The following is a 57,671-nucleotide window of genomic DNA, read 5'->3' as shown; positions in this document are numbered from 1 at the left end:
GTTGGGATCAAACAATCTCAAACAATGTTCAGTTAGGTGGAGTGTTTACTTATGTTCGCAATAGTAACAATTTTGATAAGGCAACAAGTAAAAATACTCTAGCACAAGTTAATTTCTATTCTAAATATTATGCGGATAATCATTGGTATTTAGCGGTGGATTTAGGCTACGGCAAGTTCCAAAGCAACTTAAAAACTAATCATAATGCGAAATTTGCTCACCATACTGCACAATTTGGTTTAACCGCAGGCAAAGCATTTAATCTTGGCAATTTTGGTATTACGCCAATAGTAGGCGTGCGTTATAGCTATTTATCAAACGCTAATTTTGCATTAGCTCAAGATCGCATTAAAGTAAATCCAATATCTGTCAAAACAGCCTTTGCTCAAGTTGATTTAAGTTATACTTATCACTTAGGCGAGTTTGCCATTACGCCAATTTTGTCTGCTCGATATGATGCAAATCAAGGCAATGGCAAAATTAATGTAAATGGATATGATTTTGCTTACAATGTGGAAAACCAACAGCAATATAACGCAGGACTTAAATTGAAATATCATAATGTGAAATTAAGTCTAATCGGTGGATTAACAAAAGCGAAACAAGCGGAAAAACAAAAAACTGCAGAATTAAAACTAAGTTTTAGTTTTTAATAAGCCTGTTTGAATTAACGTTATAAACAACAAAGCCCTGTGTATTACAGGGCTTTATTTTTGAATGAAATTCAGTGATTAAGTGCGGTGAAAAATCAGCGCATTTTTTATTTTTAACGTAAAAACGCTGGAATATTTTTCTCGTATGCTGAGATTTTGTCTTCGTGCTGAAGAGTTAAGCCGATATTATCTAAACCGTTTAGCAAACAATGGCGACGGAATTCATCAAGCTCAAAAGTATAAACTTTATCCCCTACAGTGACCGTCATCGCTTCTAAATCTACGTGGATTTGCTTGCTTTCATTTGCCCATACCCATTGGAAGATTTCTTCTACTTCTTCTTCGCTTAAACGAATCGGTAACATATGATTATTTAAGCTGTTGTTGTAGAAAATATCCGCAAAACTTGGGGCGATCATTACTTTGAAACCGTAATCGGCTAATGCCCAAGGGGCGTGTTCACGAGAAGAACCACAGCCAAGGTTTTTACGCGCCAACAAAATTGTTGCACCTTGATATTGCGGATAATTTAAGACAAATTCTGGATTTGGCTTGGTGCCGTCCACATCAAGATAACGCCATTCGTGGAATAAGTGTTTGCCGAAACCTACGCGGGTAATGGCTTGTAAAAATTGTTTTGGAATAATTGCATCGGTATCTACATTTGCCGCATCCAATGGTACGACTAAGCCTGAAAGTTGTTTAAATCCTGCCATTTTCTGCTCCTTAGTTTAATGTTACGTCACGAATATCAACAAATTTACCGAACATTCCTGCCGCTGCCGCCATTGCAGGACTTACTAAATGGGTGCGTCCATTACGACCTTGACGACCTTCAAAGTTACGGTTTGAAGTGGAGGCACAACGTTCCCATTCGCCTAAACGGTCATCGTTCATCCCTAAACACATTGAACAACCTGGATTACGCCATTCTGCACCTGCGGCAATAAAGATTTTATCCAAGCCCTCTTTTTCCGCTTGTTCTTTCACTAAGCCAGAACCTGGTACTACTAAAATACGTTTTACGTTATCCGCTTTTTTGCGCCCCTTCATCACTGCCGCTGCTGCGCGTAAATCTTCAATGCGTGAGTTGGTGCAAGATCCAATAAACACTTGATCAACTTTAATATCTTTTAAATTAGTGCCAGCTTCTAAGCCAATATAATGTAAGGCTTTTTCCGCTGAAGCACGTTGTACAGGATCTGCCATTTCTTGCGGATTTGGTATGGTTTCATTCACAGAAATTACCTGCCCAGGGTTTGTCCCCCAAGTGACTTGTGGTGCGATGTCTTTTGCTTCTAGCGTTACCACTGTGTCAAATTGTGCATCATCGTCAGATTTTAAGGTTTTCCAATAAGCAACGGCATCCTCCCAATCTTTGCCTTTCGGTGCGTGTGGACGATCTTTCAAATATGCAAATGTGGTTTCATCTGGCGCAATCAAGCCTGCTTTTGCACCCATTTCAATTGCCATATTACAGACGGTCATACGCCCCTCCATAGAAAGGTCTTGGATCGCTTCGCCACAAAATTCCACAACGTGTCCTGTACCTCCTGCCATCGTAGTTTTGCCGATAATGGCAAGAATAATATCTTTTGCCGTAATACCTGATGCGACTTTACCACGCACTTCAATTTTCATACTTTTTGCGCGAGCCTGTTTTAAAGTTTGAGTGGCTAATACGTGCTCTACTTCAGAAGTACCAATACCAAAAGCCAAGGCACCAAATGCGCCGTGGGTAGCTGTATGGGAATCGCCACAAACAATTGTCATACCCGGTAAGGTTAAACCTTGTTCAGGCCCCATAACGTGTACAATACCTTGCTCTTTGGTTGTTATATCAAATAATTTAATACCTGTTGCTTTGGTATTTTTATCCAATTCTAACACTTGAATTTTCGCTTGACCTTCAAGTTTATTGACATCTCGTACTTGGGTGGAAATGCTGTGATCCATTGTGCCGAAAGTTTTGTTTACTTGGCGAACTCGGCGATTTGCGACGCGTAACCCATCAAAGGCCTGTGGGCTGGTTACTTCGTGAATCAAATGACGGTTAATATACAAAATTGGCGTTTCGCCCTCTGCTTCATACACAATGTGTGAATCAAATAATTTTTCGTAAAGTGTTTTTGCCATAATATTTTTCTCTATTCGTTAAGGGAAGTGCGGTTAAAATTCGATGTGTTTTTCAACCGCACTTTAAATACTTTGTCCCCTGTTTATTGGGGATATTTCTAAATAACTAAGGGGGGAGATTGCCCCCTTCCGCCCTTCGGGCACCTTCCCCCGTAAACGGAGGAAGGCAAATATTAAATTGCTTGTGTAATCAATGTACCCATTTCTGCCGTTGAAACTGGTGTAGAAGCATCGGCTAAATCGGCGGTGCGATGACCACTTGCCAAGACTTTTTGAACCGCACTTTCAATGGCATCTGCTGCTTCGTTTAAGTTGAAGCTATAACGCAACATCATTGCCACAGAAAGAATTTGTGCGATTGGGTTGGCAATGCCTTTGCCTGCAATATCAGGGGCAGAACCGCCAGCAGGCTCGTATAAACCAAAACCCTCTTCATTTAAGCTGGCAGATGGCAACATTCCCATAGAACCTGTGATCATCGCTGCTTCGTCAGAAATAATATCGCCGAAAATATTAGAGCAAAGTAAAACATCAAAAGATTCTGGTGCTTTGATTAATTGCATTGTGGCGTTATCGATATAGATATGCTCTAAAGTCACTTCAGGATAGTCTTTTGCCATTTCTGTCACAGTTTCACGCCATAAAATAGAAGACTGCAATACGTTCGCTTTATCTACAGAAGTGACTTTTTTATTGCGTTTCATTGCTGCATCAAAAGCCGCACGTGCAATGCGTTCAATTTCATATTTGTAATACACTTCCGTATCAAATGCTTTGGTTTGTGCGCCTTCGCCTTCACGACCTTTAGGCTGACCGAAATAAATCCCGCCCGTTAATTCACGCACCACCACCATATCAAAGCCTTTTGCGGCAATATCTGCACGTAATGGACAGAATTTTTCCAAGCCTTTATAAAGGGTTGCAGGACGAAGATTACAGAATAATTTGAAATGTTTACGCAATGGCAATAATGCACCGCGTTCTGGCTGTTGATCTGGTGGTAAATTTGTCCATTTAGGGCCACCTACAGAACCAAATAAAATGGCATCCGCTTGATCACAGCCTTTTAAGGTTTCTGCTGGTAACGGATAACCACAATGATCAATGGCCGCACCGCCCACATAAAACTCGTTAAAGTTAAGTTTAAAACCAAATTTTTCTTGAACTCTGTTTAATACCTTAATGGCTTCCGCCATGACTTCGGGGCCAATACCATCGCCTGCTAATACTGCTATATTGTATGATTGCATATTATTTTTCCTATTTTTTACTTCAAAAGTGCGGTTAGTTTTTTTGTATTTTTCCCCTCTTTGCTAAAGAGGGGGATTGGATTAATGATGTTTATGATTCTTAATATCTGCCACTTTATGCGCTCGATAAATGGCATTGATGGCGTGGACTAAAGCAAGTGCGGAAGATTCAACAATGTCTGTCGCTAAACCGACACCGTGGAATTTACGCCCTTTGTGTTCCACCACAATATCCACTTGCCCTAATGCTTCTGCACCCTCGCCTTTAGCAGTTAAGTTATAGTGAGACATTTTGATTTCTAAACCCGTTAAATTTAAGATGGCGTTATAAACCGCATCCACTGGGCCATTGCCACCAATTGACGAAGTGCTTAATTTTTCGCCATCTAATTTCAATTGAACAAAGGCTGTGGCTGGATATTCTTTGGTTGAATGCGCAGAAAGTTTATCTAATACCAAACGATCTTCATCCCCTTGTTGCATATCGATAAACGCCAAGGCCTCCAAATCATAATCGAACACTTGACCTTTTTTATCCGCCAATTTTAAGAACGCCTCATACAATTTATCCAAATCATAATCTTGTTCGGTGTAACCCATATCTGCCATATGACCTTTTACCGCTGCTCGACCAGAACGTGCGGTTAAATTCAATTTTTCTTTTTTCAAACCGATGGTTTCTGGAGACATAATTTCGTAAGTATTTTTGTTTTTCAACATACCATCTTGATGAATACCAGAAGAATGGGCAAAAGCATTTGAACCTACAATGGCTTTATTCGGTTGAATTGGCATATTACAAAGTTGGCTAACCATTTGGCTGACACGATGAATTTCTTGGGTATTAATACGGGTATCCACGCCCATAAAATCTTGACGAACTTTCATTGCCATAACCACTTCTTCAAGGGAAGTATTGCCTGCACGTTCACCAATTCCATTAATGGTACATTCAATTTGGCGCGCACCATTTTGTACTGCCGTTAAAGAATTAGCGGTTGCCATACCTAAGTCATTGTGGCAATGCACGGAAATCACAGCTTTGTCGATATTCGGCACGCAATTACGCACTTGAGCAATGATATTGCCGTATTCATTTGGTAAGCAAAAACCGACTGTATCGGGAATATTTACTGTGGTCGCACCCGCATTAATTGCCGCCTCTACAATACGACAGATATTATCAATACCTGTACGGCCTGCATCTTCGCAAGAGAACTCAACATCATCCGTATAATTACGTGCGCGTTTCACTGCTGCAACTGCCATTCCTACCACATCATCAAAAGAACGTTTTAATTTCGCTTCAACGTGCAATGCGGAACTTGCAATAAACGTATGAATACGGAATGCTTCTGCTACTTTCAATGCTTCATATGCGGCATCAATGTCTTTATCTACGGCTCGAGATAACGCGGCAACACGAGCGTTTTTAATATGGCGCGCAATGGTTTGAACAGATTCAAAATCCCCTTGAGAAGAAACTGGGAACCCCACTTCCATTACATCCACACCTAAGCGTTCAAGTGCTAAAGCGATCTGTAATTTTTCTTTTACCGTCAAACTTGCTTTTAATGCCTGTTCCCCATCACGCAAGGTGGTATCAAAAATAATAACGCGATCTGTCATAACAATGTCCTTACTAAATGTCCTTACTAAATGCCCTTACTAAAAGTTCCTCTAAAATCACGCCAAAAGTGCGGTGCGTTTTTCCTGTATTTTTAAGATAAAAAACCCGCAACTTATAAAGTGCGGGTTTAAAATTGGGTATTTACATCTGACTGTTTTTTTATCCACAACTTAGCCGCACACAAAATGTGAGAGCAGTAGGTTGAGAGATAAAGAAACAATACGAAACATAAATAAAAATCCTTCTGTGTAAAACGTTTTCCATATTACGAATAAAAAACTGGCTGTCAAACTATTTTTTGGCATTTTATATTAAAAATAAACCTACCTACACTTAATCAAATATACATTTAACTAACAAACTTAATAAAATTAGCATATTTAACCAATGCAATCCTAATCAACAAATTTTTCTTATTGGATTTTTTACATTTTCAAAATAAGAAAAATTTTGCAATTTTTTATTCATTAAAAAGAATTTTTGCGATCTGCATCGCAAAATGCTTTTAAATTAATCGTTTCTCTCCTTCGTTTTTTCCATACTAGATTTTCAAATAAAAAGGAAAAAATATGAATGACATTACCTACACATTACTCCGTTTAATGCAAGTGCCTAAACTTGGCGGCGTTGGCATTGATAAAATTTTGTCCAATATTACCTTAAATGAATTACTTAATTATGATGATGTTGCTTTCCGACAAATGGGGTGGGGAGCCATTCAAATTCGCCGTTGGTTCAAGCCTGAAGCAAAATTTATTGAGCCTGCACTTGTGTGGTCACAAAAAGAGGGAAATCATTTAGTGAATTATTTTTCCCCTTTTTATCCCTTTTTGTTGAAACAGACCGCAAGTTTTCCGCCACTATTATTTGTAAAAGGAAATTTAACCGCACTTTCACAACGCCAAATGGCAATGGTTGGAAGCCGTTATTGCACGACTTACGGAGAATATTGGGCAAAACATTTTGCGACAGAACTTTCATTAGCTGGCTTTACGATTACTAGTGGACTTGCATTAGGAATTGATGGACATTGCCATCAAGCTGTCGTCAATATTCAAGGACAAACTATTGCGGTTTTAGGCAGTGGATTAGAACAAATCTATCCCTCTAAACATCAAAGATTATCGGCACAAATCATCGAAAATAATGGCGCATTAGTCTCTGAGTTCTTACCAAACCAAGCCCCCATTGCCGCTAATTTCCCACGTCGTAATCGGATTATTAGCGGGCTTTCAGTCGGCACGCTTGTTGTTGAAGCCACAGAAAAAAGCGGCTCGCTTATTACTGCGCGATATGCGTTGGAACAAAACCGAGAGGTTTTTGCTGTGCCGGGAAACATTCAAAATGAATCAAGTCAAGGTTGTCATCGCTTAATTAAACAAGGTGCAATGTTAGTGGAAAATGCAAAGGATATTTTGGAAACCCTCTACCAACATTCTATCCATAGCCAAACTGAAATTGATTTTGACCAGATCGCCGTGCCTAATTACACTCCACCACCTGATCCTCGTCGATTAGTAGAAGCACCAAGCCACCCGAAACTTTATTCGCGTATTGGTTACACGCCTGTGAGCATTGATGATTTAGCGGAAGAATTTAATTTAAGCGTCGATGTTTTGCTTGTTCAGTTGCTCGATCTTGAGTTGCAAGATCTTATCATAAGTGAAAATGGCTTATATAAACGCGTTTAACATAAATTTTTATGCTAAGATACGCCCATTCTTTTTTTCATAAAAGGACGATTATGTTAGCGATTATCTCCCCTGCCAAAACCCTTGACTTTGAAAGTGCGGTAAAAAATTTTCCTGTTTCTCAACCGCACTTTACCGATTACAGCGAACAACTTATTAAGGTTTGTCGTAAACTTTCTCCACAAGATCTTTCATCATTAATGTCTATCAGCGATAAATTAGCAGGGCTTAATGTTGCACGTTTTGCTGAATGGACAAAAATTCACAATGAAGACAATTCCCGCCCTGCACTCTTTGCATTTAAAGGCGATGTTTATACGGGTTTAGATGCTGATTCCCTTTCGGAAGATGATGTCATTTTTGCACAATCCCATTTACGTATGCTGTCTGGGCTTTATGGGCTTTTAAAACCACTTGATTTAATGCAACCTTACCGATTAGAAATGGGGACAAAATTAGCCAATCCGAAAGGAAAAGATCTGTATGCCTTTTGGGGAAATGTGATTACCCAAGCAGTTCAACAAGCTATTGATGCACAAGGCGATAATGTATTAGTCAATTTAGCCTCTGATGAATATTATAAATCTGTTAAAGAAAACCAACTTAACGCCAAAATTATCAAGCCAGTTTTCTTAGACAATAAAAATGGAAAATACAAAGTAATTAGCTTTTATGCTAAAAAAGCGCGAGGATTAATGTGCCGTTATCTTATTCAAAATCGTTTAACCGACATTGAACAGTTAAAAGAATTTGATTTAGGTGGTTATTGGTTTGATTCAGCATCCTCCACTGAAACTGAATTTGTCTTTAAGCGAGATATTAATGAATAAAATTTTTGTTATTTTGACCGCACTTATACTTTCAGGCTGTGCAACTAAGCTGACCCAATTAAATGTGCCTACGCAGTTAGAACATAATGGCAAACATTATGTACTTACTGGCAGCCAAGATTTAGGAACCATTGCACGCTATGCGTATATATCTAAGCCAGATACGCTAGAAAATTGGCAATCTGAAATTGAAATTCTCTTTGATCGTAATCAACCAGCGCGTTCAATTAAAGAACGCATTGCATTGAGAGAACGCATTTATCGCAATACAGGCGTGAAAGATTTTCATTTTGATACTATTCCAGAAAATTCGACCAATCCAAATGAATTAAATGGATATGTTATCTATTCGCCAACGAAAGAAAATCCATCTTGGCAAGTCAATGTGATGAAAGGACGACAATTGTCCCAATGTGGCTTTGTGCAATTTCAATATTCGCAGAAAATACAGCAACCAACGCGTTCTAAACATTTATCTGTCAATAAAGTACAACGACATTTGCAAAAATACATTGTGGATATAGAAAGAAAGCATTTACAAAATTTGAAATGGCAACTGTTTTGTGAAAAATAATGTAGATCAAAATCTCGTCAAATTTTGCTAGAGCAGATTCTTTGAATGATGTAATCTTATGCCCATTTTCAATTATGCTTAAAAGTAGGTAAATTATGATTAAAAAAATTGCAGTTTTAACAAGTGGTGGCGATGCGCCTGGTATGAATGCCGCAATTCGTGGCGTAGTACGTTCTGCACTTGCAGAAGGCTTAGAAGTATTTGGTATCTATGACGGTTATCAAGGTTTATACAATAATAAAATCAAACAATTAAATCGCTATAGCGTATCTGATGTAATTAATCGTGGCGGTACTTTTTTAGGTTCTGCACGCTTTCCTGAATTTAAAGATCCAAATGTTCGTGCAAAATGTGCAGAAATTTTACGTTCTCACGGCATTGATGCACTTGTGGTTATCGGTGGTGACGGTTCTTATATGGGGGCAAAATTATTAACCGAAGAACACTGTTTCCCTTGTGTTGGCTTACCCGGTACTATTGATAATGATGTGGCAGGTACTGACTATACCATCGGTTATCAAACCGCATTACAAACTGCAGTGGATGCAATCGACCGTTTACGTGATACATCAAGCTCACACCAACGTATTTCTATCGTTGAAATTATGGGTCGCCATTGTAGTGACTTAACCATTTCTGCGGGCATTGCTGGCGGTTGTGAATATATCGTCGCATCAGAAATTGAATTTAATCGCGAAGAATTAATTCAACAAATTGAACGTAGCATTATTCGCGGTAAACGCCACGCTATTATTGCTATCACTGAACTTTTAACTGATGTTCATTCTCTGGCAAAAGAAATTGAAGCTCGCGTAGGTCACGAAACTCGCGCAACCGTTTTAGGGCATATTCAACGTGGTGGTTCTCCTTGTGCTTTTGACCGTATTCTTGCCTCACGTATGGGCGCATACGCAGTAGATTTATTGCTACAAGGTAAAGGCGGCTATTGCGTAGGTATCCAAAATGAACAACTCGTTCATCACGATATTATTGATGCCATTAATAATATGCAGCGTGTATTTAAGGCTGATTGGCTTAAAGTGGCAAAACGTTTGGAATAATCCTTTATTCACTATATAAATCACTAACACTTAATTCATCTTTTTATCTTACTTAAACAGGCGCGTAATGTGCCTGTTTTTTCTCGCCAAAGTGCGGTCAGTTTTTCTCTTATTTTCTACAAATCATTTATTTTTAAAGATTGAAAATAAATGCGACTGCCAGTTCTAGCTAGATGATCTTTTTGCTATCAAAATAGAGATCCGATAAAATGCCTCAAGCAAAATAAGGGATAAAATTATGACAAAGAAAAAAGTAAAACCCAATTCAAATACTATCGCACTGAATAAACGTGCAAGACACGATTATTTTATTGAAGATGAAATTGAAGCAGGTCTTGAATTACAAGGCTGGGAAGTCAAATCTATGCGCGCAGGCAAGGCAAATATTAGTGATAGTTATGTTATTTTTAAAAATGGCGAAGCCTTTTTATTCGGGGCAAGCATTCAGCCATTAAATGTCGCATCAACGCATATTGTTTGTGATCCAACTCGCACTCGTAAGTTATTGTTAAATAAACGCGAATTAGCATCCCTATTTGGCAAAGCAAACCGAGACGGTTTTACCATAGTTGCACTTTCTCTTTACTGGAAAAGTGCGTGGGCAAAAGTCAAAATTGGTTTAGCCAAAGGTAAAAAACAACAGGATAAACGTGATGATATTAAAGAACGTGAATGGAAAGTAACAAAAGATCGCATTATGAAAAATGCACATCGAAGATCTTAAATTGTAATAATAAATTAGCCCCAAATTACTTGGGGCTAATTTTTAAAATAGAATGAAAAACATTCAATCTTTTTGTTAATAAAAGAATATCGTCTTATCCCATACCGTATTTTTTTAATTTTTTACGTAATGTACCACGGTTGATACCAAGCATATTTGCTGCACGGGTTTGATTACCACGAGTATATTGCATAATCATATCTAACATAGGGTGTTCAACTTCCGCTAATACTAGCTCGTAAAGATCATTCACATCTTGACCATCTAATTGTGCTAAATAATTACGCAACGCTTGTTTGACTGAATCGCGTAATGGTTTGCTGGTCACTTGTGATTGCGCATTTAATACTGATACCGTTAAGGCATCGGCAGAATTACGTTGTTGTTCTAACATTTTTCTTTATCCAAAATTAAATTGAAAAAATCTTCCAATACAATCAGCTGCTCTTTAGGATCACTAATTGCATTAAAAGTCTGTTTAAAAACGGAATCAGGTTGAATTCCCTGTAAATACCAAGCTACGTGTTTACGCGCAATGCGATAGCCTTTTTGTTCGCCATAGAATTGATGTAATTCTTGAATATGACGCAAAATCTGACCGCACTTTTCCTTTAAACTTGGCATTTGACTTATCGAGTTATGCTCAATTAGGTTTTCTACCGCTTGAAATAACCAAGGGTTACCTAAGGCAGCACGACCGATCATAATGGCATCCGCTCCAGTATAATCAAGAACGAATTTTGCTTTCCGAGCAGAATCAATATCGCCATTAGCTATAACTGGTATAGCAATCGCTTGTTTAACGGCTTTAATGTTATCGTACTCCGCTTCCCCTTCAAAAAGACAAGCTCTTGTACGACCATGCACCGTTAATGCTTGTATGCCACATTGTTCTGCAATTTTGCCGATTTGAACGCAGTTTCGATTAGATTTATCCCAGCCTGTACGAATTTTTAAGGTCACTGGCACATTGACGGCGGACACGACTTCTCGCAAGATTTTTTCCACCAAATCTGGAAATTGCAACAACGCAGAGCCTGCGAGTTTGCGATTTACTTTTTTGGCAGGGCATCCCATATTAATGTCAATGATTTGAGCGCCATATTCCACGTTAATAGCAGCGGCTTGCGCCATCTCGAGTGGATCACTACCTGCAATTTGCACCGCATTGAGACCTAAATCTTCGCTATGTGCCAAACGCAATTTGGATTTTTCGGTATGCCAAACTTGCGGATTTGTGGACATCATTTCTGAAAATGTAAGCCCCGCACCATAATATGCACAAAGACGGCGGAAAGGCTGGTCGGTAATACCTGCCATTGGTGCAAGTAAAACACGATTTTTTAATTGGTATGAACCGATTCGCATTTTACGTTCCTTTCCTAGCAAGCCTAAATCTAATTTATATCGAACTGCTCGACAACCGACAAGGCTGGCTATAATACGCATTTTGCCTTGCTTTGCAAAGTGAAATTTGTTTAAAAAATACACTTTTTTTGATTGACAAAAAGAAATTAAAGCGTTTTTAGCTTACCCGTAATTCGGCACCATTCTTCTCTCGCCGCGACGGGCTCTAACGCAAATGTTTGCGTATAGGCATCGCATACCGATTGAGCTTGAGTTTCTAAAATGCCCGATAAACCAAGATCGCCATTCGGCTTAACAAGTTGGCTAATGATTGGGTAAAGTTCTTTGAGAGGGCCAGCAAGAATATTCGCCACCACGACATCTGCTTTTAAATCAGAGGGTTTTTCATCAGATAAGAACAGCTGTAGGCGATCTGCCACGCCATTTTGCTCAGCATTATTGCGACTAGCCAGAATGGCTTGTGGATCGATATCAATTCCCACCGCACTTTTCGCACCAAGTTTTAATGCTGCAATGGCTAAAATACCAGATCCACAACCAAAATCGATGACGCTTTTATCTTTTAAATCAAGGCCATCTAGCCATTCTAAACATAGTGCGGTTGTAGGATGAGTGCCTGTACCAAATGCTAAACCTGGGTCAAGCATAACATTGACGGCATTTTCATCAGGCACATCACGCCAACTTGGACAAATCCATAAACGCTTACCAAATTGCATTGGGTGGAAGTTATCCATCCACTCACGCTCCCAGTCTTTATCTTCTATTTGTTCAATTTTGTATGCCGTATTGCTATCTAAGTGTTTTGCTTCTTTTAATAAGCGAACAATTTCTGCCATATCTGTTTCTGCATCAAATAGCGCAATAACATCGGTATTACCCCATAAACGCGTTTCGCCTGGCAAAGGCTCAAAAATCGGTGTATCTTGACTATCCATAAAAGTTACAGAGACGGAGCCGATTTCTTCTAAAAAATCACTCATTTGTTCTGCTTTTTCATTGGTGCTGTTCAGGCGAATTTGAATCCAAGCCATTTGTTTTTTCCTTTCAAAATTTTGCGTATTTTTACCGCACTTTATTCTTTCTCGTAACCTTCGTAATAATAAGATTGCTCAATACCTTTAAAAATAATTTCTCGGTTATTTACATCATCTGTTAAATTCGCTTGTAATAAAAAACGAATTTCTAAATCGTTAATTGGGCTACGCTCTATTGCTTGTAAGTATTGAGTTTTATCCACATTTTGCCAATTGACAACTTTACCTAAATTTTTCTTTAAAACTAAATCTAACCAAATGCGAGTTGAACGACCATTACCTTCTAAAAAAGGGTGCGCAATATTCATTTCTACATATTTATTAATAATATTTTCAAAAGTATCTTCTGGCATTTGCTCTATTTTTCCTAATGCCTCTTTTAAATAAAGTGCATTAGCAAAACGAAAATGGCCTTTTGAAATATTTTGTTCACGAATTTTACCAGCAAATTCATAAACACCATTAAATAGGTAATGATGAATTTGTTGCAGCCCTTTTGTTGAACCAATTTCAATTTGATGAATATCACCGCTTTCAAATAAACGGTAGGCATTTTCTAAACTTTGTTGATCAATTTTTTTCACAATGATGATAATCCAAAATTTTGGGGGCATATTATACCGATTTTTTTAAAAGTTTCGGCAGTAAAGTCGAGCCAAGTGTGGCTAACATAATAATTGTTATACCAAGTGCGGCTGAAAATGATAACGTTTCGCCAAGTAATGATACAGCAAATAAGATGCCAAATAGCGGTTCAAGTGCGACTAAAACACCGGAGATATTGGCATCCACACTATTAAGACCTTTATTCCATAACCAATAGGCAAGCCAGCTACAGCCAATGGCAAGATATAATAAACCTGCAATACCCGTAGAATTTAATGATATTTGCCAGTTTTCTGTGAGTAATAGCGTAAATGGCAACGTTGTGATGGTGCCAAGTACAATGCTGACGGAGGTATAAGCCTGCGTTGAGACTTTGGCCACAACTCGCTGTGTCCAACGTAATACGGCAGCGAAAATGATCCCAGCACTTAGTACTAATAAACAGCCGAATAAACTGATGTTATCAATGCCTTCATTATTTTTTCCGCCATTAATTAAAATTGCCACGCCAATAAATGCCATTGCACCGAATAGCCAGTGAAACCATTTTGCTTTGTCTTTAAAGAAGAAATGCCCGACAAATACAACGAGCAGCGGTTCTAGCCCAATCATGGTGACTGCACTGGAGGCGGATGTATATTTTAGTCCGATGAATTGCAATAAAAATACGGCGGTATAGTTAAAGAATGCCAACCACCAAAGCTGTTTACGCATTGGTTTATCAATTTTTTTCCAACGACGTAAAAAGAGCGGCATGACAATAATCATTGCAATAATTAACCGCACTTGCACAACAAGCACAGGATCCATCATCGAATAAGTGAGCTTACCGACGATTAATGAACTGCTCCAAATAAGTAGCGCAAGAATTTGATAGAGCATTGATGTATCCCTGTGAATTGTTCCAATTCTATGTTTTAGCGTAGAAATTGCTGAAAGTGAGAAAATTAAATATCACCTTCCTCTCATTTAGAAGAAGGTGACAGCATATTGATTAATACTTAAAGTGCGGTAACTTTTAATTGAGTTTTTTCAATACGACGTTCGCCCAATTTATTACCCACTAAAAAGGCAATTAATCCAAATACTAATGATGGCACGATTTGATGGAAGTTAAATAATTTTATGCCAAGTTGAGTGAGCAAGATATAGCTTCCTAAGCCGATAATCATTGAGCTTAACGCACCATAAGCATTTGCTTTATCCCAATAAATACCCAGTACAATTACCCATAAAAATGCGGCTTCCAGTCCGCCAAAGGCAAATAGGTTTAACCAAATAATCATATCTGGTGGATTGAGGGCGGCAAAGATTAAAAGTGCGGTCAAAATCAGCGTAATAATTGATGAAAAATAGCTCACTTTTTTCTCATTTTTTGCGGCCTCTGGTTTCGCAGAAAGGTATAAATCTTTTACAAAAATAGAAGAAGATTGAATAAGTTGTGCATCAATTGTGGACATAATTGCGGACATCGGTGCAGCTAAGAAAATCCCCGCAACAATAGGCGGCAATACTTTTATCATTAATGTTGGAATTACTTGATCTGATACCGTTAAATTTGGAATAACCGCTCTGCCAAGCGCACCAGCTAAGTGCATACCCAACATAATAATTGAAAGTACAATGGTTCCAATCAGCATACCGCGATGTAAGGCTTTACTATCTTTAAATGCCATACATCGAACTGCGGTATGTGGAAGACCAACCACCCCGAAACAGACAAGTATCCAGAAAGAAGCCATAAATTGGAAATCTAACATTCCATTTGGCCCGTAAGGCGTGACTAAGTCAGGATCAATTTCAGTTAATTTATTAACCGCACTTTCTACACCACCGAGGGCATAAATCGTGCCAATAAGGAGGATTATAGTCCCAAAAATCATTACGGTACCTTGAATGGTATCCGTCAGTACGACGGCACGGAAGCCCCCGATAAAAGTATAGATACCTACCGTTAAAGCAAATAAGAGTAATGCTTGAGTATAAGAAATGCCGATGGTTGTTTCTAATAAACGCGCACCACCAATAAATTGCACGGTCATAGCCGCAAAAAATGCGAGAAGAAGAGCAAGGCTTGATAGCCAAACTAAATATTTGTTTTTATAGCGATAAAAGAAAAGATCATTAATAGTTAAAGCATTGGTTTCTCTTGATAATAGTGCGAATTTTTTACCTAATGCACCTAATGCAAGCCATACGACTGGCACTTGAATCATCGCAAGTAATACCCAACCTAATCCGTATTTATAAGCAGCTCCTGGCCCTCCGACAAAAGAACTTGCACTGGCATAAGTTGATGCAGTTGTCATTGCGAGCACAAAACCAGTCATCGAACGATTTCCCACATAATATTCTGTTAAAAAATCGCCTTTTGTACGTTTTACATAGGCAAAAATTGCCGCACCAAAAACAAAAGTGAGATAAATAATTAAAGGAAGAATAATACCTAAATTCATTTTTGATTCCCCTGATCGTTAATTTCAAGAGAAATATCCTGAAAAATAATTTTGATAATCCAATGACCAATTACAATAAACAGAATAGGCAAATAAATACAAGAGAGTTCAAACCAGAGGGGAAAGCCGATAGGGCCTTGAGTTTCTTTAGGTAAATAAGCACATAAGCACCAACCTATCACATATAAAATAGATAAGCTCAATGCCCAACTGGCTTCTTTACCAGCTTGTTGATAACGTTGTTTTAATGTCATATTTTTTCCTTAAATTTTTTATAAGTGAAAGTATATTTTTGGATGGTATAAGGGGCGTATATTTCATACGTCCCTTGTGTTTGCTAATCTTACAACTTTTTTGAATAATTCAAAATGTTTTGCTCGTTTTAGTTTTTATTATCATTAAATAAATATCGGAATATATAAAAAATGGCTAACACCTGTTAGCCATTTAACGTTTAATTATTCATTCATACCTAATTTTTTCTCCAAATAATGGATATTTGTTCCACCTTTTTGGAAATTTTCATCTTCAAGAATTAATTCATGAAGTGGAATATTGGTTTTAATACCATCAATAATTGTTTCAGATAAGGCATTTTGCATACGACGGATTGCCACTTCACGTGTATCGCCGTAAGTGATAAGTTTTGCGATCATCGAGTCGTAATGTGGAGGCACAGTATAGCCGCCATAAACATGAGAATCCCAACGAACGCCTAAGCCGCCCGGTGAATGTAAGTGATTTACTTTGCCCGGAGACGGTAAGAATGTTTTTGGATCTTCTGCGTTAATACGGCATTCCATTGCATGGCCTTTAACTTTAATGTCCTCTTGCTTAAAGGAAATTGGCAAGCCTGCCGCAATACGCAACTGCTCTTTCACTAAATCTACACCTGTGATCATTTCTGTTACTGGGTGTTCTACTTGGATACGGGTATTCATTTCAATAAAGTAGAATTCGCCATTTTCATATAAGAATTCAAAGGTTCCCGCTCCGCGATAGCCGATTTCTACACAAGCATTTGCACAGCGAGAGCCAATATCGCGGCGAACTTCTTCTGTGATACCTGGAGCTGGTGCTTCTTCCACAACTTTTTGGTGACGACGCTGCATTGAGCAGTCACGTTCAGCCAAATAAACCGCATTTCCATGGGTATCTGCTAATACTTGAATTTCCACGTGACGTGGATTTTCTAAGTATTTTTCCATATAAACCATATCATTATTGAATGCCGCTTTCGCTTCTGCTTTGGTCATCGCGATAGATTCTTCTAATGCGTCTTCGCTACGAACAACACGCATTCCTCGGCCACCGCCGCCGCCTGATGCTTTGATGATGATTGGATAACCAATACGTTTGGCGATTTCTTTATTTTTAGCAATATCATTACTTACAGGGCCATCCGAACCTGGTACACAAGGCACGCCTGCTTTTTTCATCGCTTTAATAGCTGAAACTTTATCGCCCATTAAACGAATAACATCTGCTGTTGGGCCGATGAAAGTGAAACCTGAACGTTCAACTTGTTCAGCAAAGTCAGCGTTTTCAGATAAGAAACCGTATCCAGGATGAATTGCATCCGCACCTGTTACTTCGGCGGCAGCAATGATAGCTGGAATATTTAAATAACTTTTTGCGGAAGGTGCTGGACCGATACAAACGGTTTCATCAGCGAGTAAAACGTGTTTTAAATCACGATCAGCAGTGGAGTGAACTGCCACAGTTTTAATACCTAATTCTTTACAAGCACGTAAAATGCGTAGTGCAATTTCACCGCGGTTAGCAATCACAACTTTTTCTAACATAAAAGAGTCCGTTTAGTCAGATAGACGTGAATTTTTATGTAGGCTCTTGAAATATTGTTCTCCCTATAAAATTTGGCGTGAACAGATTTCAATTTATATCGCCTACGATAAATTCGCTCTAATTGTTTGTATATGAAATAGGCGGACTAAAGTCCGCCCGACAAAAATATTGGAAATTATTCAATAACGATTAATGGTTCGTCAAATTCAACGGCGTTACCGTCGTTGATAAGAATTGCTTTTACAATGCCAGCTTTGTCCGCTTCAATGCGGTTCATCATTTTCATTGCTTCAACGATACAAAGCGCATCGCCAACTTTCACTGATTGCCCCACTTCAACGAATGCTTTTGCTTCTGGGCTTGGGCTGCGATAGAAGGTTCCCACCATTGGAGAACGTACAAGATGGCCTGATAACTCATCCGATGCGGCTGGTGCGGTTGTCGCAGCTGCTGGTGCTTGAGCTGGTGCAGCGGCAGGAGTCGGTGCTACTACTGGTGCTGCAGCATATTGAACGGCTGCAGGAGCAATTACTGGTGCAGCACGGCTAATACGTACTGTACCCTCTTCTTCTTGCACTTCTAATTCAGTAATGCCCGATTCTTCTACTAATTCGATTAATTTTTTGATTTTACGAATGTCCATACGTTCTTCCTAAAAAGATTGAAATTTTAACCGCACTTTTAAAGGAAAAAGTGCGGTTATGAATAAACTTACTTTTGTGTTGCAAAGATTACCTTAATTTTTTCAAATTTGCGATAAAATTCTGTGAATTTCGCCAAAAATACTCGATTTTCTTATTTTTTAGCAAGGTAATCCATAGCAAATAAAAAGGCAAACTCGTAACCTTTCGCGCCCAAACCGCAAATAACGCCTTCAGCCACATCGCTAAAATAAGAATGATGACGAAATGGTTCACGTTTATGCACGTTAGATAAATGAATCTCTACAAAAGGAATTGAGACAGCTAAAAGTGCATCACGCAATGCGACACTGGTATGGGTGTAAGCCGCAGGATTAATTAAAATAAAATCGACTTGTTGAAAACTTTCGTGGATCTTATTAATTAATTTTTCTTCACTATTGGCTTGAAAACATTCCACTTTTACATTGTGTTGAGTGGCTAAAGTTTGTATTTTCTCTTCAATGGATTCAAGAGAAATACTGCCATAATGTTTTGGCTCGCGAGCCCCTAACATATTTAAGTTCGGGCCATTTAACAGCAAAATTCTGTGTGTTTGCGACATTTTTAATCCTTTTTGTGTGGCACATTATACTGGTTTTTCGATTTTTGGTGGTCGAATCAGATAATTTTAGTGATAAATTCAGATTCTAAATCAACAATAGGTAAATCAGAACTAGGCCAAGCGCGTAGTACTTGATATTCCATCAAATCTAAAGTATCTAAGCCTGGAGTCACATTCGGGGTGTATTGTTGTGCAATTCGTGCGAGCTGAGAGAGCCCTAAACTGCTTTCGATACTTGAACTAATAACCGCTTTTAGGCCTAACGAATGTGCTTGGTTAATGAGCTCAGTACAACGTTGAATTGAACCAATTAAAGTGGGTTTGATGACGACAGCCGATAAGTGCGGTTCTTTTTCTAGACAAAAATTAGGCTCTCGCACGGATTCATCCCATGCAATTGCAATATCGGTTTGAGCTGCAAATTCACGGCTGAGTGCTTGTGTTTTACAAGGTTCTTCTAAAAATTGAATACGTTCTCTATGTTGCAGTTTGACTTTAGCGGCAAATTGTAAGGCTTTTTCTAACGACCAATGGCGGTTTGCATCAAGCCGTAATTGTAAATCAGGAATCGCTTCTAAAAACATATCGGCGATTAATCCATCACGATTGGCTTCGTATATGCCCACTTTCATCTTTGCTACTTTTTCGCCTTCTATGCTCGCAAGTTTGGCGTACAGTTCATCTGGATCGCCATAACAAAGTGGTGCTGTATGATAATTGCCTTCAGCTTGTAAATAACCTTTCATTTCATCCATTGCACAACTGATACCAAAAGCAACGGAGGGATAGGTGCCATCTAATGGTACGCGAGGTGCATCACAGCTTGCATTGCACCATGTCGTTAGCCATTCAATTGCTTGTTCTTGAGCTTGGTCTAGGGTTTCTTCGCTAAAACCAGGTAGCGGAGCGATTTCTCCCCAACCGTCTCGGCTGCAACGCACTCTTACGATTAAACCTTCACGACGTTTTAAAAAACGATCACGCAGAATAAGTTGGCTATCAACGGGGATAGAATAACGGTAAAGATTAAATGATTTTTCAGCCATGTTTGCTCTCAATACAAAAGTGCGGTCAAAATTCACGAAGATTTTTAACCGCACTTTAGAACGATAAATTAAGGGTTACGTCTGAATTTGCTGAAGTCTGGCGCACGTTTTTCGTTAAACGCATTGCGGCCTTCTTGACCTTCTTCAGTCATGTAGAACAACATTGTTGCGTTACCCGCTAATTCTTGAAGACCTGCTTGGCCATCACAATCCGCATTTAATGCTGCTTTCAAACAACGAATTGCGATTGGGCTATTGCGTAACATTTCACGACACCAACGCACAGTTTCTTTTTCAAGATCAGCGTAAGGCACAACAGTATTGACTAAGCCCATGTCTAATGCTTCTTGTGCATTATATTGACGGCATAAGAACCAAATTTCACGCGCTTTTTTCTGACCCACTAAACGAGCCATATAGCTTGCACCCCAACCGCCATCGAATGAACCAACTTTTGGCCCAGTTTGCCCGAAAATGGCATTTTCAGCAGCAATCGTTAAGTCGCAAAGCATATGTAGTACATGGCCACCACCAATTGCATAACCTGCTACCATTGCTACAACTGGTTTTGGACAAGAACGAATATCGCGTTGGAAATCTAATACATTTAAGTGATGTACGCCACTGTCATCTTTGTAACCACCGTAATCGCCACGCACTTTTTGGTCACCACCAGAACAGAATGCTTTTTCGCCTTCGCCAGTTAATACAATGACACCAATGTTTTCATCAAAACGTGCATCGGAAAATGCAGTGATCATTTCTTTCACTGTTTGTGGGCGGAACGCATTACGAACTTCAGGGCGGTTAATGGTAATTTTTGCAATACCATCAGTGGATTTATGATAGCGAATATCGCTATAGCCTTCACTGTGATCGACCCATTCAACAGGCGCATATAACACATCATCTTTTGGATTTTGCATAAGAATTCCTTTTAATTAACGTAAAAAAGTGCGGTCATTATAGCGGAAGTTTTTCAGATCAGGAAAACTAAATTCATTTGCTGCTTTATCTGTTGTGAAGATATTGCTAGAATTTTGCACATTCTCACTTTTATAAGGATCAAATGTGAAATTAATTGCAACCTTAGGTATGGCAGCATTGCTGTCTGGCTGTTCAATGTTTGATAGCCAACAATCCGCAATTCCAGCGGAATTTGCTGGGGCTGATTACCAACTTTCCGATCAACATGCAAAACAATGGGCGATTGCAAGTAAGCAAGTAGAACAATGCGTTTACCCAAATTTAACTCGAATTTTGCAACAGCATTTTTCAAAAGAAGATAGCTATATTCACTCACAATATGTCTTTTTCTATCCGTTGGAAAAAATTATTGGCGAACAATATGTGAAGATTATCCAAGCCGATGAAAAATCAATGAATTATGCAAGCTATCAGTTTAAAAAATTCCGTACCAGAGTGGGCAATGTTGAACCTTTAACTAAACAGTCTTGTTTGAAGTTGCGTAACGAAGCGCGCGATGATTTGGCTGTCGTGAAAGGTCAATATAAAAATGGCATGGTGGAAGTGCAAAAAAATGAAGATGGCACACCAAAAAATTCTGATGGCATTGCAACCAATCAAAATAAATTCTTCTTTGATATTATCAAATGGGGATCGATGTTGTTACTTTAGTCTAAAATTCGATGCAATAAAAAACCGCACCTTAAAGTGCGGTTTTATTTTTTCATTCTTTCTAGCTAAAAATTACGCTAATTTTTTGATTTGTGCAGCTAATTTAGATTTGTGGTTTGCTGCTTTGTTAGCGTGGATTAAGCCTTTAGAAGCCATACGGTCTACAACTTTTTGCATTTCAACGAATGCTGCTTCAGCTGCTGATTTTTCGCCTGCTGCTACTTGAGCATATACTTTTTTGATATAAGTACGCATCATAGAGCGTTGGCTTGCGTTGTGTTGGCGACGTTTTTCAGATTGAACCGCGCGTTTTTTTGCTGACTTGATATTAGCCAAGGTCAAACTCCTAAAATTTCTGTTGATTGATAGACAAAATAAAGGGCGTCAATATGCCGATTTTTTATACTTTTGTCAATGGAAAATTTGTGTTGATTTCGGTGAGACACAACCGAAAGTAAGTATCGTTATTTTTACAAGCTCTTTCAATATGGGCTCACACAAACGATGTGCGACGGATTTTATCAGTTTTTTTTCACGGAATATAGCGTAAAAACAAAATTTCTATACAATTAGGCAAAAATTTTAGGGTAGAGAAGAATATTTTGAGTAAACGACTTTTAAAATCTAGCATTGTTGTTAGTTCTATGACTTTATTATCAAGAGTGTTAGGTCTTGTGCGCGATGTAGTTATCGCTCATCTCATTGGGGCTGGCGCTGCGGCGGATGTTTTTTTATTTGCTAATCGTATCCCAAATTTTCTTCGTCGTTTATTTGCTGAGGGGGCTTTTTCACAGGCTTTTGTCCCTGTTCTCGCAGAATATCAAAAATCTGGCGATATGAATAAAACCCGTGAATTTATTGGAAAAGTTTCTGGTACGCTTGGGGGATTGGTGAGTATTGTTACGATCCTTGCGATGGTTGGATCGCCTGTCGTTGCCGCTTTATTTGGGATGGGCTGGTTTACCGATTGGATGAATGATGGCCCTGATGCACATAAATTTGAACAAGCCTCTCTTCTTCTTAAAATAACTTTTCCTTATTTATGGTTTGTTACTTTTGTCGCGCTTTTTGGAGCTGTACTTAACACGATTGGAAAATTCGGCGTGATGTCCTTTTCACCCGTGTTATTAAATATAGCGATGATTGCCACCGCACTTTTCCTTGCACCACAAATGGATAACCCAGATCTTGCACTGGCTATCGGGATTTTTCTTGGCGGATTATTACAGTTCTTATTCCAAATTCCATTTATGAAACAAGCAGGTTTACTGGTGAAACCAAAATGGGCTTGGCGGGATGAAGGCGTAACCAAAATTCGTAAATTAATGATCCCTGCGTTATTTGGTGTATCGGTAAGTCAAATTAATCTTTTGCTGGATACAGTGATTGCGAGCTTCTTAATGACGGGCTCTATTAGCTGGTTGTATTATTCCGACCGCTTACTGGAATTTCCTCTCGGTTTATTTGGTATTGCGATTTCTACCGTAATTTTGCCAACGCTTGCTCGCCACCACGTCAATCGTGAAGGCGATTCAGCTAAAAGTGTGGTTGATTTTCGTAATACAATGGATTGGGGCGTGCGAATGATTTTATTACTTGGCGTTCCAGCCGCCATTGGCATTGCTGTATTGGCTCAGCCAATGTTACTTACGCTCTTTATGCGTGGAAATTTCATGCTAAATGATGTTTATGCCGCCTCTTATTCTTTATGGGCATTTAATGCGGGGTTACTTAGCTTTATGTTGATTAAAATTCTCGCCAATGGCTATTACGCCCGCCAAGATACCAAAACACCAGTAAAAATTGGCATTATTGCAATGATAAGCAATATGGGCTTTAACTTATTAGCAATTCCTTTCAGCTATGTAGGATTAGCCATTGCTTCAGCGATGTCGGCAACTCTTAATGTTTATTTGCTCTATCGCGGCTTAGCCAAAGCGGATGTCTATCATTTCTCACGTAAAAGTGCGGTCTTTTTTGTGAAAGTTTTATTGGCAGCAATTGCAATGGGGGCAGCAGTTTGGTATTACGTACCTGAAATCAACCAATGGGCGAAAATGGATTTCTTTATGCGTGTTTATTGGCTTGTTTGGTTGATTGTCTTAGCCGCCATAGTTTATGGCGCAACGTTGATTTTATTAGGCGTTCGAAAACACCATTTGCTGACAAAAAACTAACTTCTCGCTATAATGCCGAAATTCTCTTATTTTCATGGATAAGGACATGCAATTAATTCGCGGGCTTCACAATGTAAATCGTGTTTTACAAGGTTGTGCGCTAACGATCGGCAACTTTGATGGCGTGCATTTAGGGCATCAAGCCGTCCTTCGCCATTTGCGTCAAAAAGCTGACGAATTAAATTTACCCATGGCGGTATTGTTATTTGAAGCTCAGCCGCGTGAATATTTTATGGGGGAAAATGCTCCAGCCCGTTTAATGCGTTTGCGTGACAAAATTTGTTATCTCGAAAAAGCGAAGGTCGATGTCGTAATTGTGGCGAAATTTGACCGCACTTTTGCCGAGCAACCAGCCGATGTTTTTATTGAACAAACGCTTGTTAATCATCTACATGTGAAATTTTTAAGTATTGGCGATGATTTCAAATTCGGCTCAAAACGCCAAGGTAATTTTGCCATGTTGCAAGCAGCTAGTAAGCGTTTTGGTTTTATTGTTGAAGATAACCGTAGTTTTTGTCTAGATGCACAGCGAATTAGTAGCACTGCGATTCGCGAAGCGTTAGCGAATGATGACTTACAACTTGCAGAAAATTTACTCGGTAAACCTTATCGTATTTTCGGGCGTGTGATTCATGGGAATAAATTAGGCAGAACAATAGGATTTCCAACGGCAAATATTCGTTTGCATAGACAAGTCAATCCAATCAAAGGCGTTTATGCCGTAAAAGTGCGGTTAAAATCGGGGGAGATTTTTAACGGCGTGGCAAACATGGGAAAACGCCCAACTATAAATGGATTAATGCAATTATTAGAAGTCCATTTATTTGATTTTTCTCAGAATATTTATGGTCAAATGGTGGAAGTGGAATTCTGCCACAAGATTAGAAACGAGATTAAATTCCCCTCTTTTGATGATTTGAAAGTGCAAATTGAACGGGATGTAAACACAGCGAAAGGCTTTTTTAAAAGGTAGATATGCCAGTTATTTTACGTTTTAGAGGCTATGTTTTTTCTTTTACTCTGCAGAAATAGACCGCACTTATTTACATGCTTATCGTTTACAATTTGACTATCAAGGACAGGTGTTTGATATTCAATCATTGCCAAGGTGCGGTCAATTTTTTGAGAGAATCCCGTTAGCAGAGTTATTAGTGGCGTCGGCTAAAGAGTAAGGTGTTATTGATACACGAGGAGATTTTTATGCGTCATTATACGAGTAAAACGGCTTTAAAAAATGCGATACAACAAACGTATGAAAAATATTTGTCAGAATTTGAAACCATTCCGGAAGATTTAAAAGAGACAGTATGTACAGAGGTTGAGCGAACACCTGTGCAAAACTTAGCTTATCAAGTTGGTTGGACAAGTTTATTGATCAGCTGGGAACAAGATGAACGAAAGGGATTGCTTGTTAAAACCCCTTCTGAACACTTCAAGTGGAATCAATTAAGTGAACTTTATCAATGGTTTAATCAAACTTATGCACATTTATCCTTAGCCGAATTAAAAAGTCGATTAGCACATAATATAGAAACAATTTATTATCTAATTGATACCATGAGCGATGAAGCGCTTTTTTCCCAACATCAACGAAAGTGGGCGGATAATGCCACTAAAAATGCCAAATGGACAGTATCTCAATTTATTCATGTGAATACGGTTGCCCCCTTTACGAGCTTTAGAACAAAAATAAGAAAATGGAAGAAACACTGTTTATAATGACACGATGGTATTAATGCCAATTTCCTTTCTTTCTTATCACTTCACTCAAGGTTAAAGCCTAATGGACTTGACCGTCATTAAAACACAAAAAACGCCAATAAAAACGTGATTTTTAAGGCAGTTAGTATTATCATTAACAGTATTTTTCACAGCATAATTGAATTTAGAGGAAGGCATGCAAAAGCTAGAACAAATTACCGAACAAGCATTGGATGTAATTGCCCGTAATGAAGGAAATCCTCTTGAACCTGCACATATTCATGTGCGCAATGCGGAGTCGGAAGCAAAATTTTGTCTTGATGAAAATATCTCTATCGATGGTTTACTTGCGGGACGTGGAGATGTTACACATAAACCACAAAAAGTTGCTTAAATTTAATTTAAAAATTGGAAAATAAAATGACAGTCGATTACAAAAACACTCTTAACCTACCGGAAACCAGCTTTCCAATGCGCGGTGATTTAGCTAAGCGCGAACCTGATATGTTGAAAAATTGGTACGAGAAAAATCTTTACCAAAAAATTCGTAAAGCGAGTAAGGGCAAAAAATCTTTTATTCTGCATGATGGCCCTCCGTATGCGAACGGTAACATTCATATTGGTCACGCTGTAAACAAGATTCTGAAAGATATTATTATTAAATCCAAAACGGCGTTAGGTTTTGATTCGCCTTATATCCCGGGTTGGGACTGCCACGGCTTGCCAATTGAATTAAAAGTAGAAGGTTTAGTGGGCAAACCAAACGAGAAAATTTCTGCGGCAGAATTTCGTCAAAAATGTCGTGAATACGCGGCGGAACAGGTCGAGGGTCAAAAGAAAGACTTTATCCGTTTAGGTGTGTTGGGCGATTGGGATAATCCATATCTCACGATGAATTTCGATACCGAAGCGAATATTATCCGCACTTTAGGTAAAGTGATTGAAAATGGTCATTTGTATAAAGGCTCAAAACCAGTTCACTGGTGTTTGGATTGCGGTTCTTCTTTAGCAGAAGCAGAAGTGGAATATGAAGACAAAGTTTCTCCGTCAATTTACGTTCGTTTCCCTGCGGAAAGTGCGGATGAAATTGAAGCTAAATTTTCTGCACAAGGTAGAGGACAAGGTAAATTATCAGCCATCATTTGGACTACCACACCTTGGACGATGCCATCTAACCGTGCGATTGCGGTGAATGCAGACTTAGAATACAACTTAGTCCAACTTGGCGATGAGCGTGTAATTTTAGCCGCTGAATTAGTTGAGTCCGTAGCGAAAGCCGTGGGCGTAGAACAAGTTAAAATTTTAGGTTCAGTAAAAGGGGCTGATCTTGAATTAAGCCGTTTCCATCATCCATTCTATGATTTTACTGTACCAGTGATTTTAGGCGATCACGTAACCACTGATGGCGGTACGGGTTTAGTACATACCGCACCTGATCACGGTTTAGACGACTTTATCGTGGGTAAACAATATGATTTACCAATGGCGGGTCTTGTATCGAATGATGGTAAATTTATTTCAACGACCGAATTCTTTGCAGGCAACGGCGTATTTGAAGCAAATCCGCTTGTGATAGAAAAATTACAAGAAGTAGGTAACTTATTAAAAGTTGAAAAAATCAAACACAGCTATCCACACTGCTGGCGTCACAAAACGCCAATTATTTTCCGTGCAACACCGCAATGGTTTATCGGCATGGAAACGCAAGGTTTACGCCAACAAGCATTAGGCGAAATCAAACAAGTTCGCTGGATTCCAGATTGGGGTCAAGCACGTATCGAGAAAATGGTTGAAAACCGCCCAGACTGGTGTATTTCACGCCAACGTACTTGGGGTGTGCCGATGACCTTGTTCGTACATAAAGAAACCGAAGAACTTCATCCGCGTACCTTGGATCTACTTGAAGAAGTGGCGAAACGTGTAGAAAGAGCGGGTATTCAAGCGTGGTGGGATTTAGACGAAAAAGAATTATTAGGTGCGGACGCAGAAACCTATCGCAAAGTGCCAGATACCCTTGACGTATGGTTCGACTCAGGATCAACCTATTCTTCTGTTGTTGCAAATCGCCCAGAATTTAATGGTCAAAATATTGATATGTATTTGGAAGGTTCCGACCAACACCGTGGCTGGTTTATGTCTTCTTTAATGCTTGCTACGGCAACAGACAGCAAAGCACCATACAAGCAAGTATTAACTCACGGTTTCACTGTGGATGGTCAAGGCCGTAAGATGTCAAAATCTATCGGTAACATCGTGACACCACAAGAAGTCATGGATAAATTCGGTGGCGACATTTTACGTTTATGGGTTGCTTCAACAGACTATACGGGCGAAATGACCGTTTCTGATGAGATCTTAAAACGTGCAGCGGATAGCTATCGTCGTATTCGTAACACCGCGCGCTTCTTATTAGCAAACTTGAATGGTTTTGATCCAAAACGTGATTTAGTCAAACCAGAAGAAATGATTAGCCTAGATCGTTGGGCGGTAGCTTGTGCATTAGATGCACAAAATGAAATTAAAGATGCATACGATAACTATCAATTCCACACTGTGGTACAACGTTTAATGCGTTTCTGTTCGGTAGAAATGGGGTCATTCTATTTAGATATTATCAAAGACCGTCAATATACAACCAAAGCAGACAGCCTTGCGCGTCGTAGTTGCCAAACTGCGTTATGGCATATTGCTGAAGCATTAGTTCGTTGGATGGCACCGATCTTATCTTTCACTGCCGATGAAATTTGGCAACACTTGCCACAAACTGAAAGTGCTCGTGCGGAATTCGTATTTACTGAAGAATTCTATCAAGGCTTATTTGGTTTAGGCGAGGATGAAAAATTAGATGATGCTTACTGGCAACAACTGATTAAAGTTCGTTCAGAAGTAAACCGTGTATTAGAAATTTCTCGTAACAATAAAGAAATAGGCGGCGGTTTAGAAGCAGAAGTGACCGTTTATGCTAATGACGAATATCGTGCATTGTTAGCACAATTAGGTAATGAATTACGTTTCGTATTAATTACCTCAAAAGTAGATGTAAAATCTTTATCGGAAAAACCTGCTGATTTAGCGGACAGCGAATTAGAGGGTATTGCGGTAAGCGTAACACGTTCTAACGCAGAAAAATGCCCTCGTTGCTGGCATTATTCTGACGAAATTGGGGTAAGCCCAGAACATCCAACACTTTGTGCACGTTGTGTAGAAAATGTAGTGGGCAATGGAGAAGTTCGATACTTTGCATAATTAAATTCATTGTAAAACAAAAAGTGCGATTGATTTGCTCTGTCCTTAAAAGTTAGACTAAATAAGCAACAATTATGGACAGGTTAATTCGCCGCACTTTTTTATAGGGAGCAAACAATGGCAGAAGAAACAATTTTTAGTAAAATTATCCGTAAAGAAATTCCGGCAAATATCGTCTATCAAGATGAATTAGTCACTGCATTTCGTGATATTTCCCCTCAAGCTAAAACACATATTTTGATTATTCCAAATAAAGTCATTCCCACAGTGAATGATGTGACGGAGCAAGATGAAGTAGCATTAGGTCGATTATTTAGCGTAGCGGCTAAACTCGCTAAAGAAGAAGGTGTTGCGGAAGATGGTTACCGCCTAATTGTGAATTGTAATAAACATGGTGGGCAAGAAGTATTCCATTTACATATGCATTTAGTTGGTGGAGAACCTTTAGGTAGAATGTTAGCGAAATAATGAAAAAATATTTTCTAATTTTAGCGAGCTTCATGCTCGTGGCTTGTTCAAGTTCAGAACAAAACTTAACTTATTCAACAAAGCCGATTTTGAATATTACGTCGTCTCTTTCGCCTTTGATTCAAGTTGAAACGACTCAAAAATCAGCGGTTATCAAAAATAAAAGTCAGCAACTTTTGAATATAAGTTACCATTTGTATTGGTACGATCATTTAGGGGTAACCCAAATTTGGGAAAATCAGCAAGAAAGCTATTCCGCTCAATTTTTGCTAAAACCACAAGAGCAAAAATCAATTGATTTAACTAAACCTACTGTAGAAAGTAAAAATTATCGCCTTTATTTAAAATAATTTATGAGCTCGTTGTTAATTGATTTAAACGGAAAAGAGTTGGAACAAGAGGAAGTTGAGTTACTTTCTCACCCTCTTGTTGCAGGATTAATTTTATTTACTCGAAATTTTGAAAACAGAGAACAAATTCAAGAATTAATTCGTTCTGTTCGCCAACGAGTGAAAAAGCCTTTATTAATTACGGTGGATCAAGAAGGTGGACGAGTTCAACGTTTCCGTGATGGATTTACAATGTTACCTTCAATGCAGGCTTTTCAAGAAACTCTGTCAGCAACTGAACAAGTGAGTTTTGCTAAAGAAGCAGGTTGGCAAATGGCAGCAGAAATGATTGCCTTGGATATTGACTTGAGTTTTGCTCCTGTGTTGGATTTGGGGCATGAATGTCGAGCGATTGGTGATCGCAGTTTTTCATCTGATGTAAAAAGTGCGGTAAATTTAGCCACCGCTTTTATTGATGGTATGCATCAAGCAGGTATGGCATCTACAGGTAAACATTTTCCCGGTCATGGTCATGTATTAGCCGATTCTCACTTAGAAACACCTTATGATGATCGTACAAAAGACGAAATTTTTAGTTGCGATCTCCAACCTTTCCAACAGTTGATTTCACAAAATAAACTCGATGCGATTATGCCTGCTCACGTGATTTATTCGCAATGTGATAGTCAGCCTGCAAGTGGTTCAAAATATTGGTTGAAAGAAATTTTACGCAAGAAATTAAATTTCCAAGGTACAATTTTTTCCGATGATCTCGGTATGAAAGGCGCGGGAGTAATGGGGAATTTTGTAGAGCGTAGTAAAAAAGCACTCAATGCAGGTTGCGATCTTTTATTACTGTGTAATGAACGTGAGGGCGTAATTCAAGTGGTGGATAACCTAAAACTGGCTAAAAATCAACCGCACTTTATGGCTCGTCAAGCTCGCTTACAAAGTTTATTTAAACGTAGAGTGATTAATTGGAACGACTTAATTTCAGATCAACGTTGGAGACTTAATTATCAAAAATTAGCTGATATTCAACATCGTTGGTTAGACATTCAGGCAGCAAAAAAATGATTGATTGTCGATACTATCAACAAAATGAATGTCGTTCTTGTCAATGGCTTGAAATACCTTATAGTCAGCAGCTAACTGAAAAACAATATCATTTAAAGCAGCAACTGATTTCTATTAATTACGATGAAGCTCAATGGGTGGCTCCTTTTCAATCTAATGAACAAGGCTTTCGTAATAAAGCTAAAATGGTTGTTAGTGGTAGTGTTGAACGCCCAATACTTGGCATTTTAAAAAATCCTAATGATCCACAAAGTGCGATTGATTTGTGTGATTGCCCTCTTTATCCTACACATTTTTCAGCAATTTTTTCAATTCTCAAAGATTTTATTGGTCGCGCAGGTTTAGTACCTTATAACATTGCTAAACAAAAAGGCGAGCTTAAATATATTTTGCTGACAGAAAGTATCGCGACGGAAAAATTGATGTTGCGTTTTGTGTTACGTACAGAAAATAAATTGCCATTAATTCGTCGAGAATTGCCCAAATTATTGGAAAAATTACCGCACTTAGAAGTGGTTAGCATTAATTTACAACCACAACACGCAGCCATCTTAGAAGGTGAACAAGAAATTTTTCTGACAGAACAACAATTTTTGCCTGAAAATTTTAACGGTATTCCACTCTTTATTCGTCCACAAGGCTTCTTTCAAACTAACCCTAAAGTGGCTGCAGGTTTATATGCAACCGCTCAACAATGGGTGGCTGAATTCCCTATTTATAACCTGTGGGATTTATTTTGTGGCGTAGGGGGATTTGGCTTACATTGTGCTAAAGCGTTGCAGGAAAAATGGGGAAAACCCATTAAATTAACAGGAATTGAAATTTCTTCCTCTGCTATTTTGGCAGCCAGTAATTCTGCGAAAATATTAGGTTTAGAACATGTAAATTTCCAATCTCTAAATGCAGCAAGCGTGATTGAAAATAAAAATAAAAATAAAAATAAAAATAAAAATAAAAATGAAAATAAGCCAGATCTTGTGATTGTAAATCCGCCGCGTCGTGGAATTGGAAAGGAATTAAGTGAATTTCTCAACCAAATTCAACCGCACTTTATCTTGTATTCCAGCTGTAATGCCATGACAATGGGTAAAGATTTACAGCATCTAACTTGTTATAAACCATTGAAAATTCAACTTTTTGATATGTTTCCGCAAACATCTCACTATGAAGTATTAGTTTTACTAGAAAGAAAAAAGATTAATTAAGGTAAGCTAGAAAAGGCTAGGGAATTTGAAAGAAGGGTGGTGGAACTAAGCAGAATTGGTCTTAACAGCAAGTGGCTTACTGCACGCATCCCTGCGGGATTTCTACCCAGTCCACCATAGATTAAAAAATGCATCTCGGTGTTCTAGCTTTTGCAGCATAAAACTATGCAATAAGGTTTAAACCTTTAAAGCCACTATATCAGGAGACCAATCCTGTCTTCCTACAATATCCGTAAGAAGTGGAGCAATGATAAAATCCTTTATATTAATTGTCAATTAATGTTTTGAATATTATTTCCAATTAAACAAAAACCACCCAAATTAATTTCGGATGGTTTTATTTTGAATAAATTATGATGAAAAATTATCTTGCGCCATATACAACGATTGTTTTTCCATGAGCGTGGATAAGATTCTGATCCTCCAACATCTTAATAATGCGCCCCACAGTTTCTCGTGAACAACCCACCATTTGCCCTATTTCTTGGCGTGTAATTTTGATTTGCATACCATCAGGATGCGTCATTGCTTCAGGCTGTTTAGCTAAGTTCATTAAAGTTTGAGCGATGCGACCCGCGACGTCTAAAAATGCCAAATTCGTGACTTGACGTGATGTATTTTGCAAACGTCTTGCCAATTGTGCAGTGAGAAACATTAAGATTTCAGGGTTTGCCTGAATCAACTGGCGATATTTCTTATAGGAAATTTCAGCAATTTCACATGTTGTTTTTGTTTTTACCCAAGCTGATCGTTTTGAACCTTCATCAAATAATCCCGCTTCGCCAAAAAATTGTCCTGCACCTAAGTAAGTGAGGATCATCTCTTTGCCTTCATCATCTTTTGAAGATACCATTACAGAACCTTTAATTACATAATACAGCGTGGTCGCATCTTCCCCAGCATGAATTAAAGTTGATTTTGCAGGATACTTATGCAAATGGCAGTGAGTAAGAAACCAATCTAAAACGGGATCTCGTTGAGTTGCTTCTTCTTGAGAGGAGGTTACAACTTCATCAATTTCGGTTAATTCATTTGACATTCTTGCTCCTTACATTCCTGTTTCAAAAATTCCGTTTTATTTTTGATGTCAATGGATTCATGTAATTCAGACCATACAATCAACGCAATTCCATTGCGAATTTGAGTCAGTAAAAGTTGTTTTTTCTGGTTGAGTGAAAGTTCTTCTATACCGTAATCGGTTCCTTCGCGTAAAATCACGCTTTCTACGATATTATCTAATGTTTCTGCTTCTAGTTCTTGCCAAGGAATAATCATATATTTACTCGGTAAAGTCAATTAGGCAAAAAGTGGCTCGATAAAACGCCATTGTTGTTCAAAAGACTGACTTGAATTCAGACGGAAATTTGTACGAACATAGCGCATAAATTGTCCTTCGCAGAGTGTCACTAAATGTGAGGCAATTATACGTTCATCCACGTTGAAAGCACGCCCTTCACGTAATTTACGCATTTGCAAAATATTGACAAACTGCATCTCAAGACGATCGAAAAATTGTGCCACACGTGCTTGTAATTGCGCTTCTTCAAACATTAACGCGTGACCTGTTAAAACACGTGTTAAGCCAGGATTTTTTCGAGCAAAATCCAAAATTGTTTGTAAAATGTCGTGAATGCGATTCATTGTTTGAGTTTCGTTACGCATTGACGCTGTAATTCGGCTCAGCAAAGTACTTTCAATATGTTCAATTAGTGCTTCAAACATTTTTGTTTTGCTTGGAAAGTAACGATATAACGCAGCTTCCGACACACCAACTTCTTTTGCTAGACGAGCGGTTGTCATTCTTTCCATTCCACGTTCAGAATGAAGCATATGTATCAATACTGTAAGCACTTGCTGACGACGTTCTTTTACCGTTCTTTTTTCAATTTTCGGTGTTTCAATTTTAGGCGCAATTTCTTCTACGCCTGATAAAGATAATTGTTCTTCTACCATAAATTATTGTTTACCTGAATGACCGAAACCGCCTTCTCCACGTTCGGTTTGTTGAAAATCTTCTACAATATTAAATTCAGCTTGTACTACTGGCACGAAAACAAGTTGAGCAATACGATCGCCGACTTCAATTTTGAATGGTTCATTTCCACGGTTCCACATTGATACCATTAATGGCCCTTGATAATCGGAGTCAATTAATCCCACAAGGTTTCCTAACACAATGCCGTGTTTATGGCCAAGACCCGAGCGAGGCAAAATCACGGCAGCTAAATTGGGATCCGCAATATAAATTGATAGCCCTGTCGGAATTAATTTGGTTTCGCCTGGTTGAATTTCAAAGCTTTCATCGATCAACGCACGTAAATCAAGGCCTGCTGAACCTTCAGTTGCATAAGTTGGCAAAGGAAATTCATTACCAATGCGAGAATCTAAAATTTTTACGTCAATTTTTTTCATTTAATACTCCGTTTGAAATTCATTTTTAGGTAAAAGTGCGGTTGGAATTATAAGGTTTTTTGATAGCGTTCGATGATTTCATTGACTAAATCAGCGGCAAGTTCTACTTTTGATTTTAGCGATAATTTTTTATGACCATTTTTCCAAAAAAGCTGCAAGGCATTTTCATCCGCGTTAAAAACTTGTCCGCCAGATACATCGTTGGCACAAATCATATCAAGATTTTTGCGTTCAAGTTTATCTTTTGCATAATCATCAATATTTTGGGTTTCGGCTGCAAATCCAACAGTAAAAGGACGATGTGTCTTTAAATGTCCTACATCTGAGATAATATCGGGATTTTTAATTAATTTGATAGATATTTCATCGCCAGATTTTTTGATTTTTTGTTCTGCAACTTCAGCTACTCTGTAATCAGCAACAGCCGCACAACCAATAAAAATTTGATTTTTTACCGCACTTTCAAGAGAGGCTTGCCACATTTCTTGTGCTGAGATGACATTAATTCGATTTACATTTTTTGGTGTTGTTAAATTCACTGGCCCTGCAATCAGTGTGACGTTTGCCCCACGTTTGGCAAATGCTTCAGCAATCGCAAATCCCATTTTCCCTGAACTATGGTTAGAAATATAACGAACGGGATCGATTGCCTCACGCGTTGGGCCTGCTGTAATGGCGACATTTAATCCTTGTAGATCTTGTTTTTGAGAGAAAAAGTCAGAAAGTGCGGTAAAAATTTCCTCTGGTTCTGACATACGCCCTTTCCCCATATCGCCGCAAGCTTGAAAACCACTATTGGGGCCGATAAGCTCAATCCCACGTGTTTGAAGAGTCGTTAAATTTTGTTGAGTAATGGATTGGTGATACATCTGCTGATTCATTGCTGGCGCAAGAAAAATTGGCGCATTAGTCGCAAGACAAATTGTTGAAAGTAAATCATTCGCCATGCCGATAGTAAGACGGGCAATAAAGTCTGCACTAGCTGGTGCAATAATAATGGCATCAGCCCATTTGGCAAGTTCAATATGACCCATTGCAAGTTCAGCTTGAGGATCAAGTAAAGATTGCGATACAGCATTGCCAGAAATGGCTTGAAGTGTCAAAGGTGTAACAAATTCTGCTGCAGCTGGGGTTAATACTACACGTACTTCGGCTTCTGCTTTGCGTAACAAACGAATCAACTCTATTGTTTTATAGGCTGCAATACCGCCAGTTATGCCGACTACAATATGCCTTCCGTTTAATTTCATGTTTCAACCTTTGTTAGTACTTAGCCACAATTTCGTTATTTTACTTTAATTTTATTGAATGCCCAACGCTATTTTTACGATATGCATCGCAGATTTTGAATCACTTGCTCGTCAAACCTAAAAAGTGCGGTCAAAATCTTTCTTATTTTTCTTTTATAAATATATGGAAAACAATGATGAATTAATGCCACGGGAAAAATTGCTGGCATTCGGAGCAAAAGCATTAAGTGATTATGAACTACTTGCGATTTTTTTACGCACTGGTATCAAAGGTTGTCCTGTTATGTCACTTTCTAAAAATGTATTAACGCATTTTGGCTCCTTGCACGCTTTACTTTCCGCAGATAAAAAAGCTTTCTGTTCTGTAAAAGGCTTAGGTATTACGCAATTTATTCAACTGCAAGCGATTACGGAAATGACCAAGCGTTATTTAAAGCAAGATATGTTAAGTACGCCGATTATTAATGATCCTGAAACGGTAAAACTTTTTTTACTCACTGAATTGCAACACGAGGAAAGAGAAGTATTTATAGTTTTATTTTTAGATAATCAACATCGTTTGATTAAAAAAGAGCGGTTATTTTTAGGTACAATTAATGTATCAGCGGTTTATCCGCGAGAAATTATTAAAGAAGCACTCTATTGTAATGCGGCAGCTTTAATTTTGGCACATAATCATCCTTCAGGTATAACGGAGCCGAGTTATTCGGATCAGCTTATTACTAAAAAAATTCAAGATGCGGCTGAACTAATGGAAATTCGCGTGCTTGATCATTTAATTGTAGGGAAAAGCGATTGTTATTCTTTCGCGGAGAATTGTTTATTATAAATTTTTATAATATTGACCATTTTTTTACCGATTACATTCAGGAAAATCGCATTTACACTTGAGAAATGAAAACAAAGTCAGTATAATTTGCGACCTTTAATATAGTAAGCGGGTCGGATTAGCGCGACCTGACGAGGTAGCAAGCTAGGTTTAACCAGCTTTAAACAATCCGAACCGTAAGCTCGAGCTTATATTTAATTATTGGAGATTATTATGTCTAGAGTTTGTCAAGTAACAGGCAAGCGTCCAGCTGTGGGTAATAACCGCTCACACGCAATGAATGCGACACGTCGTCGTTTTCTTCCAAACCTTCACACTCACCGTTTTTGGGTTGAAAGTGAAAACCGTTTCGTAACCTTACGTTTAACTGCGAAAGGTATGCGTATCATTGATAAAAAAGGCATTGATGCAGTATTAGCTGAAATCCGTGCTCGTGGCGAAAAAATCTAAGGAGCTAAAAAATGGCAGCTAAAGGCACTCGTGAGAAAATCCGTTTAGTTTCTACTGCAGAGACAGGTCACTTCTACACAACTGATAAAAACAAACGTAATATGCCTGAAAAAATGGAAATCAAAAAATTTGATCCAGTAGTGCGTAAACACGTTATCTATAAAGAAGCAAAAATCAAATAATATTGATTTAATTATTTTAAACCCGAGTAGAAACTCGGGTTTTTTATTTGTTCTTATTAGAAACGTTTGCTTTTTATTTAGCCGTTTGACTCGTAAGAAGCTAAATTTGCTTTTCATATTGCAAAAAGAATATACAATTGTCCCCGTTTTGACGTAACCCTACATCAAAACCTGTTTCCAACCTAGCCCGTCCAATGGGCAAACTAGGGTAAAAACAAAAAAGCTGAAACGCTTTTTTTAATAAGTAGCGAGTCAAATGCCCTATGTGTCTGTTTTATAAACAGTAAATTTATCGCAAGGCACCCGACTTATTTTTTTCACCTCTTTTAGAAGGTTTTAATCAAAAATGACAATGATTACCCCTGTACAAGCAATTCTTGCTTCAAACCAACATTTTTTAGATCGCCAAGATGTAATGGAATCCAACGTACGTAGTTATCCTCGTAAATTACCTTTTGCCTATGCAAAAGCACAAGGCTGTTGGGTTACTGATGTTGAAGGTAATGAATACCTAGACTTTTTAGCAGGCGCAGGAACCCTTGCATTAGGACATAATCATCCTATATTAATGCAAGCCATTAAAGACGTATTAGATAGCGGATTGCCGTTACACACTTTAGATTTAACCACTCCACTTAAAGATGCGTTTAGTGAAGAATTATTGTCATTCTTCCCGAAAGATAAATATATCTTACAATTCACAGGCCCTTCTGGTGCAGATGCAAATGAAGCAGCCATCAAATTAGCCAAAACTTACACAGGGCGTGGCAATATCATTGCTTTCTCTGGCGGTTTTCACGGTATGACCCAAGGGGCATTAGCCTTAACGGGTAATCTTGGTGCAAAAAATGCCGTTGAAAATTTAATGCCTGGCGTACAATTTATGCCATATCCACACGAATACCGCTGCCCATTTGGCATTGGTGGCGAAGCAGGCGCGAAAGCAGTTGAACATTACTTTGAGAACTTCATCGAAGATGTAGAAAGTGGCGTAGTAAAACCAGCTGCAGTAATTTTAGAAGCAATCCAAGGAGAAGGCGGCGTTGTTCCAGCACCAATAAGCTTCTTACAAAAAGTACGTGAAGTAACCCAAAAACACGGCATTTTAATGATCGTCGATGAAGTGCAAGCTGGTTTCTGCCGTTCTGGAAAAATGTTCGCCTTTGAACACGCAGGCATTGAGCCTGATATTATTGTGATGTCAAAAGCAGTTGGTGGCAGCTTACCATTAGCTGTATTAGCTATTCGTAAAGAATTTGATGCTTGGCAACCTGCAGGACATACAGGTACATTTCGTGGCAATCAATTAGCGATGGCGACAGGTTACGCTTCACTTAAAATTATGCGTGATGAAAACCTCGCACAAAATGCCCAAGAGCGTGGTGAATACTTAACCAACGCATTACGTGAATTAAGCAAAGAATATCCGTGCATCGGCAACGTACGTGGTCGTGGCTTAATGATGGGTATCGATATTGTAGACGAACGCCAATCGAAAGATGCGACAGGGGCTTACCCGCGCGATTGTGAATTAGCGGCAGCAATCCAAAAAACTTGCTTCAAAAACAAACTCTTGCTCGAACGTGGCGGACGCGGTGGCAACGTGGTTCGCGTGCTTTGTGCGGTAAACATCAACCAAAATGAATGCGAAGAATTTATCAAACGCTTCAAACAATCTGTTGTAGACGCATTGAAAGTGGTGCGTAGTTAATTAAAAGCGGTCTGATTTTGCAAATGTTTTGCGAATTTTGACCGCTTGTAAATTCAAAATGGTAGGGAAATCCCACCTTTTTTCTACTCAACTGTATAAAACTGGGATATACTTATGCTATATACAATTAAGCATAAGGAATAACTATGATTGAAGCCTCTGTTTTTATGACTAATCGAAGTCAAGCTGTGCGTTTGCCCGCTGAAGTTCGCTTTTCTGAAGAAATCAAAAAATTATCGGTTCGTGTATCGGGCAGTGATCGGATTTTATCGCCTCTCAACCAATCTTGGGATAGTTTTTTCTTGAATGATCAAGCAGTTAGCGATGATTTTATGAATGAACGAGAAATTGCATTTCAACCAGAGCGTGAGGCTTTATAGTGTTGAAATATATGCTTGATACTAACATTGTGATTTACGTGATTAAGCGTAGGCCATTGGAAATTCTTTCTCGCTTTAATCAAAATGCAGGAAAAATGTGCGTGAGTAGCATTACTGTGGCTGAACTCTATTATGGAGCTGAAAAAAGCGAATATCCCGAAAGAAACATTGCGGTTATTGAAGATTTCTTATCACGCCTCACCATTTTAGATTACCAACCAAAGCATGCAGCTCATTTCGGCAATATTAAAGCTGAACTCTCTAAACAAGGGAAATTGATTGGCGAAAATGATATTCATATAGCGGCTCATGCTCGTAGTGAAGGGTTAATTCTGGTTAGTAACAATTTAAGAGAATTTGAGCGAGTTATAGCATTACGTACAGAAAATTGGGTGTAATTCATATCTAGGAATAATTATGTCAAACCTCAAACAACACAAACAAGCTTTGTTTTGCAACGATAACGAAGCCATTAACGATTATGAAACAGCAATGCATAATGCGGTGCAAGCAGTCTCTGCTTGGCTGAAAAATGAAAAAATGTACACCGGCGGTTCAATCAAACAAATGCGAGCCTTAATAAGCGGTTTTAATCCGACGAAAGAGGGTATGGGTGTACAGAAATCACTCGATCATTTGGTAGAAATTTTCCTTAATCCAAGCCTTAAAGTGCATCATCCACACTCACTTGCCCATTTACATTGCCCAACAATGGTGGCAAGTCAAATTGCGGAAGTACTGATTAATGCGACCAACCAATCAATGGATTCGTGGGATCAAAGCCCAGCAGGTTCAATTATGGAGGAGCATGTGATCGACTGGCTACGCCAAAAAGCAGGCTACGGCGAAGGCACTTCAGGTGTATTTACATCTGGTGGCACGCAATCAAATTTAATGGGTGTGTTGCTGGCTCGCGATTGGGCGATTGCGAAACATTGGAAAAATAATGATGGCTCCGAATGGTCAGTACAACGTGATGGTATTCCAGCGGAAGCAATGCAAAAAGTGAAAGTAATTTGTTCAGAAAACGCACACTTCTCTGTACAAAAAAATATGGCAATGATGGGAATGGGTTTCCAATCAGTCGTTACTGTGCCATCAAATACCAATGCACAAATAGATGTGATTGCACTTAAGCAAACACTTGCACAGCTTAAAGCCGAAGGCAAAATTACTGCCTGTATTGTTGCTACCGCAGGCACAACAGATGCGGGTGCAATTGATGACTTAAAAGCAATCCGCAAACTTGCCGATGAATATCAAGCGTGGTTACACGTTGATGCTGCTTGGGGTGGCGCATTATTGCTTTCCAAAGATTATCGCCATTTCTTAGCTGGTATTGAATTAACCGACTCAATCACGCTAGATTTCCACAAACACTTCTTCCAAACCATTTCCTGTGGTGCATTTTTGCTCAAGGATCCAGCAAACTATCGCTTCATCGATTACAAAGCTGATTATCTCAATTCGGAATATGATGAAGCTCACGGCGTGCCAAACTTAGTGGCAAAATCGCTACAAACAACTCGTCGTTTTGACGCATTAAAATTATGGTTTACCCTTGAAGCATTGGGCGAAGATCTTTACGCTTCAATGATCGATCACGGCGTAAAACTAACCAAAGAAGTCGAGCAATACATCAACGATACTCCAGCCTTAGAGATGCTTGTACCAAGTCAGTTTGCATCGGTGTTATTCCGTGTCGTACCAAAAGACTATCCAGCTGAATTTATTGATGCACTAAACCAAAACGTGGCAGATGAACTCTTTGCACGAGGCGAAGCGAATATTGGCGTGACTAAAGTAGGCGACAAACAATCACTGAAAATGACTACCCTAAGCCCGATTGCAACATTGGAAAATGTTAAAGCGTTATTAACTCAAGTACTAACAGAAGCAAATCGTATTAAAGACGACATCAAAAATGGCACTTACACACCACCCATTGATTGATTAATTAATTAGTTAGTCAATTAACACAAAAAAATAACCGCTTGTATCTAAAGACAGGCGGTTATTCTGTAAAATAAAAATCTTTTAGCATAGATTAACGAGATATATAAATTTTATCCATTAGATAACTACCTATATTTTTGAAATATTCATCATTTTAATTTTCAAAGAATATAAAAAATGATAAAACTAACCGCACTTTATATCATTATTCAATCTACTCACTAAGTTAAAAATTATGCCAGAACTTCCCGAAGTTGAAACTGCACTACGTGGTATTAGCCCTTATCTTAAAAATTTTACGATTGAGAAAGTTGTCGTACGCCAGCCTAAATTGCGCTGGGCTGTATCAGAAGAATTGATAACCCTTAAAAATGTAAAAATTGTCGATCTCACTCGTCGAGCAAAATATTTGATTATTCACACGGAAAAAGGCTATATCATCGGGCATTTGGGCATGTCAGGTTCGGTGCGAATTGTGCCACAGGATAGTGCAATAGATAAACATGATCATATTGATATTGTAGTGAATAATGGCAAGTTATTACGCTATAACGATCCTCGCCGTTTCGGTGCATGGTTGTGGACGGAGAATCTAGATGACTTTCATCTTTTCTTAAAGTTAGGCCCTGAACCACTTTCTGATGAATTTAATGCAGAATATTTATTCAAAAAATCTCGTCAAAAATCTACCGCACTTAAAACTTTCTTGATGGATAACGCTGTGGTAGTGGGCGTTGGAAATATTTATGCGAATGAAAGTTTGTTTATTTGCGGCATTCATCCCCTTAAACTCGCTAAAAATTTGACTCGCAATCAATGTTTTTCTTTAGTGAACACGATTAAAGATGTTTTGAGAAAAGCCATTATTCAAGGTGGAACAACACTTAAAGATTTTTTACAGCCCGATGGTCGCCCAGGTTATTTTGCACAAGAATTATTGGTATATGGCAATAAAGATAAACCTTGTCCAAAGTGCGGTGGAAAAATTGAAAGTTTAATTATTGGACAGCGTAATAGTTTCTTTTGCCCGAAATGTCAGAAAAGGGGTTAGAACAAATAAATTTTCAAATTGAAAAGAAAGTATTAAATATAATAAAAACAGCGGTCAAAATAGACCGCTATTTTTAATTTACTGGAAATTCTTCAATAACAACTGGAATTTGTAAGATTTTGCCTAATCGTAGAATGGTGACGAGAACTTTTGAATTAGGTTTTGTATTTGCGATAATTTGCATCATTTCTCGGGCTGAAATACCTTCTTGATTATTTAATTTCAAAATCACATCGCCAACTTGAATACCTGATTTCGCAGCTGGGCTGTTCGGGCTTACGTCTGTGATAACTATGCCTTCTTCACTACTTGAACTAATATCACTTTGTACACCAAAATAACCTCGAATCACACGTCCATCACGCATAATTTTACGTAGTACATCATTTGCAATATCTATTGGAATGGCAAAATTTAGTCCTTCTGCGATTTCATTGGCGGTTTTGCCAATACTTAGCGTGCTAATTCCAACCAATTCCCCAGCAGAATTAATTAATGCGCCACCTGAGTTGCCGCGGTTAATTGAAGCATCAGTTTGAATAAAATTTTGTCTGCCCACCGAATCGCCTACCGCATTACGACCGATTGCGCTAATGATTCCTTGAGACACGCTTTGTCCTAAGTTGTAGGGATTACCGATTGCTAATACCACATCGCCGACGTGAGCTTGACGCGCTGAATTTTGTGGAATAGTTGAAAGATTATCTGCACGAATTTTAAGAACAGCGAGATCAGTGAGATCATCTGAACCAACAAGACTGGCCTCAAAAATATTTCCGTTTTGCAACGCTACTACAATTTGATCTGCATTTTGGATGACGTGTTTATTCGTCAGAATATAGCCATCTTTACTCATAATCACACCAGAACCTAAGTTATTCACTTGTAGCTGATCATTATCATTAATGCTGGCGGAAGAAAAAGAGCGGTTATAAACATTCACTACTGCTGGAGAGGCAATACGCACAGCATTTTTGAACGATATAATATCGTCTGAAGTGAAGATATTGCTGTTATTCAGTCTTGGAACCGCAAACAAAATCACGCCCGCAGCAGCCAAGCCCCAAAGTGCGGAATGGAAAAGTTTTTTAAGCATTTAGACTCCTTTCGGTGTGTAAGTTAATTTTATATCGTCACCGATTTGTTCTAATTCATTGAGTTGCCATAATGGTGCATCGGCAAGTTTAGTTAAATTCGGTAATTGGCATAGACCACGAGCATTGTCTCCAAGTAATTTTGGCGCAATGTAAATAATCAATTCATCCACTAATTTCGCATCAATTAAACTGCCCGCTAAATTTGCTCCAGCTTCTACCCAAAGGGTATTGATTTGTCGTTTTCCCAGTTCTCGCATTAATTCTTTTAGTAAATTTTCTTTCGGAAGAATAATTTGTTCACAAAAATCAGGAAAGCCTGTTAAATCTCGTGGCTCACTAGAGACTAACCAAACAGGAGAATGGGTTAAAAAAAGTTTATGAGTCGGCTGAATGCGATGTTGTGAATCTAAAATAACTCGGACAGGCTGGCGAAGATCTTCTTTTTTATATTCTGTTTTAAGATTTTCAGGAAATTCATCCCAGCGTACATTAAGGCTTGGATCATCTGCAATGACTGTTGTGGAAGTAGATAAAAGTGCGGATGATTTTGCTCGCATTTTTTGTACGTCCGAACGAGCATCTGGGCCCGTAATCCATTTACTTTCTCCACTTGCCATTGCAGTTCGTCCATCTAAACTCATGGCGAGTTTGAGTTGAACAAAAGGCATACCTTGACGCATTCGTTTTAAAAAGCCTTTATTTATTTTTTCCGCTTGATCGTTTAATAAATTCACCGCACTTTCGATACCAGTATCAGACAACATTTTCAAACCTTTTCCTGCGACTTGAGGATTCGGATCTTGCATAGCCGCAATGACTTTCACTACTCCCGCCTCAATTAATCCTAATGCACAAGGTGGTGTGCGACCATAATGAGCGCAAGGCTCTAAGGTGACGTAAGCGGTTGCACCTTTGGCATTTTCGCCAGCTTGAGCTAAAGCAACACGTTCAGCATGAGGTTGTCCTGCCTTAAAATGAAAGCCCTCCCCCACAATTTCACCATTTTTAACCAATACGCATCCCACCGATGGGTTCGGTGTAGTGGTATATTGACCTTTGGCGGCTAAATCTAAGGCACGTTGCATAAATACGTAATCTTGTGAGGAGAATTCAAGCATAATTAATCCTTTAATTTTTCAATTTCGATAGTGAATTGATCAATATCATCAAAACTTAAATAGACTGATGCAAAACGAATATAAGCCACTTTATCGAGTTTTTTTAATTCATTCATCGCAAGTTTACCCACTAACTTACTTGGCACTTCACGTTCTCCAGTTGCACGCAGTTGAAGAATTATGTGATTAATTGCTTTTTCTACATCATCTGCACTTACAGGACGTTTTTCTAAGGCGTGTTGAATACCGCTGCGCAATTTATCTTCATTGAATGGCTCACGTGTACCATCAGTTTTGATAATTTTCGGTATGATTAATTCTGCCATTTCAAAAGTAGTAAAACGTTCGTGACAATGACCGCACTCACGGCGGCGGCGAACTTGATAACCATCAGATACTAAACGGCTATCAATGACTTTAGTTTCTTCTGTATCACAAAATGGACAGTGCATAGATAATTCTCCATAAAAGGGGGTTATTCTACTAAAAAATAGGTTATTTGACGATTAGCTTTGTGCCTTTCTTGTCTTCTTTTGTGCGAATAATAAGCCAAACCAAGCTTTTGTTTGTTTTAATAATTTTGCAATATTTTCAGGTTGTTTAAATCTTGAGGTCTGCGCTAATACTCGTGACCAATATGGATCGGCTTTTGACCCGAAACCATTACTTTCAGTTAATGCCTGAAGTTTTTCAAAAACGTTGTCAAAATCTACCGCACTTTCATCGTCTACAATAAAATCATTAATATTTCTTATGGTTGGCACCAATTGGATTTCAATTTGACTTTGTAAATAATCTTTTACGTAAATTTGTAATTGAGCAAGCGCAACTTCACGCTCAATAGGCGGTAATTCGAGAACCTTATCTTGCGTAATTAATTTTGCTGGTACCGCATTTTCTTGTGTAACACATTGAATTAAATAATAAATCCAAGGACGAATACAATAACGATCTTTGTATTTCGCAAAATGCCAGTGAATGACTTGTGAATCATCGCCAAATAAAGACTCCATATAACCAAATAGACGAATTTCTTGATTTTCATTTTGCCAATCTACGGCAATATTAAAATCTATAGAAGCCTGTTTAGGCTCGCCAAGATCGGCTATTTTCTCTTTAAATTCTAAAACATTGTCACGAATATTTTCAGCATAAACCTTTCCAAACTCTGCGCGCGGTAACACGCCTTTTACTTCTGCTTGTCTAAAATAATCAGCAAAATTTTGTTCATCAAGGTAAATTAAGTCATTATTGAGAGAATAATTATCTAACCCACTTAAAGTGAAGTTTTCACTGTCAGCAATGCGTTCATCTTTATCGCGGAAATAAACACCGAGTTGTTTTTCAAAGAAAAATTTCACTGGATTTTCCACAAAGCTGACTAAAGCATCCAGTTCAACTTCTTCGATTTTTTCTGGGTTTTCTGTCATAGTGACGGCAAATTCTGAATTGCTAGCCGCCGTGTCAAATTGTGCTATTGGCAACCATTTTGTCGCAAAAGAGCGGGTAAATTTTTCGTTATATTTGAAATTATCTGGGCTAAATGCGGTCATTGGATGTTCAATGACAGTAAGGACATTTTCCTTTTGCCCTTGATTAATATAATCCAACAGTTGGCTTACCAATACAGAAGGTTCTTTCGGTTGATTATCTGTAATGGAACGGCCAACATAGCTGATATAGCAATAATCACGTGCTGCCAATAAGGCTTCTAAGAACAAATAGCGATCATCATCACGGCGAACACGATCGCCTTTTTGATAATGATATTGCATTAAATCAAAACTGTTTGGTGTTTGTGTTCTTGGGTAATCCGCATCATTCATTCCAAGTAAACAAACCACTTTGAATGGCACTGAACGCATTGGTAATAAGGTGCAGAAATTTACTTTTCCTGCAAGGAATTTGAGGCTATTTGGCGCATCTTCCAATTTCATTGTGATGACATCGGCGATCACTTCTGCTTGTAATTCTTCATTAAAATGGAGCGTTTTTAGATGCTCAGCTAATTCATTAATTTTCTCTTGAATATAGAAAATCATGTCGCTTGTGTCTTCATTTCGCACGAAGAAATCCGATAAAAGTGCGGTTAAAATTTCTTGCCATTTTTCGATGGAATGTGCTTGTTGCAGCGTTTCATGCAGCGCGGAAAGTGCGGTGAAAAAATGAGATAAATTTCCAGCAAGCTCGCCCTTTAAGCCATAACTGCTGTTTAAGCCCAGACTATCTTGCCAAATGCCCTGTTCTTCACGCATCGCATAGCCTAAAATCATTCGTTCTAATCCAGCCTGCCAAGAATTGAAATTGATGCCATCTTGATTTTTTTGCAGACCGACACGAATCCCTGAATCCGTTACCCATTCTCGCACTAATGGTAAATCAGCAAGGGAAATATTAAATCGCTCTCGCATCGCAGGAATATCCAACAATGCCAAGACATCTTCTGCACTAAAATTGCTTTCTTTTAAGCCTAATAAAGTTAAGTAACTTGATACCAACACATCGCTTTCTGAAAGTTTATTATCCGAAAGTGAAAATGGAATTTGTGGTGCATCCCCATTTTTTTGCCCGAAAACTGCCTGAATATAGGGTGTGTATTGGTTAATATCTGCCACCATAACAACCACATCTTTTGGCGTAAGGTTAGGATCTTGATTGAATAAATCCAGTAAATAATCGTGCAATACTTCCACTTCTCGCATAGCACTGTGGCAAGAATGTAGGGTTAAAGTGCGGTCATTTTTTGCGATATTTAACGGTTTATTTTCTAAATGCAGAATTTGAGACTGTAATTGTCCAAGTAAACTGTTCGACTCAATTTCTTGATAGGCATTGACGGGATAAGTTGGAATATGTTCTTCATCTCTCACCAATGTATAGAGAAAATCTCGTCCCATTTTTCCCCAAGCCGCCAGTAATGGATTGCCTAGTTGAAGGTTTTCTTTTTGATAAGTGACGTCAAACTGAGCGTTTTCTAGTTGAGAAAGTTGATCCTCGGAAAAGAGCGGTTGATTTTCATCTTGTTTATTGAATTGATAACGCTGACGAGAACGCAAATAATCAAGGCGTAAATCGCTAATATCTCCCCAATATTCTTGGCAAGGATTATTAAAAAATAAATGAATATCCACTTCAGAGGATATCGCTTGCAAAATATTAAGATAAGCAGTTGGAAGCGCAGGAATACCAAAAATAAATATGCGTGAAGGTAATTTTTTCGGTGCTTTTTTATCGGCAAGCAAGGCTAAGAATTGATTATGCAAAGCTGCTCGATGGGTGGCTTCATTAACATCTGATTTAACATCGACGACCAACGCACGCCATAACTCACCTTGCCATTTTGTATTGCCTTGAATTTGCGCAAACAAAGTATCGTTTAAGTTAGGTTGCTGTTTTTGTATTTGATCAGTGATTTGTTCATCTTCGCCTTTTTCCCAAGCAAAAATCCATTCAGGTCGATAAACTAAATATTGGTCAAATAAGTCGGCTATTTTACTGCTGAGTTGATAAAGTTTATATTGTTCAGAATGTGGCGAAGATGATAAATAATTGCGTAGAGGCGAAAAATTTTCTTTCTCAAGAAAAATTGGGATTAAGCGCATTAAACGCCATGTCATTGAATCTTTATCAAAAGGGTTCTCTAATGCCGTTGCAGGTAAATTTTGTGCATAAAGTTGCCAAATAAAACTGGCTGGCATAGGAAATTTTAGGTTTGCTGAAATACCTGTTTCTTTGGCAAGTTCAATTTGTAGCCATTGCGCCATATTAGGGCTTTGTACCAAGATAATATCTTGTTGAAAAGGATCTTCAGGCGGTAAAGATTTGAATAATGAAGAAAGAATTTCTTTTTGTTTTTCAAGCTGATTGGAATAATAAACAATGAACACAATGGCGACCTTTTGATGATTTAACCTAGAAAAAACAACGCCATTTTACTGAGTTTTTATCAAAATTTCACTCGTAGGATAACGCACAATAATACGTTCATTTTCACATTGAATACGAAAAGTTAAGCCATTTTGTTGTATCAATTGTTCACAAGCTAACCCTAAAAATTGGCGTTGAGCTTGATTCTCCGCAATCTGTATTGCCTGAAAATCTTGATAAGTTTTCACCGCACTTTTTCTTTGGCTTGCCGTCCATTGATTAAAAACAAGAAATAAAACGCTAAATAAAGCTAAAGAAAATAACAATGTAATAAAAGACATTCCTTTATTCATCCTGAACATTAAAATCACTCCAACTTTTTTCTGCTAACTGCCACTGACTATATTGTTGCACTAAAGCAACCACCGTCTTTTTCCCATAAGCTAAAGTTACGCCATCTAAAGTTAAATTCCCACTGGTAATCACTGCACCACTAATCCTCCCTTTGCCAGTCAATTTTAAATCGCCCTCTGCAATTAATACGGCAGATACGGTGCCATTAATTTCAACTTCTGCTTGTGAATCTGAAAACCAATACAGTTTAGGCATTTTATTCGCGTTTAAAATTTTGGGCGGGGAAGAAAAGTGCGGTCGAAAATAGGCAAGTTTTTCGCCACTCACAAAATCTTTCAATGCACCTTGATTATCTCCCTTTTTAGGCAATTTTTTAAATAGGCTCATTCTTTCACACCAAAGAAAATATTGAATTGCATCGGCGGCACCCTCAAGGGCGATGCTGATTTGCTTCACACTTTCATTATTATTTAAGGGTAAATCAATACAGGCAGTTTGTTTTTTCGTCGCGGTCATTTTTTGCAGTTGTAATGTTCTTTCCACATAGTGTTTTCGTTGATTTTGTTGCGCACGAAAAAAACTTAAATGGCTGTCATCCAACAATAAGATTACGGTTAATAAACCTGAAATAAAAATCAGAATAGTCAGCGTGATAATGCCTTTTTGTATTGTCATTATTTTTGATTCCGTTATTTTTGATTCCATAGTGCAACAACAAGGGATGTTTCATAACTGATATTTGGGGTTTGTTTTAAATTTCCTTTTAACTTGATTTCTAATCCTTTGCCTTCAATTAACCAATTAAATTGTAACCTAGTGATTTCATATTCGTTGTTATCTAATAAATCTGCCCATCCACCACCAGCGTTACAAGCGGTTTGTTGAAAAGCACGTTTACAAGTTTCTGCCGTGCAATTAGTAGGAATAACACTTTGATAGGTCAGTTTGGTTTTTATCATTTTGTTACTCACTTTATAGCCGAATAATTCTTCAGTACTACTTTTAGATGTATTTTTACCTTTTTTCATACAGGTTTTCGGCGAACCTTTGCCAATACACCCATTTTTATTTAAATCATAAAAGAACAACACGCAGCTATTAGGTGGCGCATTATCTTCTTGGCTAATAAAAATAGCTGTGCCTTGTTCATCTAATTCAAATAAAGATAAATTGCTTTCCGTCAGTTTTGCATTTAATGCTCGAAATCCTAATCGGCGAAGATCTTTACCTATTAACTGTAATGTTCGTTGTAATTCAGCTTGTAACTTTAAATGTAATAACATGTGTTGATTTTGCGTTTGTATTTGCACATAAAAATGCGAAATGCTTAGCAATAATAAAGACGACAAAGACAGTGAAATCATCAGCGCTAATAGGGTTTGCCCTTTTAATAATACTTTCATCATTAATTACAAGCACTATCAAATTGATTAGTTTTCAAACGAATACTGCCAACATTGAAAAATAAAAATAACGTACGTTCATTTTCAGCTTGCAAAATAAAGCAACGAGTAACGATAGTATTACGAATGCCATCAAATCTCGTGATTTCTTTTGGATAAATATGATGACTTTGAATCATCGTTTTGTTAGGAAAATAAGGGTAGTAAAAATGAGCATAAACCTCTTTCGGGCAATTTATCGGATTTAAACAATCACAAGTTTGGTTATTTTTTACTTGTGCCGTTAAGCACCATTGCTGTGTCGCAAGATTACGATTGATAAGTAAAAACCACACTTCCGATGAATTTTCTGCCCGAGCCTGAATTTGGCGTAGAAATAAATACAGGCGATGTTGCTCTTTGGCTAAAATCGTTTTAGGTGAATCCGTTTGCCATAATGGCGCGGCAAAATTCAGCGCAATACTGATAATGGCTAACCCAATCAATAATTCCACTAATGTCATACCTTTCTGCATAAAACGCTCCAATTTTCCACCGCACTTTAATGGTAAATAATTAATGGAAAAATCATTTCATACTATTTTTGCGATCTGTATCGCAAAGTTTTTCTGAAAACCTATAAAAACCACTGTTTTATGATTTTCAACTAGTTATTTTGGCAAATCTCGCTATAATGGCACGGAATTTTTCTGTTCTTTAAAAGCTGGTGGAAATATGAATCCAATGTTAAATATCGCAATTCGTGCGGCACGAAAAGCGGGCAATGTGATTGCTAAAAATTATGAACGTCGTGATGCTATCGAAAGCACACAAAAAGGTATTAATGATTATGTAACAAACGTTGATAAAGCGTCTGAAGCAGAAATCATTGAAGTTATTCGTAAATCTTATCCTGATCACACAATTATTACGGAAGAAACAGGCGCAATTGAAGGCAAAGATAGCGATGTACAATGGATTATTGATCCGCTAGATGGTACTCGTAATTTTATGACAGGGCTTCCCCACTTTTCTGTGTCTATCGCAGTTCGTGTAAAAAATCGCACTGAAGTCGGGGTTGTTTACGATCCAATCCGTAATGAATTATTTACCGCTGTGCGTGGTGAAGGCGCAAAATTAAATGAAGTACGTTTACGTGTAGATAGTAAACGTGAAATTCAAGGTTCAATTTTAGCCACTGGTTTCCCATTCAAACAACCAAAATTAATGCCAGCTCAATTTGCAATGATGAATGCCTTAATTGAAGATGCTGCGGATTTCCGTCGTACTGGTTCTGCCGCATTGGATTTATGCTATGTGGCGTCAAACCGTATTGATGGTTATTTTGAAATGGGCTTAAAAGCATGGGATTGTGCTGCTGGCGATTTAATCGTGCGTGAAGCGGGTGGCTTAGTTTGTGATTTTGATGCTGGTAACGGCTACTTACGCAGTGGCAATATCATTGCTGCACCATCACGCGTAATTAAAGAAATGTTAAATAAAATTCGCCCTTGTTTAGGTGCTGAATTTAATCATTAATTTTTATAAGCACAATAGCACCTATCAAGGTGCTATTTTTAATTTTATTAATGAAACATACTTGATTAGCGACTTTATCTGTGCATCAACGAAAAAAACGACGACATTATGCTTCCAGAACTTGGCTTTTTCCTTCTTTTACTCGCAACAGCTAGCGCGTTTTTTCTTGCGTTAGTGCCTCAATTTGGGTTATTCAAAAAAAATTCGACTTTAATTAATGCTGCTTGGCCGCTTAGTTATATTTTTACCCTTGCGACGACGTTCTCAATTGGTTTGCTTGCTTATTCTTTTGCGGTGGATGATTTCACCCTTGAATATGTAGCGGCACATTCTAATTCCCAATTACCTACATTTTTTAAAGTGGCTGCCACTTGGGGAGGACATGAAGGTTCAATGTTGTTTTGGTTATTTTCATTGAGTTTATGGCTTGCTGCTTTTGCTTTTTTTAATCGAAAAAATGACCGCACTTTTTCCGCTCAATCTTTATCTTTATTGGGATTGATTTGCTTTGGTTTTGCGGTGTTTATTTTATTTTATTCCAATCCATTTGGACGCATTTTCCCTGCTCCCGCAGAAGGGCGCGATCTCAATCCAATGTTGCAAGATGTGGGATTAATTTTCCATCCGCCTTTATTATATGTTGGCTATGTGGGCTTTGCGGTAAATTTTGCAATGAGTTTGAGTGCTTTGATTTATAACCAATCTGCACGACAAATTGCCCGCTCAATGCGTGGATGGGTGTTGGTTTCTTGGTTGTTTTTAACCATTGGCATTGTGCTTGGTGCTTGGTGGGCATATTACGAGCTCGGCTGGGGCGGTTGGTGGTTCTGGGATCCCGTAGAAAATGCGTCTTTAATGCCTTGGTTGCTTGGGTTAGCGTTATTACACAGTTTAATGGCGACGGAAAAACAAGGCGTATTTAGTTATTGGACAACGCTTTTTTCTCTGCTTGCTTTTGCCTTTAGCGTATTAGGCACGTTTATTGTTCGTTCTGGTGCGCTCACTTCTGTGCACGCCTTTGCATTGGATAACACGCGCGGTTATGTGTTGTTATTAATTTTCTTTGTTTTGACAGCGTTAGCCTTTGGTTTATTCGCTTTACGAGCGGGAAGTTCATCAGAAAGTGCGGTGAAATTTCAGTTCATTTCTAAATCAGGTGGCATTTTATTACTGAATATTTTGCTGACCATTGCGACGGTTTCTACCTTTTTAGGTACCTTTTACCCGATGTTATTCCAAGCGATGAATTGGGGCTCAATTTCGGTGGGAAGTCCTTATTTTAATAGTATTTTCTTCCCCATTATTACGGCGATTTTAATCTTAATGGTAATTGTGCTTAGCATACGTAAGGGGCAATTTGATCGCACATTATTGATACGTTATGGGTGGTTGCTTATTCCGTCTTTGATTCTTTCAGGCCTAATGATTTGGCAACAGCTACGCCATAATTCTGCGTTGAATTTTCACGCTTTCGCCTTTGTGTTATTAACTCTTGCGATTTGGCTTTTATTCGTCACGTTATGGCAAAATTGGCGACAAATTCGCTTGTCTCAATTTGGGATGATTTTAGCACACTGTGGCGTGGCGATTGTGACTATTGGTGCGGTGATGAGTGGGTATTTTGGCAGTGAAATTGGTGTGCGTTTAGCACCGCAACAAAGTCAAACGCTGGGGCAATATGAATTTCATTATCGCCAATTTTCTAATGAAATTGGGCCAAATTTTACGGCAGAAATCGCCTTTTTTGACGTAACTAAAAATGGTAAACCTTATGCAGAAATTATCCCCGAACGCCGTTATTACGATGTACGAACAATGACAATGAGTGAAGTGGGGCTTGATGGTGGTTTTTGGGGCGATTTATATATTGTGATGGGCGATTCTCTTGGCAAAGGGGAATTTACTTTCCGCTTACATTATAAACCACTGATTCGTTGGCTTTGGGCGGGCGGTATTTTAATGGCCTTTGGTGCACTTTTTAGCGTCTTCGGATTACGCAGAAAACAGGAAAAATAATGAACAAAAAACTTATCTTTTTTACACCGCTCTTTGTGCTTTTAGGCGTGTGTATATTATTAATTGCAGGGTTAAATCAAGATCCGAAAAAAATTGCTTCGGCTTTAATTGATAAACCTGTTCCAGAGTTTTATCAGGCTAATTTACATGAGCCATCACAAATCGTAAGCCCGAAAGAGTTTCCTAAACAGCCATTTTTATTAAATGTGTGGGGAAGTTGGTGTGGTTATTGCAAGGAAGAGCATCCGCTGTTAATTGAGATTGCAAAAACGTTGCCTATTGTGGGCGTGGATTATCGTGATAATCCGCAAAATGGCATTAAAATGCTTAAGCGAATGGGCAATCCGTTCATCTTAACCATTGATGATAGTCATGGGGAATTGGGATTAAAATTAGGCGTAGATGGCGCGCCAGAAACTTATCTTGTGGATGAAAATGGTGTGATTCGTTATCGCCATTCTGGTTTACTGGATAAAGAAACTTGGCAAACGGTATTTTTGCCGAAAATTGAAGCATTGAAGAACAAATGAAAAGTATATTAGATATTTTTACTCGCGGTTTTATTCAGGTTCAAAAAACAGTCTTTTTTGCAACCGCACTTTTATTCGCATTTTCCTTGTTTACTCAAGCGGAAATGGTGGATACCTATCAATTCCAAAATCAAGATGATCGTACTCGCGCCGTAGAGTTGGCAAAATCTTTACGCTGCCCCCAATGTCAGAACCAAAATTTGGTGGAATCTAATTCTCCTATTGCTTATGACTTGCGTCTTGAAGTGTACAAAATGGTGGATGAGGGCAAAAGCAATCAGCAAATTATCGATAAAATGACGGCTAGATTTGGTGATTTTGTGAATTACAAACCGCCATTCAAATGGAATACGGCGTTGTTATGGTTATTGCCAGTCGCCCTTTTAATTTTAGCTGCAGTATTGCTTTATTTCTCAAATAGGAAAAAACAGTTTTCAGAAAAAGTGGTTGCACAACAACTAGAGAATGATGAAATAATTTCCCTCCCCTCAACCTTTGGCAGCTCCCCCCGCAAGCAAGGGGAGCCAAGTAAACTTTCTAAGGGAAAAGTGAATAGCAAAATTTATTTTGTGCTTTTTACTTTACTCATCGCTATTCCAGCTACTTATTATTTTTCCCTTGATCGTTTTAGTCGTGTTCAACAAGGCGAGCAATCGATGATTGAGCAACATAATCAAAATGTTGAAATGAATGATGAACACAAAAATGAAAATGTGATTGAGAAGCTCCAAAATAAACTGCGAACTGATCCGAATAATGCGGAAACTTGGCTTCAACTTGGGGAAGCCTATGTGCAGAATAATGAATTTGATAGCGCGCTTGTGGCTTATTCTAATGCGGAAAAATTGTCGGGAAGTAAACCTAATATTTTAGGCTTGGCAGCCACCGCACTTTATTATCAAGCAGGCCAGCAAATGACCCAAAAAGTCGAACAACTTTTGAATGAAGCTTTGGCAAAAGATAAAAATGAAGTATCTAGTCTTTCTTTGTTGGCGACAATTGCCTTAGAAAATCGCCAATATCAACAAGCCGGTATGTATTTACAGCAGTTATTAGATTCAGGTAATGCGGCAGTGGATCGTCGTTCAGTTATTCAACGAATGAAGATGTTGGATTTTTTACAACGTGGTGAAAAAGGACAAAATCCGTGAGCCAATATTCTGAAAATATTATTATTGGTGCGGGTGCGGCAGGATTATTTTGTGCCGCACAATTGGCTAAGCTAGGCAAGTCGGTAACAGTTTTCGACAACGGCAAAAAAATCGGACGTAAGATTTTGATGTCGGGCGGTGGGTTTTGTAATTTCACCAATTTAGAGGTTACGCCAGCTCATTATCTTTCGCAAAATCCTCATTTCGTCAAATCGGCACTAGCTCGTTATACCAACTGGGATTTTATTTCTTTAGTGGCGGAGCAAGGGATTACTTATCACGAAAAGGAATTGGGGCAATTATTTTGCGATGAGGGTGCAGAACAAATCGTTGAAATGCTGAAATCTGAATGCGATAAATATGGTGCTAAGATTTTATTGCGTAGCGAAGTTTCTCAAGTTGAACGGATTCAAAATGATGAAAAAGTGCGGTTTGTTTTACAGGTAAATTCAACCCAATGGCAATGTAAAAATTTGATTGTTGCGACAGGTGGGCTTTCTATGCCTGGGCTTGGCGCAACGCCATTTGGTTATCAAATTGCGGAACAATTTGGCATTCCTGTTATTCCGCCTCGTGCGAGTTTAGTGCCTTTTACTTATCGAGAAACAGATAAATTTTTAACCGCACTTTCAGGTATTAGCTTGCCTGTCACTATCACGGCACTGTGCGGAAAATCTTTTTACAACCAGCTTTTGTTTACTCATCGTGGTATTTCAGGCCCTGCGGTGTTACAAATTTCTAATTATTGGCAGCCCACTGAGTCAGTGGAAATCGATTTATTACCGAACCACAATGTGGAAGAGGAAATTAATCAAGCAAAACAATCTTCTCCAAAACAAATGTTGAAAACCATCTTGGTTCGATTATTGCCGAAAAAATTGGTCGAACTTTGGATTGAACAAGGCATTGTGCAAGATGAAGTTATCGCTAACATCAGCAAAGTGCGGGTAAAAAATCTGGTGGATTTTATTCATCACTGGGAATTTACTCCAAATGGCACAGAGGGCTATCGTACGGCTGAAGTCACAATGGGCGGAGTGGATACTAAAGTAATTTCTTCTAAAACAATGGAAAGCAACCAAGTCAGCGGTTTATATTTTATTGGTGAAGTATTGGATGTGACTGGCTGGCTCGGTGGTTATAACTTCCAATGGGCGTGGAGCTCGGCTTATGCTTGTGCTCTAAGTATCTCAAGATAATAAATAGATAAAGATCAAAGCATACGCATTTTTTACAAGACAAAATCTCAAAATAGCTTTATCATATCGCCAGTTTTAGGCTCGCCTAACCCGTTTTAATTAACTTAATTGAGGAAAATAAAAATGGCAAAAATCGTTAAAGTGATTGGTCGCGAAATCATCGACTCACGCGGTAATCCAACTGTTGAGGCTGAAGTTCATCTTGAAGGTGGTTTTGTTGGTTTAGCAGCAGCTCCATCTGGTGCATCAACTGGTTCTCGTGAAGCATTAGAATTACGTGACGGCGACAAATCTCGTTTCTTAGGTAAAGGCGTATTAAAAGCTGTGGCTGCAGTGAACAACGAAATTGCACAAGCTATCGTTGGTAAAGATGCAACAAACCAAGCTGAAATCGACCAAATCATGATCGATTTAGACGGAACCGAAAACAAATCTAACTTTGGTGCAAATGCAATCTTGGCGGTATCTTTAGCAAACGCAAAAGCAGCAGCTGCATCTAAAGGTTTACCACTTTACGCTTACATTGCAGAATTAAACGGCACGCCAGGCGTTTACTCTATGCCATTACCAATGATGAACATCATTAACGGTGGCGAACATGCAGATAACAACGTGGATATCCAAGAATTCATGATTCAACCAGTGGGTGCGAAAACATTACGTGAAGCACTTCGTATCGGTGCTGAAGTATTCCACAACTTGGCGAAAGTATTAAAATCTAAAGGCATGAGCACTGCAGTTGGTGACGAAGGTGGTTTCGCACCAAACTTAGCCTCTAACGCAGACGCTTTAGCCTGTATCAAAGAAGCAGTAGAAAAAGCAGGTTACGTATTAGGTAAAGACGTTACTTTAGCGATGGACTGCGCATCTTCTGAGTTCTATAACAAAGAAAATGGTATGTACGAAATGAAAGGTGAAGGTAAATCATTCACTTCTCAAGAGTTCACTCACTACTTAGAAGAATTATGCAAAGAGTACCCAATCGTGTCTATCGAAGATGGTCAAGATGAATCTGACTGGGAAGGTTTTGCATACCAAACTAAAGTGTTAGGCGACCGCGTTCAATTAGTGGGCGATGATTTATTCGTCACTAACACCAAAATCTTAAAAGAAGGTATCGAAAAAGGTATCGCAAACTCTATCTTAATCAAATTCAACCAAATCGGTTCTTTAACTGAAACTTTAGCAGCAATTAAAATGGCGAAAGATGCAGGTTACACCGCTGTAATCTCTCACCGTTCAG

At 38.5% G+C, this 57,671-nt stretch carries 60 protein-coding genes and 1 pseudogene (2 of these 61 only partly in view); 31 read left to right on the top strand and 30 right to left on the bottom strand.

Features of this window, described 5'->3' with window-relative positions; genetic code table 11:
- Window positions 1-653, top strand: partial view of a S6 family peptidase gene (locus tag DV356_RS01520; RefSeq protein ID WP_118806423.1) — the 3' portion only. The gene continues 4,732 nt to the left of window position 1, outside the view; the window shows 653 of its 5,385 coding nt (coding positions 4,733-5,385); its start codon lies off the left edge, out of view; it ends in the stop codon at window positions 651-653.
- A gap of 113 nt (window positions 654-766) precedes the next feature.
- Here the strand turns inward: DV356_RS01520 and leuD are convergent, their stop codons facing one another.
- The 4 genes from leuD to leuA all read right to left on the bottom strand — a co-directional run bounded on the left by leuD (window position 767) and on the right by leuA (window position 5,668).
- Window positions 767-1,369, bottom strand: coding sequence for a 3-isopropylmalate dehydratase small subunit (leuD, locus tag DV356_RS01515; RefSeq protein WP_005664229.1), 603 nt, complete (start codon window positions 1,367-1,369; stop codon window positions 767-769).
- A 10-nt stretch (window positions 1,370-1,379) separates the two neighbouring features.
- Entirely contained in the window at window positions 1,380-2,789 is a 1,410-nt protein-coding gene (leuC, locus tag DV356_RS01510) for a 3-isopropylmalate dehydratase large subunit (protein ID WP_118806422.1), read from the bottom strand.
- A gap of 173 nt (window positions 2,790-2,962) precedes the next feature.
- Window positions 2,963-4,039, bottom strand: coding sequence for a 3-isopropylmalate dehydrogenase (gene leuB / locus DV356_RS01505; protein WP_118806421.1), 1,077 nt, complete (start codon window positions 4,037-4,039; stop codon window positions 2,963-2,965).
- Between the two features lie 81 nt (window positions 4,040-4,120).
- Window positions 4,121-5,668, bottom strand: coding sequence for a 2-isopropylmalate synthase (leuA, locus tag DV356_RS01500; RefSeq protein ID WP_065245161.1), 1,548 nt, complete (start codon window positions 5,666-5,668; stop codon window positions 4,121-4,123).
- Between the two features lie 570 nt (window positions 5,669-6,238).
- Here leuA and dprA point away from each other — a divergent pair.
- The 5 genes from dprA to smpB all read left to right on the top strand — a co-directional run bounded on the left by dprA (window position 6,239) and on the right by smpB (window position 10,549).
- The gene (gene dprA, locus DV356_RS01495; RefSeq protein WP_005655963.1) at window positions 6,239-7,360 is read left to right on the top strand and encodes a DNA-processing protein DprA; all 1,122 of its coding nucleotides are present in this window, start codon (window positions 6,239-6,241) and stop codon (window positions 7,358-7,360) included.
- A 53-nt stretch (window positions 7,361-7,413) separates the two neighbouring features.
- Entirely contained in the window at window positions 7,414-8,190 is a 777-nt protein-coding gene (gene yaaA, locus DV356_RS01490) for a peroxide stress protein YaaA (protein ID WP_048955060.1), read from the top strand.
- Entirely contained in the window at window positions 8,183-8,764 is a 582-nt protein-coding gene (locus DV356_RS01485) for a hypothetical protein (RefSeq protein WP_048955059.1), read from the top strand. Before yaaA ends, DV356_RS01485 begins: the two co-directional genes overlap by 8 nt.
- Window positions 8,765-8,859: 95 nt before the next feature.
- A complete protein-coding gene (gene pfkA / locus DV356_RS01480; protein WP_048955057.1) occupies window positions 8,860-9,825 on the top strand; it encodes a 6-phosphofructokinase in 966 nt (321 codons plus the stop codon).
- A gap of 238 nt (window positions 9,826-10,063) precedes the next feature.
- The gene (gene smpB / locus DV356_RS01475) at window positions 10,064-10,549 is read left to right on the top strand and encodes an SsrA-binding protein SmpB (RefSeq protein ID WP_005647965.1); all 486 of its coding nucleotides are present in this window, start codon (window positions 10,064-10,066) and stop codon (window positions 10,547-10,549) included.
- 94 nt (window positions 10,550-10,643) lie between these two features.
- Here smpB and fis read toward each other — a convergent pair whose 3' ends face one another.
- From fis to menB, 12 genes are all read right to left on the bottom strand, one after another.
- Window positions 10,644-10,943 (bottom strand): DNA-binding transcriptional regulator Fis, encoded by a 300-nt coding sequence (gene fis / locus DV356_RS01470; protein WP_005651583.1) that lies wholly within the window; start codon window positions 10,941-10,943, stop codon window positions 10,644-10,646.
- Window positions 10,937-11,917 (bottom strand): tRNA dihydrouridine synthase DusB, encoded by a 981-nt coding sequence (gene dusB / locus DV356_RS01465; RefSeq protein WP_006995627.1) that lies wholly within the window; start codon window positions 11,915-11,917, stop codon window positions 10,937-10,939. The genes fis and dusB overlap by 7 nt, the downstream gene beginning before the upstream one ends.
- A 146-nt stretch (window positions 11,918-12,063) precedes the next feature.
- A complete protein-coding gene (gene prmA / locus DV356_RS01460) occupies window positions 12,064-12,951 on the bottom strand; it encodes a 50S ribosomal protein L11 methyltransferase (protein WP_005647969.1) in 888 nt (295 codons plus the stop codon).
- Window positions 12,952-12,992: 41 nt separating this feature from the next.
- Window positions 12,993-13,538, bottom strand: coding sequence for a protein adenylyltransferase Fic (gene fic / locus DV356_RS01455; protein WP_181144760.1), 546 nt, complete (start codon window positions 13,536-13,538; stop codon window positions 12,993-12,995).
- 31 nt (window positions 13,539-13,569) lie between these two features.
- Window positions 13,570-14,442 (bottom strand): DMT family transporter, encoded by an 873-nt coding sequence (locus DV356_RS01450; RefSeq protein ID WP_005664204.1) that lies wholly within the window; start codon window positions 14,440-14,442, stop codon window positions 13,570-13,572.
- A gap of 119 nt (window positions 14,443-14,561) precedes the next feature.
- Window positions 14,562-16,016 carry a sodium/pantothenate symporter gene (gene panF, locus DV356_RS01445; protein ID WP_005647973.1) on the bottom strand — a complete coding sequence of 485 codons (1,455 nt, stop codon included), beginning with the start codon at window positions 16,014-16,016 and terminating at the stop codon, window positions 14,562-14,564.
- On the bottom strand, window positions 16,013-16,270 hold the full coding sequence (locus DV356_RS01440) for a YhdT family protein (protein WP_005647974.1): 258 nt from the start codon (window positions 16,268-16,270) through the stop codon (window positions 16,013-16,015). The genes panF and DV356_RS01440 overlap by 4 nt, the downstream gene beginning before the upstream one ends.
- A gap of 204 nt (window positions 16,271-16,474) precedes the next feature.
- Window positions 16,475-17,821: an acetyl-CoA carboxylase biotin carboxylase subunit gene (gene accC / locus DV356_RS01435; RefSeq protein ID WP_005664198.1), complete on the bottom strand. Its 1,347-nt coding sequence runs from the start codon at window positions 17,819-17,821 to the stop codon at window positions 16,475-16,477.
- A gap of 176 nt (window positions 17,822-17,997) precedes the next feature.
- A complete protein-coding gene (gene accB / locus DV356_RS01430; RefSeq protein ID WP_005664196.1) occupies window positions 17,998-18,465 on the bottom strand; it encodes an acetyl-CoA carboxylase biotin carboxyl carrier protein in 468 nt (155 codons plus the stop codon).
- A 152-nt stretch (window positions 18,466-18,617) separates the two neighbouring features.
- Complete coding sequence (gene aroQ / locus DV356_RS01425) at window positions 18,618-19,067, bottom strand: type II 3-dehydroquinate dehydratase (protein WP_005655954.1); 450 nt, start codon at window positions 19,065-19,067, stop codon at window positions 18,618-18,620.
- A gap of 56 nt (window positions 19,068-19,123) precedes the next feature.
- Window positions 19,124-20,113, bottom strand: coding sequence for an o-succinylbenzoate synthase (menC, locus tag DV356_RS01420; protein WP_192882151.1), 990 nt, complete (start codon window positions 20,111-20,113; stop codon window positions 19,124-19,126).
- Between the two features lie 68 nt (window positions 20,114-20,181).
- On the bottom strand, window positions 20,182-21,039 hold the full coding sequence (gene menB, locus DV356_RS01415; protein ID WP_005630980.1) for a 1,4-dihydroxy-2-naphthoyl-CoA synthase: 858 nt from the start codon (window positions 21,037-21,039) through the stop codon (window positions 20,182-20,184).
- Window positions 21,040-21,184: 145 nt separating this feature from the next.
- Here menB and DV356_RS01405 point away from each other — a divergent pair, with 145 nt between their 5' ends.
- Complete coding sequence (locus DV356_RS01405) at window positions 21,185-21,751, top strand: DUF5358 domain-containing protein (RefSeq protein ID WP_015701969.1); 567 nt, start codon at window positions 21,185-21,187, stop codon at window positions 21,749-21,751.
- 72 nt (window positions 21,752-21,823) lie between these two features.
- On the opposite strand, the gene rpsT is transcribed toward DV356_RS01405, so the two are convergent.
- Window positions 21,824-22,087 (bottom strand): 30S ribosomal protein S20, encoded by a 264-nt coding sequence (gene rpsT / locus DV356_RS01400; RefSeq protein WP_005651580.1) that lies wholly within the window; start codon window positions 22,085-22,087, stop codon window positions 21,824-21,826.
- 266 nt (window positions 22,088-22,353) lie between these two features.
- Here rpsT and murJ point away from each other — a divergent pair, with 266 nt between their 5' ends.
- The 10 genes and pseudogenes from murJ (at window position 22,354) to rlmC (ending at window position 31,954) form a co-directional block, all read left to right on the top strand.
- Window positions 22,354-23,928 (top strand): murein biosynthesis integral membrane protein MurJ, encoded by a 1,575-nt coding sequence (gene murJ, locus DV356_RS01390; RefSeq protein WP_118806419.1) that lies wholly within the window; start codon window positions 22,354-22,356, stop codon window positions 23,926-23,928.
- 46 nt (window positions 23,929-23,974) lie between these two features.
- Entirely contained in the window at window positions 23,975-24,901 is a 927-nt protein-coding gene (gene ribF, locus DV356_RS01385) for a bifunctional riboflavin kinase/FAD synthetase (RefSeq protein ID WP_192882144.1), read from the top strand.
- 46 nt (window positions 24,902-24,947) lie between these two features.
- Window positions 24,948-25,100, top strand: a pseudogene (locus tag DV356_RS09900) (RNA pseudouridine synthase); the annotation flags it as partial.
- 28 nt (window positions 25,101-25,128) lie between these two features.
- Window positions 25,129-25,647 carry a ClbS/DfsB family four-helix bundle protein gene (locus tag DV356_RS01375; RefSeq protein WP_040035194.1) on the top strand — a complete coding sequence of 173 codons (519 nt, stop codon included), beginning with the start codon at window positions 25,129-25,131 and terminating at the stop codon, window positions 25,645-25,647.
- A gap of 178 nt (window positions 25,648-25,825) precedes the next feature.
- Window positions 25,826-26,023: a DUF4160 domain-containing protein gene (locus tag DV356_RS01370; RefSeq protein WP_040035199.1), complete on the top strand. Its 198-nt coding sequence runs from the start codon at window positions 25,826-25,828 to the stop codon at window positions 26,021-26,023.
- A 26-nt stretch (window positions 26,024-26,049) separates the two neighbouring features.
- Window positions 26,050-28,875, top strand: a complete 2,826-nt coding sequence (gene ileS / locus DV356_RS01365) for an isoleucine--tRNA ligase (RefSeq protein ID WP_118806417.1) — start codon at window positions 26,050-26,052, stop codon at window positions 28,873-28,875.
- A 117-nt stretch (window positions 28,876-28,992) separates the two neighbouring features.
- Window positions 28,993-29,343, top strand: a complete 351-nt coding sequence (gene hinT, locus DV356_RS01360; protein ID WP_005627389.1) for a purine nucleoside phosphoramidase — start codon at window positions 28,993-28,995, stop codon at window positions 29,341-29,343.
- Entirely contained in the window at window positions 29,343-29,693 is a 351-nt protein-coding gene (locus tag DV356_RS01355) for a YcfL family putative periplasmic lipoprotein (RefSeq protein WP_005647993.1), read from the top strand. The genes hinT and DV356_RS01355 overlap by 1 nt, the downstream gene beginning before the upstream one ends.
- Window positions 29,694-29,696: 3 nt before the next feature.
- Window positions 29,697-30,749: a beta-N-acetylhexosaminidase gene (gene nagZ, locus DV356_RS01350; RefSeq protein WP_118806416.1), complete on the top strand. Its 1,053-nt coding sequence runs from the start codon at window positions 29,697-29,699 to the stop codon at window positions 30,747-30,749.
- Window positions 30,746-31,954, top strand: a complete 1,209-nt coding sequence (gene rlmC / locus DV356_RS01345) for a 23S rRNA (uracil(747)-C(5))-methyltransferase RlmC (protein ID WP_118806415.1) — start codon at window positions 30,746-30,748, stop codon at window positions 31,952-31,954. Before nagZ ends, rlmC begins: the two co-directional genes overlap by 4 nt.
- Before the next feature lie 364 nt (window positions 31,955-32,318).
- Here rlmC and crp read toward each other — a convergent pair whose 3' ends face one another.
- The 5 genes from crp to coaBC are packed head-to-tail and all read right to left on the bottom strand — an operon-like array spanning window position 32,319 to window position 35,616.
- Window positions 32,319-32,993 (bottom strand): cAMP-activated global transcriptional regulator CRP, encoded by a 675-nt coding sequence (gene crp / locus DV356_RS01340; RefSeq protein WP_005647998.1) that lies wholly within the window; start codon window positions 32,991-32,993, stop codon window positions 32,319-32,321.
- Window positions 32,978-33,229 carry a YheU family protein gene (locus DV356_RS01335; protein WP_005647999.1) on the bottom strand — a complete coding sequence of 84 codons (252 nt, stop codon included), beginning with the start codon at window positions 33,227-33,229 and terminating at the stop codon, window positions 32,978-32,980. Before DV356_RS01335 ends, crp begins: the two co-directional genes overlap by 16 nt.
- A 21-nt stretch (window positions 33,230-33,250) precedes the next feature.
- Window positions 33,251-33,907, bottom strand: coding sequence for a nucleoid occlusion factor SlmA (slmA, locus tag DV356_RS01330; protein ID WP_005648000.1), 657 nt, complete (start codon window positions 33,905-33,907; stop codon window positions 33,251-33,253).
- 3 nt (window positions 33,908-33,910) lie between these two features.
- Complete coding sequence (gene dut, locus DV356_RS01325) at window positions 33,911-34,366, bottom strand: dUTP diphosphatase (RefSeq protein WP_005631431.1); 456 nt, start codon at window positions 34,364-34,366, stop codon at window positions 33,911-33,913.
- Window positions 34,367-34,413: 47 nt separating this feature from the next.
- The gene (coaBC, locus tag DV356_RS01320) at window positions 34,414-35,616 is read right to left on the bottom strand and encodes a bifunctional phosphopantothenoylcysteine decarboxylase/phosphopantothenate--cysteine ligase CoaBC (protein ID WP_118806414.1); all 1,203 of its coding nucleotides are present in this window, start codon (window positions 35,614-35,616) and stop codon (window positions 34,414-34,416) included.
- A gap of 163 nt (window positions 35,617-35,779) precedes the next feature.
- Here coaBC and radC point away from each other — a divergent pair, with 163 nt between their 5' ends.
- The 8 genes from radC (at window position 35,780) to mutM (ending at window position 42,175) form a co-directional block, all read left to right on the top strand.
- Window positions 35,780-36,445, top strand: coding sequence for a RadC family protein (gene radC / locus DV356_RS01315; protein ID WP_105894713.1), 666 nt, complete (start codon window positions 35,780-35,782; stop codon window positions 36,443-36,445).
- A gap of 213 nt (window positions 36,446-36,658) precedes the next feature.
- Window positions 36,659-36,895 carry a 50S ribosomal protein L28 gene (gene rpmB, locus DV356_RS01310; protein WP_005542826.1) on the top strand — a complete coding sequence of 79 codons (237 nt, stop codon included), beginning with the start codon at window positions 36,659-36,661 and terminating at the stop codon, window positions 36,893-36,895.
- A gap of 11 nt (window positions 36,896-36,906) precedes the next feature.
- On the top strand, window positions 36,907-37,077 hold the full coding sequence (rpmG, locus tag DV356_RS01305; RefSeq protein WP_005648006.1) for a 50S ribosomal protein L33: 171 nt from the start codon (window positions 36,907-36,909) through the stop codon (window positions 37,075-37,077).
- Window positions 37,078-37,423: 346 nt separating this feature from the next.
- Window positions 37,424-38,788, top strand: a complete 1,365-nt coding sequence (locus tag DV356_RS01300; RefSeq protein ID WP_112103689.1) for a diaminobutyrate--2-oxoglutarate transaminase — start codon at window positions 37,424-37,426, stop codon at window positions 38,786-38,788.
- 146 nt (window positions 38,789-38,934) lie between these two features.
- Window positions 38,935-39,168 (top strand): type II toxin-antitoxin system antitoxin VapB2, encoded by a 234-nt coding sequence (vapB2, locus tag DV356_RS01295; protein ID WP_005648011.1) that lies wholly within the window; start codon window positions 38,935-38,937, stop codon window positions 39,166-39,168.
- On the top strand, window positions 39,168-39,566 hold the full coding sequence (gene vapC, locus DV356_RS01290) for a type II toxin-antitoxin system tRNA(fMet)-specific endonuclease VapC (RefSeq protein ID WP_005651560.1): 399 nt from the start codon (window positions 39,168-39,170) through the stop codon (window positions 39,564-39,566). The genes vapB2 and vapC overlap by 1 nt, the downstream gene beginning before the upstream one ends.
- Window positions 39,567-39,585: 19 nt before the next feature.
- Entirely contained in the window at window positions 39,586-41,121 is a 1,536-nt protein-coding gene (ddc, locus tag DV356_RS01285) for an L-2,4-diaminobutyrate decarboxylase (RefSeq protein WP_112119048.1), read from the top strand.
- A gap of 238 nt (window positions 41,122-41,359) precedes the next feature.
- Window positions 41,360-42,175 carry a DNA-formamidopyrimidine glycosylase gene (gene mutM, locus DV356_RS01280; RefSeq protein WP_005648023.1) on the top strand — a complete coding sequence of 272 codons (816 nt, stop codon included), beginning with the start codon at window positions 41,360-41,362 and terminating at the stop codon, window positions 42,173-42,175.
- Window positions 42,176-42,248: 73 nt separating this feature from the next.
- Here the strand turns inward: mutM and degS are convergent, their stop codons facing one another.
- Genes degS through DV356_RS01240 form a run of 8 tightly spaced genes read right to left on the bottom strand, consistent with a single transcriptional unit; the run spans window position 42,249 to window position 50,529 of the window.
- On the bottom strand, window positions 42,249-43,271 hold the full coding sequence (degS, locus tag DV356_RS01275; RefSeq protein WP_005693292.1) for an outer membrane-stress sensor serine endopeptidase DegS: 1,023 nt from the start codon (window positions 43,269-43,271) through the stop codon (window positions 42,249-42,251).
- The gene (ribD, locus tag DV356_RS01270; protein ID WP_112103687.1) at window positions 43,272-44,390 is read right to left on the bottom strand and encodes a bifunctional diaminohydroxyphosphoribosylaminopyrimidine deaminase/5-amino-6-(5-phosphoribosylamino)uracil reductase RibD; all 1,119 of its coding nucleotides are present in this window, start codon (window positions 44,388-44,390) and stop codon (window positions 43,272-43,274) included. It abuts the gene before it with no gap.
- Window positions 44,391-44,392: 2 nt separating this feature from the next.
- Window positions 44,393-44,842 (bottom strand): transcriptional regulator NrdR, encoded by a 450-nt coding sequence (gene nrdR, locus DV356_RS01265; RefSeq protein ID WP_005648026.1) that lies wholly within the window; start codon window positions 44,840-44,842, stop codon window positions 44,393-44,395.
- Between the two features lie 54 nt (window positions 44,843-44,896).
- Window positions 44,897-48,277 (bottom strand): exodeoxyribonuclease V subunit gamma, encoded by a 3,381-nt coding sequence (recC, locus tag DV356_RS01260; RefSeq protein WP_112103686.1) that lies wholly within the window; start codon window positions 48,275-48,277, stop codon window positions 44,897-44,899.
- A gap of 45 nt (window positions 48,278-48,322) precedes the next feature.
- A complete protein-coding gene (locus tag DV356_RS01255; protein ID WP_012055313.1) occupies window positions 48,323-48,610 on the bottom strand; it encodes a DUF5374 domain-containing protein in 288 nt (95 codons plus the stop codon).
- Window positions 48,603-49,286, bottom strand: a complete 684-nt coding sequence (locus tag DV356_RS01250) for a DUF2572 family protein (RefSeq protein ID WP_112103685.1) — start codon at window positions 49,284-49,286, stop codon at window positions 48,603-48,605. The genes DV356_RS01255 and DV356_RS01250 overlap by 8 nt, the downstream gene beginning before the upstream one ends.
- A 14-nt stretch (window positions 49,287-49,300) precedes the next feature.
- On the bottom strand, window positions 49,301-50,017 hold the full coding sequence (locus DV356_RS01245; RefSeq protein ID WP_005651546.1) for a PulJ/GspJ family protein: 717 nt from the start codon (window positions 50,015-50,017) through the stop codon (window positions 49,301-49,303).
- On the bottom strand, window positions 50,017-50,529 hold the full coding sequence (locus DV356_RS01240; RefSeq protein WP_112103684.1) for a pilus assembly FimT family protein: 513 nt from the start codon (window positions 50,527-50,529) through the stop codon (window positions 50,017-50,019). The genes DV356_RS01245 and DV356_RS01240 overlap by 1 nt, the downstream gene beginning before the upstream one ends.
- A gap of 199 nt (window positions 50,530-50,728) precedes the next feature.
- On the opposite strand from DV356_RS01240, the gene suhB reads away from it, so the two are divergent.
- The 6 genes from suhB to eno form a co-directional block, all read left to right on the top strand.
- A complete protein-coding gene (suhB, locus tag DV356_RS01235) occupies window positions 50,729-51,532 on the top strand; it encodes an inositol-1-monophosphatase (protein WP_005664157.1) in 804 nt (267 codons plus the stop codon).
- Between the two features lie 108 nt (window positions 51,533-51,640).
- Window positions 51,641-53,548 (top strand): heme lyase NrfEFG subunit NrfE, encoded by a 1,908-nt coding sequence (nrfE, locus tag DV356_RS01230; RefSeq protein ID WP_112103683.1) that lies wholly within the window; start codon window positions 51,641-51,643, stop codon window positions 53,546-53,548.
- Window positions 53,548-54,078 (top strand): DsbE family thiol:disulfide interchange protein, encoded by a 531-nt coding sequence (locus tag DV356_RS01225; protein WP_006995595.1) that lies wholly within the window; start codon window positions 53,548-53,550, stop codon window positions 54,076-54,078. Before nrfE ends, DV356_RS01225 begins: the two co-directional genes overlap by 1 nt.
- Window positions 54,075-55,229 carry a heme lyase NrfEFG subunit NrfF gene (gene nrfF / locus DV356_RS01220; protein ID WP_005693281.1) on the top strand — a complete coding sequence of 385 codons (1,155 nt, stop codon included), beginning with the start codon at window positions 54,075-54,077 and terminating at the stop codon, window positions 55,227-55,229. Before DV356_RS01225 ends, nrfF begins: the two co-directional genes overlap by 4 nt.
- Window positions 55,226-56,428, top strand: coding sequence for a BaiN/RdsA family NAD(P)/FAD-dependent oxidoreductase (locus tag DV356_RS01215; RefSeq protein ID WP_112103682.1), 1,203 nt, complete (start codon window positions 55,226-55,228; stop codon window positions 56,426-56,428). Before nrfF ends, DV356_RS01215 begins: the two co-directional genes overlap by 4 nt.
- Window positions 56,429-56,551: 123 nt before the next feature.
- On the top strand, window positions 56,552-57,671 hold the 5' portion of the coding sequence (gene eno, locus DV356_RS01210; protein ID WP_005648049.1) for a phosphopyruvate hydratase. 191 nt of this gene lie beyond the right edge of the window; only the first 1,120 of its 1,311 coding nucleotides appear in the window; its start codon is at window positions 56,552-56,554; the stop codon falls past the right edge of the window.

The sequence above is a fragment of the Haemophilus influenzae genome (genome assembly GCF_003494325.1).
In the GTDB taxonomy this organism is placed as follows: Bacteria; Pseudomonadota; Gammaproteobacteria; order Enterobacterales; family Pasteurellaceae; genus Haemophilus; species Haemophilus influenzae_I.
Note: the sequence above shows the minus strand (reverse complement) of the source record. Positions and strands in the feature narration are given on the sequence as shown.

Coding starts and splice junctions, on each gene's coding strand:
- leuD (WP_005664229.1), bottom strand. CDS start 1,369: ATGGCAGGATTTAAACAACTTTCAGGCTTAGTCGTACCATTGGATGCG.
- leuC (WP_118806422.1), bottom strand. CDS start 2,789: ATGGCAAAAACACTTTACGAAAAATTATTTGATTCACACATTGTGTAT.
- leuB (WP_118806421.1), bottom strand. CDS start 4,039: ATGCAATCATACAATATAGCAGTATTAGCAGGCGATGGTATTGGCCCC.
- leuA (WP_065245161.1), bottom strand. CDS start 5,668: ATGACAGATCGCGTTATTATTTTTGATACCACCTTGCGTGATGGGGAA.
- dprA (WP_005655963.1), top strand. CDS start 6,239: ATGAATGACATTACCTACACATTACTCCGTTTAATGCAAGTGCCTAAA.
- yaaA (WP_048955060.1), top strand. CDS start 7,414: ATGTTAGCGATTATCTCCCCTGCCAAAACCCTTGACTTTGAAAGTGCG.
- DV356_RS01485 (WP_048955059.1), top strand. CDS start 8,183: ATGAATAAAATTTTTGTTATTTTGACCGCACTTATACTTTCAGGCTGT.
- pfkA (WP_048955057.1), top strand. CDS start 8,860: ATGATTAAAAAAATTGCAGTTTTAACAAGTGGTGGCGATGCGCCTGGT.
- smpB (WP_005647965.1), top strand. CDS start 10,064: ATGACAAAGAAAAAAGTAAAACCCAATTCAAATACTATCGCACTGAAT.
- fis (WP_005651583.1), bottom strand. CDS start 10,943: ATGTTAGAACAACAACGTAATTCTGCCGATGCCTTAACGGTATCAGTA.
- dusB (WP_006995627.1), bottom strand. CDS start 11,917: ATGCGAATCGGTTCATACCAATTAAAAAATCGTGTTTTACTTGCACCA.
- prmA (WP_005647969.1), bottom strand. CDS start 12,951: ATGGCTTGGATTCAAATTCGCCTGAACAGCACCAATGAAAAAGCAGAA.
- DV356_RS01450 (WP_005664204.1), bottom strand. CDS start 14,442: ATGCTCTATCAAATTCTTGCGCTACTTATTTGGAGCAGTTCATTAATC.
- panF (WP_005647973.1), bottom strand. CDS start 16,016: ATGAATTTAGGTATTATTCTTCCTTTAATTATTTATCTCACTTTTGTT.
- DV356_RS01440 (WP_005647974.1), bottom strand. CDS start 16,270: ATGACATTAAAACAACGTTATCAACAAGCTGGTAAAGAAGCCAGTTGG.
- accC (WP_005664198.1), bottom strand. CDS start 17,821: ATGTTAGAAAAAGTTGTGATTGCTAACCGCGGTGAAATTGCACTACGC.
- accB (WP_005664196.1), bottom strand. CDS start 18,465: ATGGACATTCGTAAAATCAAAAAATTAATCGAATTAGTAGAAGAATCG.
- aroQ (WP_005655954.1), bottom strand. CDS start 19,067: ATGTCGCAAACACACAGAATTTTGCTGTTAAATGGCCCGAACTTAAAT.
- menC (WP_192882151.1), bottom strand. CDS start 20,113: ATGGCTGAAAAATCATTTAATCTTTACCGTTATTCTATCCCCGTTGAT.
- menB (WP_005630980.1), bottom strand. CDS start 21,039: ATGCAAAATCCAAAAGATGATGTGTTATATGCGCCTGTTGAATGGGTC.
- ribF (WP_192882144.1), top strand. CDS start 23,975: ATGCAATTAATTCGCGGGCTTCACAATGTAAATCGTGTTTTACAAGGT.
- DV356_RS01375 (WP_040035194.1), top strand. CDS start 25,129: ATGCGTCATTATACGAGTAAAACGGCTTTAAAAAATGCGATACAACAA.
- DV356_RS01370 (WP_040035199.1), top strand. CDS start 25,826: ATGCAAAAGCTAGAACAAATTACCGAACAAGCATTGGATGTAATTGCC.
- ileS (WP_118806417.1), top strand. CDS start 26,050: ATGACAGTCGATTACAAAAACACTCTTAACCTACCGGAAACCAGCTTT.
- hinT (WP_005627389.1), top strand. CDS start 28,993: ATGGCAGAAGAAACAATTTTTAGTAAAATTATCCGTAAAGAAATTCCG.
- DV356_RS01355 (WP_005647993.1), top strand. CDS start 29,343: ATGAAAAAATATTTTCTAATTTTAGCGAGCTTCATGCTCGTGGCTTGT.
- nagZ (WP_118806416.1), top strand. CDS start 29,697: ATGAGCTCGTTGTTAATTGATTTAAACGGAAAAGAGTTGGAACAAGAG.
- rlmC (WP_118806415.1), top strand. CDS start 30,746: ATGATTGATTGTCGATACTATCAACAAAATGAATGTCGTTCTTGTCAA.
- crp (WP_005647998.1), bottom strand. CDS start 32,993: ATGTCAAATGAATTAACCGAAATTGATGAAGTTGTAACCTCCTCTCAA.
- DV356_RS01335 (WP_005647999.1), bottom strand. CDS start 33,229: ATGATTATTCCTTGGCAAGAACTAGAAGCAGAAACATTAGATAATATC.
- slmA (WP_005648000.1), bottom strand. CDS start 33,907: ATGGTAGAAGAACAATTATCTTTATCAGGCGTAGAAGAAATTGCGCCT.
- dut (WP_005631431.1), bottom strand. CDS start 34,366: ATGAAAAAAATTGACGTAAAAATTTTAGATTCTCGCATTGGTAATGAA.
- coaBC (WP_118806414.1), bottom strand. CDS start 35,616: ATGAAATTAAACGGAAGGCATATTGTAGTCGGCATAACTGGCGGTATT.
- radC (WP_105894713.1), top strand. CDS start 35,780: ATGGAAAACAATGATGAATTAATGCCACGGGAAAAATTGCTGGCATTC.
- rpmB (WP_005542826.1), top strand. CDS start 36,659: ATGTCTAGAGTTTGTCAAGTAACAGGCAAGCGTCCAGCTGTGGGTAAT.
- rpmG (WP_005648006.1), top strand. CDS start 36,907: ATGGCAGCTAAAGGCACTCGTGAGAAAATCCGTTTAGTTTCTACTGCA.
- DV356_RS01300 (WP_112103689.1), top strand. CDS start 37,424: ATGACAATGATTACCCCTGTACAAGCAATTCTTGCTTCAAACCAACAT.
- vapB2 (WP_005648011.1), top strand. CDS start 38,935: ATGATTGAAGCCTCTGTTTTTATGACTAATCGAAGTCAAGCTGTGCGT.
- ddc (WP_112119048.1), top strand. CDS start 39,586: ATGTCAAACCTCAAACAACACAAACAAGCTTTGTTTTGCAACGATAAC.
- mutM (WP_005648023.1), top strand. CDS start 41,360: ATGCCAGAACTTCCCGAAGTTGAAACTGCACTACGTGGTATTAGCCCT.
- degS (WP_005693292.1), bottom strand. CDS start 43,271: ATGCTTAAAAAACTTTTCCATTCCGCACTTTGGGGCTTGGCTGCTGCG.
- ribD (WP_112103687.1), bottom strand. CDS start 44,390: ATGCTTGAATTCTCCTCACAAGATTACGTATTTATGCAACGTGCCTTA.
- nrdR (WP_005648026.1), bottom strand. CDS start 44,842: ATGCACTGTCCATTTTGTGATACAGAAGAAACTAAAGTCATTGATAGC.
- DV356_RS01255 (WP_012055313.1), bottom strand. CDS start 48,610: ATGAATAAAGGAATGTCTTTTATTACATTGTTATTTTCTTTAGCTTTA.
- DV356_RS01250 (WP_112103685.1), bottom strand. CDS start 49,286: ATGACAATACAAAAAGGCATTATCACGCTGACTATTCTGATTTTTATT.
- DV356_RS01245 (WP_005651546.1), bottom strand. CDS start 50,017: ATGATGAAAGTATTATTAAAAGGGCAAACCCTATTAGCGCTGATGATT.
- DV356_RS01240 (WP_112103684.1), bottom strand. CDS start 50,529: ATGCAGAAAGGTATGACATTAGTGGAATTATTGATTGGGTTAGCCATT.
- suhB (WP_005664157.1), top strand. CDS start 50,729: ATGAATCCAATGTTAAATATCGCAATTCGTGCGGCACGAAAAGCGGGC.
- nrfE (WP_112103683.1), top strand. CDS start 51,641: ATGCTTCCAGAACTTGGCTTTTTCCTTCTTTTACTCGCAACAGCTAGC.
- DV356_RS01225 (WP_006995595.1), top strand. CDS start 53,548: ATGAACAAAAAACTTATCTTTTTTACACCGCTCTTTGTGCTTTTAGGC.
- nrfF (WP_005693281.1), top strand. CDS start 54,075: ATGAAAAGTATATTAGATATTTTTACTCGCGGTTTTATTCAGGTTCAA.